General features: G+C 65.1%; 61 protein-coding genes (2 of these 61 only partly in view). 17 read left to right on the forward strand and 44 right to left on the reverse strand.

Annotated elements, in window-relative coordinates:
• From lptF to CCOS865_RS22805, 3 genes are all read left to right on the forward strand, one after another.
• Window positions 1–501: the 3' portion of a lipotoxin F family OmpA-related lipoprotein LptF gene (lptF, locus tag CCOS865_RS22795; protein WP_119145086.1), read on the forward strand. Its footprint begins 288 nt before the window's first position; 501 of the gene's 789 nt are visible here — the last part of the coding sequence; the start codon falls outside the window, past its left edge; its stop codon occupies window positions 499–501.
• Window positions 502–637: 136 nt separating this feature from the next.
• Window positions 638–916, forward strand: a complete 279-nt coding sequence (locus CCOS865_RS22800) for a type II toxin-antitoxin system Phd/YefM family antitoxin (RefSeq protein WP_119145088.1) — start codon at window positions 638–640, stop codon at window positions 914–916.
• A complete protein-coding gene (locus CCOS865_RS22805; RefSeq protein WP_119145090.1) occupies window positions 876–1,193 on the forward strand; it encodes a type II toxin-antitoxin system RelE family toxin in 318 nt (105 codons plus the stop codon). The genes CCOS865_RS22800 and CCOS865_RS22805 overlap by 41 nt, the downstream gene beginning before the upstream one ends.
• A 66-nt stretch (window positions 1,194–1,259) precedes the next feature.
• Here the strand turns inward: CCOS865_RS22805 and CCOS865_RS22810 are convergent, their stop codons facing one another.
• The 15 genes from CCOS865_RS22810 to CCOS865_RS22880 all read right to left on the reverse strand — a co-directional run bounded on the left by CCOS865_RS22810 (window position 1,260) and on the right by CCOS865_RS22880 (window position 17,413).
• Window positions 1,260–1,586, reverse strand: a complete 327-nt coding sequence (locus tag CCOS865_RS22810) for a PA3694 family proteiin (protein ID WP_119145092.1) — start codon at window positions 1,584–1,586, stop codon at window positions 1,260–1,262.
• Window positions 1,583–2,506 carry an alpha/beta hydrolase gene (locus tag CCOS865_RS22815; protein ID WP_119145094.1) on the reverse strand — a complete coding sequence of 308 codons (924 nt, stop codon included), beginning with the start codon at window positions 2,504–2,506 and terminating at the stop codon, window positions 1,583–1,585. Before CCOS865_RS22815 ends, CCOS865_RS22810 begins: the two co-directional genes overlap by 4 nt.
• Window positions 2,478–3,755 (reverse strand): flavohemoglobin expression-modulating QEGLA motif protein, encoded by a 1,278-nt coding sequence (locus CCOS865_RS22820; protein ID WP_119145096.1) that lies wholly within the window; start codon window positions 3,753–3,755, stop codon window positions 2,478–2,480. The genes CCOS865_RS22815 and CCOS865_RS22820 overlap by 29 nt, the downstream gene beginning before the upstream one ends.
• 22 nt (window positions 3,756–3,777) lie before the next feature.
• Complete coding sequence (locus tag CCOS865_RS22825; protein WP_119145099.1) at window positions 3,778–4,329, reverse strand: hypothetical protein; 552 nt, start codon at window positions 4,327–4,329, stop codon at window positions 3,778–3,780.
• A 29-nt stretch (window positions 4,330–4,358) separates the two neighbouring features.
• On the reverse strand, window positions 4,359–5,075 hold the full coding sequence (locus CCOS865_RS22830) for a TetR/AcrR family transcriptional regulator (RefSeq protein WP_119145101.1): 717 nt from the start codon (window positions 5,073–5,075) through the stop codon (window positions 4,359–4,361).
• A gap of 195 nt (window positions 5,076–5,270) precedes the next feature.
• Entirely contained in the window at window positions 5,271–6,773 is a 1,503-nt protein-coding gene (gene lysS, locus CCOS865_RS22835; protein ID WP_119145103.1) for a lysine--tRNA ligase, read from the reverse strand.
• Window positions 6,774–6,850: 77 nt separating this feature from the next.
• Window positions 6,851–7,946 (reverse strand): peptide chain release factor 2 gene (gene prfB / locus CCOS865_RS22840; protein WP_119145105.1). Its coding sequence is split into 2 segments (ribosomal slippage): window positions 6,851–7,873 and window positions 7,875–7,946, totalling 1,095 coding nucleotides; the frame shifts between segments, so codons are not numbered across the junction.
• A 222-nt stretch (window positions 7,947–8,168) separates the two neighbouring features.
• Window positions 8,169–9,173, reverse strand: a complete 1,005-nt coding sequence (locus tag CCOS865_RS22845) for a response regulator (RefSeq protein WP_119145107.1) — start codon at window positions 9,171–9,173, stop codon at window positions 8,169–8,171.
• Between the two features lie 51 nt (window positions 9,174–9,224).
• On the reverse strand, window positions 9,225–10,238 hold the full coding sequence (gene cheB, locus CCOS865_RS22850) for a chemotaxis response regulator protein-glutamate methylesterase (RefSeq protein ID WP_119145109.1): 1,014 nt from the start codon (window positions 10,236–10,238) through the stop codon (window positions 9,225–9,227).
• Complete coding sequence (locus tag CCOS865_RS22855) at window positions 10,235–12,532, reverse strand: hybrid sensor histidine kinase/response regulator (protein ID WP_119145111.1); 2,298 nt, start codon at window positions 12,530–12,532, stop codon at window positions 10,235–10,237. Before CCOS865_RS22855 ends, cheB begins: the two co-directional genes overlap by 4 nt.
• On the reverse strand, window positions 12,529–13,194 hold the full coding sequence (locus CCOS865_RS22860; RefSeq protein WP_119145114.1) for a chemotaxis protein CheW: 666 nt from the start codon (window positions 13,192–13,194) through the stop codon (window positions 12,529–12,531). Before CCOS865_RS22860 ends, CCOS865_RS22855 begins: the two co-directional genes overlap by 4 nt.
• Window positions 13,191–14,444 (reverse strand): CheR family methyltransferase, encoded by a 1,254-nt coding sequence (locus tag CCOS865_RS22865; protein WP_119145115.1) that lies wholly within the window; start codon window positions 14,442–14,444, stop codon window positions 13,191–13,193. The genes CCOS865_RS22860 and CCOS865_RS22865 overlap by 4 nt, the downstream gene beginning before the upstream one ends.
• On the reverse strand, window positions 14,441–14,962 hold the full coding sequence (locus CCOS865_RS22870) for a chemotaxis protein CheW (protein WP_119145117.1): 522 nt from the start codon (window positions 14,960–14,962) through the stop codon (window positions 14,441–14,443). The genes CCOS865_RS22865 and CCOS865_RS22870 overlap by 4 nt, the downstream gene beginning before the upstream one ends.
• A 5-nt stretch (window positions 14,963–14,967) precedes the next feature.
• Entirely contained in the window at window positions 14,968–16,590 is a 1,623-nt protein-coding gene (locus CCOS865_RS22875; RefSeq protein WP_119145119.1) for a methyl-accepting chemotaxis protein, read from the reverse strand.
• A gap of 127 nt (window positions 16,591–16,717) precedes the next feature.
• Complete coding sequence (locus tag CCOS865_RS22880; RefSeq protein WP_119145121.1) at window positions 16,718–17,413, reverse strand: tellurite resistance TerB family protein; 696 nt, start codon at window positions 17,411–17,413, stop codon at window positions 16,718–16,720.
• 221 nt (window positions 17,414–17,634) lie between these two features.
• Here CCOS865_RS22880 and ydcS point away from each other — a divergent pair, with 221 nt between their 5' ends.
• From ydcS to CCOS865_RS22915, 7 genes are all read left to right on the forward strand, one after another.
• Complete coding sequence (gene ydcS / locus CCOS865_RS22885) at window positions 17,635–18,786, forward strand: putative ABC transporter substrate-binding protein YdcS (protein ID WP_119145123.1); 1,152 nt, start codon at window positions 17,635–17,637, stop codon at window positions 18,784–18,786.
• A 48-nt stretch (window positions 18,787–18,834) separates the two neighbouring features.
• Entirely contained in the window at window positions 18,835–19,875 is a 1,041-nt protein-coding gene (locus tag CCOS865_RS22890; RefSeq protein ID WP_119145125.1) for an ABC transporter ATP-binding protein, read from the forward strand.
• Between the two features lies 1 nt (window position 19,876).
• On the forward strand, window positions 19,877–20,818 hold the full coding sequence (locus CCOS865_RS22895) for an ABC transporter permease (protein ID WP_119145127.1): 942 nt from the start codon (window positions 19,877–19,879) through the stop codon (window positions 20,816–20,818).
• A complete protein-coding gene (locus CCOS865_RS22900) occupies window positions 20,808–21,614 on the forward strand; it encodes an ABC transporter permease (RefSeq protein WP_119145129.1) in 807 nt (268 codons plus the stop codon). Before CCOS865_RS22895 ends, CCOS865_RS22900 begins: the two co-directional genes overlap by 11 nt.
• 17 nt (window positions 21,615–21,631) lie before the next feature.
• Window positions 21,632–23,056, forward strand: a complete 1,425-nt coding sequence (locus tag CCOS865_RS22905; protein WP_119145403.1) for a gamma-aminobutyraldehyde dehydrogenase — start codon at window positions 21,632–21,634, stop codon at window positions 23,054–23,056.
• A gap of 146 nt (window positions 23,057–23,202) precedes the next feature.
• Window positions 23,203–23,457: a type II toxin-antitoxin system HicA family toxin gene (locus CCOS865_RS22910; protein WP_119145131.1), complete on the forward strand. Its 255-nt coding sequence runs from the start codon at window positions 23,203–23,205 to the stop codon at window positions 23,455–23,457.
• Window positions 23,454–23,786 (forward strand): type II toxin-antitoxin system HicB family antitoxin, encoded by a 333-nt coding sequence (locus CCOS865_RS22915; RefSeq protein WP_119145133.1) that lies wholly within the window; start codon window positions 23,454–23,456, stop codon window positions 23,784–23,786. Before CCOS865_RS22910 ends, CCOS865_RS22915 begins: the two co-directional genes overlap by 4 nt.
• A gap of 41 nt (window positions 23,787–23,827) precedes the next feature.
• On the opposite strand, the gene CCOS865_RS22920 is transcribed toward CCOS865_RS22915, so the two are convergent.
• The 3 genes from CCOS865_RS22920 to CCOS865_RS22930 form a co-directional block, all read right to left on the reverse strand.
• Window positions 23,828–24,934, reverse strand: a complete 1,107-nt coding sequence (locus tag CCOS865_RS22920; protein ID WP_119145135.1) for an NADH:flavin oxidoreductase/NADH oxidase — start codon at window positions 24,932–24,934, stop codon at window positions 23,828–23,830.
• A 169-nt stretch (window positions 24,935–25,103) separates the two neighbouring features.
• Window positions 25,104–26,813: a single-stranded-DNA-specific exonuclease RecJ gene (gene recJ / locus CCOS865_RS22925; RefSeq protein ID WP_119145137.1), complete on the reverse strand. Its 1,710-nt coding sequence runs from the start codon at window positions 26,811–26,813 to the stop codon at window positions 25,104–25,106.
• A 34-nt stretch (window positions 26,814–26,847) separates the two neighbouring features.
• Entirely contained in the window at window positions 26,848–27,390 is a 543-nt protein-coding gene (locus tag CCOS865_RS22930; protein ID WP_119145139.1) for a YaeQ family protein, read from the reverse strand.
• A 130-nt stretch (window positions 27,391–27,520) separates the two neighbouring features.
• Here CCOS865_RS22930 and CCOS865_RS22935 point away from each other — a divergent pair, with 130 nt between their 5' ends.
• Both CCOS865_RS22935 and CCOS865_RS22940 read left to right on the forward strand, forming a co-directional pair.
• On the forward strand, window positions 27,521–28,720 hold the full coding sequence (locus tag CCOS865_RS22935; protein ID WP_119145141.1) for a CaiB/BaiF CoA transferase family protein: 1,200 nt from the start codon (window positions 27,521–27,523) through the stop codon (window positions 28,718–28,720).
• Between the two features lie 16 nt (window positions 28,721–28,736).
• Window positions 28,737–29,627 (forward strand): TIGR02285 family protein, encoded by an 891-nt coding sequence (locus CCOS865_RS22940; protein ID WP_119145143.1) that lies wholly within the window; start codon window positions 28,737–28,739, stop codon window positions 29,625–29,627.
• A gap of 137 nt (window positions 29,628–29,764) precedes the next feature.
• On the opposite strand, the gene CCOS865_RS22945 is transcribed toward CCOS865_RS22940, so the two are convergent.
• The 12 genes from CCOS865_RS22945 to ffh form a co-directional block, all read right to left on the reverse strand.
• A complete protein-coding gene (locus CCOS865_RS22945; protein ID WP_119145145.1) occupies window positions 29,765–30,046 on the reverse strand; it encodes a DUF3509 domain-containing protein in 282 nt (93 codons plus the stop codon).
• A 78-nt stretch (window positions 30,047–30,124) separates the two neighbouring features.
• A complete protein-coding gene (locus CCOS865_RS22950; protein ID WP_119145147.1) occupies window positions 30,125–30,565 on the reverse strand; it encodes a histidine kinase in 441 nt (146 codons plus the stop codon).
• A 770-nt stretch (window positions 30,566–31,335) separates the two neighbouring features.
• Window positions 31,336–32,745 carry a threonine synthase gene (gene thrC / locus CCOS865_RS22955; RefSeq protein WP_119145149.1) on the reverse strand — a complete coding sequence of 470 codons (1,410 nt, stop codon included), beginning with the start codon at window positions 32,743–32,745 and terminating at the stop codon, window positions 31,336–31,338.
• A gap of 57 nt (window positions 32,746–32,802) precedes the next feature.
• Complete coding sequence (locus CCOS865_RS22960) at window positions 32,803–34,107, reverse strand: homoserine dehydrogenase (RefSeq protein ID WP_119145151.1); 1,305 nt, start codon at window positions 34,105–34,107, stop codon at window positions 32,803–32,805.
• A gap of 83 nt (window positions 34,108–34,190) precedes the next feature.
• A complete protein-coding gene (locus CCOS865_RS22965; protein WP_119145153.1) occupies window positions 34,191–34,952 on the reverse strand; it encodes a thioredoxin fold domain-containing protein in 762 nt (253 codons plus the stop codon).
• A gap of 154 nt (window positions 34,953–35,106) precedes the next feature.
• The gene (gene xerD, locus CCOS865_RS22970) at window positions 35,107–36,003 is read right to left on the reverse strand and encodes a site-specific tyrosine recombinase XerD (protein WP_119145155.1); all 897 of its coding nucleotides are present in this window, start codon (window positions 36,001–36,003) and stop codon (window positions 35,107–35,109) included.
• Window positions 36,004–36,168: 165 nt separating this feature from the next.
• Entirely contained in the window at window positions 36,169–36,579 is a 411-nt protein-coding gene (locus CCOS865_RS22980; RefSeq protein ID WP_119145405.1) for an acyl-CoA thioesterase, read from the reverse strand.
• Window positions 36,580–36,682: 103 nt separating this feature from the next.
• Window positions 36,683–37,033, reverse strand: coding sequence for a 50S ribosomal protein L19 (gene rplS / locus CCOS865_RS22985; RefSeq protein ID WP_011535315.1), 351 nt, complete (start codon window positions 37,031–37,033; stop codon window positions 36,683–36,685).
• Window positions 37,034–37,076: 43 nt separating this feature from the next.
• The gene (trmD, locus tag CCOS865_RS22990) at window positions 37,077–37,829 is read right to left on the reverse strand and encodes a tRNA (guanosine(37)-N1)-methyltransferase TrmD (protein ID WP_119145157.1); all 753 of its coding nucleotides are present in this window, start codon (window positions 37,827–37,829) and stop codon (window positions 37,077–37,079) included.
• A 3-nt stretch (window positions 37,830–37,832) separates the two neighbouring features.
• The gene (gene rimM / locus CCOS865_RS22995) at window positions 37,833–38,369 is read right to left on the reverse strand and encodes a ribosome maturation factor RimM (RefSeq protein WP_119145159.1); all 537 of its coding nucleotides are present in this window, start codon (window positions 38,367–38,369) and stop codon (window positions 37,833–37,835) included.
• 5 nt (window positions 38,370–38,374) lie between these two features.
• Window positions 38,375–38,626 carry a 30S ribosomal protein S16 gene (rpsP, locus tag CCOS865_RS23000; protein ID WP_016501232.1) on the reverse strand — a complete coding sequence of 84 codons (252 nt, stop codon included), beginning with the start codon at window positions 38,624–38,626 and terminating at the stop codon, window positions 38,375–38,377.
• Window positions 38,627–38,861: 235 nt separating this feature from the next.
• Window positions 38,862–40,238, reverse strand: a complete 1,377-nt coding sequence (gene ffh / locus CCOS865_RS23005; RefSeq protein ID WP_119145161.1) for a signal recognition particle protein — start codon at window positions 40,236–40,238, stop codon at window positions 38,862–38,864.
• Window positions 40,239–40,465: 227 nt separating this feature from the next.
• Here ffh and CCOS865_RS23010 point away from each other — a divergent pair, with 227 nt between their 5' ends.
• The 3 genes from CCOS865_RS23010 (at window position 40,466) to CCOS865_RS23020 (ending at window position 44,066) form a co-directional block, all read left to right on the forward strand.
• Window positions 40,466–41,275: a cytochrome C assembly family protein gene (locus CCOS865_RS23010; protein WP_119145163.1), complete on the forward strand. Its 810-nt coding sequence runs from the start codon at window positions 40,466–40,468 to the stop codon at window positions 41,273–41,275.
• A gap of 9 nt (window positions 41,276–41,284) precedes the next feature.
• On the forward strand, window positions 41,285–42,502 hold the full coding sequence (locus tag CCOS865_RS23015) for a transporter associated domain-containing protein (RefSeq protein ID WP_119145165.1): 1,218 nt from the start codon (window positions 41,285–41,287) through the stop codon (window positions 42,500–42,502).
• Between the two features lie 259 nt (window positions 42,503–42,761).
• Window positions 42,762–44,066 (forward strand): MFS transporter, encoded by a 1,305-nt coding sequence (locus tag CCOS865_RS23020; protein ID WP_119145168.1) that lies wholly within the window; start codon window positions 42,762–42,764, stop codon window positions 44,064–44,066.
• Window positions 44,067–44,105: 39 nt separating this feature from the next.
• On the opposite strand, the gene purT is transcribed toward CCOS865_RS23020, so the two are convergent.
• The 5 genes from purT to CCOS865_RS23045 form a co-directional block, all read right to left on the reverse strand.
• The gene (purT, locus tag CCOS865_RS23025) at window positions 44,106–45,287 is read right to left on the reverse strand and encodes a formate-dependent phosphoribosylglycinamide formyltransferase (protein WP_119145170.1); all 1,182 of its coding nucleotides are present in this window, start codon (window positions 45,285–45,287) and stop codon (window positions 44,106–44,108) included.
• A gap of 86 nt (window positions 45,288–45,373) precedes the next feature.
• On the reverse strand, window positions 45,374–45,841 hold the full coding sequence (locus CCOS865_RS23030; protein ID WP_119145172.1) for a VUT family protein: 468 nt from the start codon (window positions 45,839–45,841) through the stop codon (window positions 45,374–45,376).
• A gap of 88 nt (window positions 45,842–45,929) precedes the next feature.
• Window positions 45,930–46,136, reverse strand: a complete 207-nt coding sequence (locus CCOS865_RS23035) for a DUF1289 domain-containing protein (protein ID WP_119145174.1) — start codon at window positions 46,134–46,136, stop codon at window positions 45,930–45,932.
• Window positions 46,129–46,653: a gamma carbonic anhydrase family protein gene (locus tag CCOS865_RS23040; RefSeq protein ID WP_119145176.1), complete on the reverse strand. Its 525-nt coding sequence runs from the start codon at window positions 46,651–46,653 to the stop codon at window positions 46,129–46,131. Before CCOS865_RS23040 ends, CCOS865_RS23035 begins: the two co-directional genes overlap by 8 nt.
• A 10-nt stretch (window positions 46,654–46,663) precedes the next feature.
• Window positions 46,664–47,296, reverse strand: a complete 633-nt coding sequence (locus tag CCOS865_RS23045) for a CoA pyrophosphatase (RefSeq protein ID WP_119145178.1) — start codon at window positions 47,294–47,296, stop codon at window positions 46,664–46,666.
• A 134-nt stretch (window positions 47,297–47,430) separates the two neighbouring features.
• Between CCOS865_RS23045 and CCOS865_RS23050 the strand changes: the two genes are divergently transcribed.
• Together CCOS865_RS23050 and CCOS865_RS23055 are read left to right on the forward strand one after the other, a co-directional pair.
• Complete coding sequence (locus CCOS865_RS23050; protein WP_119145180.1) at window positions 47,431–47,985, forward strand: NUDIX hydrolase; 555 nt, start codon at window positions 47,431–47,433, stop codon at window positions 47,983–47,985.
• Window positions 47,986–48,004: 19 nt separating this feature from the next.
• Window positions 48,005–48,553, forward strand: a complete 549-nt coding sequence (locus CCOS865_RS23055) for a L,D-transpeptidase family protein (RefSeq protein ID WP_119145182.1) — start codon at window positions 48,005–48,007, stop codon at window positions 48,551–48,553.
• A 10-nt stretch (window positions 48,554–48,563) separates the two neighbouring features.
• Here the strand turns inward: CCOS865_RS23055 and CCOS865_RS23060 are convergent, their stop codons facing one another.
• The 9 genes in view from CCOS865_RS23060 to CCOS865_RS23100 are tightly spaced (at most 14 nt apart) and all read right to left on the reverse strand, a layout consistent with a single transcriptional unit that may run on beyond the window.
• A complete protein-coding gene (locus tag CCOS865_RS23060) occupies window positions 48,564–49,223 on the reverse strand; it encodes a general secretion pathway protein GspN (protein ID WP_119145184.1) in 660 nt (219 codons plus the stop codon).
• Window positions 49,220–49,606, reverse strand: a complete 387-nt coding sequence (gene gspM / locus CCOS865_RS23065; protein WP_119145186.1) for a type II secretion system protein GspM — start codon at window positions 49,604–49,606, stop codon at window positions 49,220–49,222. Before gspM ends, CCOS865_RS23060 begins: the two co-directional genes overlap by 4 nt.
• Window positions 49,606–50,703, reverse strand: a complete 1,098-nt coding sequence (gene gspL, locus CCOS865_RS23070) for a type II secretion system protein GspL (RefSeq protein ID WP_119145188.1) — start codon at window positions 50,701–50,703, stop codon at window positions 49,606–49,608. Before gspL ends, gspM begins: the two co-directional genes overlap by 1 nt.
• A 12-nt stretch (window positions 50,704–50,715) precedes the next feature.
• Window positions 50,716–51,309: a prepilin-type N-terminal cleavage/methylation domain-containing protein gene (locus tag CCOS865_RS23075; RefSeq protein WP_119145190.1), complete on the reverse strand. Its 594-nt coding sequence runs from the start codon at window positions 51,307–51,309 to the stop codon at window positions 50,716–50,718.
• Window positions 51,306–51,674 (reverse strand): type II secretion system protein GspI, encoded by a 369-nt coding sequence (locus CCOS865_RS23080; RefSeq protein WP_119145197.1) that lies wholly within the window; start codon window positions 51,672–51,674, stop codon window positions 51,306–51,308. The genes CCOS865_RS23075 and CCOS865_RS23080 overlap by 4 nt, the downstream gene beginning before the upstream one ends.
• A complete protein-coding gene (gene gspH, locus CCOS865_RS23085) occupies window positions 51,671–52,108 on the reverse strand; it encodes a type II secretion system minor pseudopilin GspH (RefSeq protein ID WP_119145199.1) in 438 nt (145 codons plus the stop codon). The genes CCOS865_RS23080 and gspH overlap by 4 nt, the downstream gene beginning before the upstream one ends.
• A 3-nt stretch (window positions 52,109–52,111) precedes the next feature.
• The gene (gene gspG, locus CCOS865_RS23090) at window positions 52,112–52,546 is read right to left on the reverse strand and encodes a type II secretion system major pseudopilin GspG (protein WP_119145201.1); all 435 of its coding nucleotides are present in this window, start codon (window positions 52,544–52,546) and stop codon (window positions 52,112–52,114) included.
• Window positions 52,547–52,560: 14 nt separating this feature from the next.
• Window positions 52,561–53,763: a type II secretion system inner membrane protein GspF gene (gene gspF, locus CCOS865_RS23095; RefSeq protein ID WP_119145202.1), complete on the reverse strand. Its 1,203-nt coding sequence runs from the start codon at window positions 53,761–53,763 to the stop codon at window positions 52,561–52,563.
• A gap of 3 nt (window positions 53,764–53,766) precedes the next feature.
• A protein-coding gene (locus CCOS865_RS23100; RefSeq protein ID WP_119145205.1) for a GspE/PulE family protein crosses the window boundary here: on the reverse strand, window positions 53,767–54,214 show its final stretch. It continues 1,001 nt past the right edge of the window; the window shows 448 of its 1,449 coding nt (coding positions 1,002–1,449); its start codon lies beyond the right edge, outside the window — the gene reads right to left on this strand; the stop codon is at window positions 53,767–53,769.

Below are 54,214 nucleotides of genomic sequence, written 5' to 3' on the forward strand. Positions count from 1 at the left end.
GCCGCTGAAGGCGAGCTGAAAAACGCTTCTGCCCAGCGTGCCCAGGCCCGCCTGGATGCCCGCGACGCGCAGATCAAGAAGCTCCAGGACAGCCTCAACGCCAAGCAGACCGACCGCGGCACCCTGGTCACCTTTGGCGACGTGCTGTTCGACTTCAACAAGGCCGAGCTGAAAAGCAGCGCCTTGCCCAACGTCACCAAGCTGGCGCAGTTCCTGGCCGAGAACCCTGAGCGCAAGGTGATCGTCGAGGGCTACACCGACAGCGTCGGTTCGGCCAACTACAACCAGAGCCTGTCCGAGCGCCGTGCTGGCGCGGTGCGCATGGCCCTGGTGCGTGCCGGTGTAGACCCTGAGCGGATCGTCTCGCAGGGCTATGGCAAGGAGTATCCGGTAGCGGAAAACTCCAGCAACTCCGGGCGAGCGCAGAACCGTCGGGTCGAGGTGACCATCTCCAACGACAACCAGCCAGTGGCGCCCCGTACGGTCAGCCAGGTGCAGTAAGGCTTGCCGCGTGACTGAAAACCCCGCCTGACGGCGGGGTTTTTTGTTTGCGAGGACTTTAAAAAGCACCTCCAAAACACCTTTAAAAGCACTATACTCGACCAACCCCTTACGCCTATCACGGGTTGATACAACTATGACCTACACCGTTCTGGCCAATCTGGCAGCATCGATCACCGATCTGAAGAAAGACCCAATGGGCACCATCCGTGAAGCAGCGGGGGAAACCGTGGTGATACTCAACAGGAATGAGCCAGCCTTCTACGCTGTGCCCCCTGAACGCTACGCAGCGATGATGGAGCTGATCGACGACCTGCAACTGGCGGAGGTCGTGCGCAAGCGTCAAGGCGGGGCTACCGCCAAAGTGGATATCGATGAGCTCATCGCACACGCCGAAGCCAACAGCAAGGTATGACCTTGAGTTCGATCTGAGGGCTCAAAAAGAGTTTGGAAAGCTTGAACCACAGCTCCAGCTTCAGTTCGCGAAGAAGCTCAAGGAGCGACTGGCGCAGCCCAGAGTAGATAGCGACAAGCTGATCGGCATGACCGATTGCTACAAGATAAAACTTCGTTCGGCGGGCTATCGCTTGGTCTACAGGGTCCTCGAAGACCGCGTTGTAGTGATAGTGATCGCTGTCGGAAAACGAGAAAGGAATGCTGTTTATGAAACGGCGAAAACACGATTGAACTGAAAAGGGGCCTTAGCCGATCACAGCCCCCACATCGTTCCGATGGTGTCAGCCGAGGCTATGCCTGACTCACTGCACCTGCCCCGGCGCCTCCTCCCCCACACACCGCACCGCCCGCTTGCGATCATCCACCAGCACCCCGCTCAACCCCTTCTGCTGGGTATCGAACAGCACCAGCACGCCATCCATGCACTGCGCGACCTGGTCCGCAGGCGTGAGCGACACCTTGTAGTCCTCCCCAGGCACGGTCTTGAGCATGGTGAAGTCCTGCAGCAGCAACGCATCCTCCGGTTTGGCGAAATGCAGATAACCGTAGTACCAGAGGGCTGCCACCGTCACGATGATGCTACCGACGCCGGTCAGGATCAGCGGGATGGCGTTGCGTTCTTCACTCATTGCTTGTTCTTCTCGTCAGGGTAATTGGGCACCTCGGCCAGGCGCCGAAGGCCGTTGAAACGGCTCGGGTCATCGATGAAGCGCAGCATCACCTGGCGCCAGGTCGGGTCGGCAAAGGTCTGCACATGGCCACCGCGGGTCAGCTGCAACACGCGCGGCGGCGGCGCGTGCTGGTACAGGCGGATACCGTTGTCCAACGGCACCAGGTTGTCGTCGATACTGTGGAAGAACAGTTTCGGCGGGCTGTCCAGGCGCTCGATCGAGCGAATCGCGCTGTCGCCGTCCGGCACCAGCCAGGACAACGGCACCTGCAACGGCCAGGTCAGCCACGAGCCATTGAGGGCATAACGCCCCACCGCCCGGTAGCTGGCCGGCACGCCGTCAAACACCAGCGCGCTGAAGCGCTGGCGCTGCTCGGGGTGCGCCGCCAGGTAATGAATCGCCATGGCCCCGCCCAGGCTCTGCCCGAGCAGCACCAGCGGCTTGCCGCGCACCTCGGGGGCGTGCTCCAGCCAGCCCATGGCCGCTGCGATGTCCTGGTAGACCTCGGGCAGGCTCGGCTTGCCCTGCGACAACCCATAGCCGCGGTAGTCGATCATCAGCACCTGATAACCCTGCTCCGGCAACCAGTAGCTGCCGCCCAGATGGCCCGGCAAGTTGCCGCCGTTGCCATGCAGGTGCAGCACCGTGCCCTTGACCTCGACGCCGGGCTTGACCGGCAACCACCAGCCGTTCAAGCGCAGGCCGTCCGCGGTGGTGAGGGTCACATCGCGATAGGCCAGCTTGGCCCGCTCAGGGGTGAACGGTTGGCCGGGCTCGGGGTAGAACAACAGGCTGCTGCAGCCGCTCAGCAGCAGCGCCAGCAGCCCGAGCGCCAGGGCGCGGCAGGGATCAGAGAATGTTCGCGTAGTCGGCTTCAATGCGATCCAGGCTCAGGTGGTTGAGGAAGTTGGAGAAGCACATCCAGGCCGACAGGGCATTCAGGTCGCGGAACTGCTCCGGCAGGTACTTGGGCGGTTCGACCAGGCCTTCCTCGACCAGTTGGCGCAGGGTGCGCATGTCCTCAAGGGTGGTCTTGCCGCAGAACAGCAACGGGATCTGCTCGAGCTTGCCCTTCTTCACGGCCAACTGAATGTAGTTGTAAACCATGATGAAGCCCTTGAGGTAGGACAAGTCCTTGGTGAACGGCAGGCCATTGGGCACTGAGCCGCGGAACACCCGACTGGCGTTGCTGTAGCTCTGGCCCATTTCGAAGCCCTGGCCGCGGAAGAATTCATAGACCTGCATGAAGTCCGCCCCCTCCTCGACCATGTGGATGGCCCGGGTGCGGTTGGTCAGCTTGCGCAGGCGGCTCGGGTAGGAGGCAAAGGCGATCACCTCCATGAGAATCGCCAGGCCTTCCTGGGTCACCGTCGACGAGGGCGGGCCCTTGGCCAGGAAGGTGCAGATCGGCTGGTTGAGGCCATTGAGCGTGGTGCCGACGTGCACCAGCCCTTCGTGGACCTCCAGCGCGCGCACATCGCGGCTGTTGAACATGGCGTCGGCACGCACCTTGATGTAGTCCGCACCGGCGGCCGCATCAGCGACGATGCCGTCCGACTCGAATACCCGGATGGTGCTTTCCGCTTCGCCGAAGACCGTATTCAGGCGGCGCTGGAGAATATCCACCGCCTGCTTCGCCGTGAGGTTCTTGGGCTCGTCCTTGAGGTCGCCGCGGCCGTCGATGTTGTTCAGGTAGTCGGAGAACATCAGGCCGAGGTCGGCGAGGGTCGGGTCACCGGCATGGAAGGCATCCGAGGCCGCGCCGTAGAGCTCCTGGGAGATCAGGCCGAAGTCTTCGGTGCCGCGCGCTTCGAGCATGCGCACGACCATCCGGTATTCCCTGCACATGCGCCGCATGATCTGCCCGACCGGGTTGAACTGGCCGAGCTGGCGGGTGATGTCACGCTCGATGTTCTGGAACTCGGCCTTCAGCGCCGCCGAGTCGAACCCCAGCGGGCGTGACTGGTAATACCCACGGTCGACCGCCGGTGGCTCCTTGCCCTTGGCCTTGAGAAAGCCCTGGCGGATGCTGTCGTCCCACTTCACCGCATCGAGCACGCGGATCGGGGTCTGCGCCGCGACGATGCGGTCGGACAACGCGCGAATGGTCTGCTGGTACTCGTCCACACCGGATTCCTTGTGTCGGCTATTACTTGCCAGCGCGCTGGAAGCGCGCCACTTCGACGAACAGGTCGGAGTTGGCGGGGTCGTCCAGGTAGGCCAGGACGCGCTCGGTCGGGCTGTCGATCAGCACGCCGGGGCCGTTGTCCTCGGGTACCTCGGTGGAGCGACCGGTCAGTTCCTTGTTGCTGACGGCCTGCTGTACCTGTTCGACATCGAGGTTGTACAGCACCAGGTCCTTGCCGTCCTGGCTGACCTCGAAACCGCCAATCAGGAAGTTGCCGCCCAGGCGCTTGGGCACGCCGGCCGACAGGTACCAGCGGTTGCCATGGCGGGCCACCGTGAAGGCATATTCCTCAGGCGCCTTGCCCTGGGCGCGGGCCACCGCCTTGTAGGTGTTGCCACCGCCGCGGCTGATGGTCAGCTTGAGCGGCTCGCCCCAGGCGTCCTTGCTGCTCCACTTGCCCAACAGTGCCTTGGGCGCGGGCTGGTTGGCCGGCAGCGGGTCACCGAAGGTCACCAGACAACCGCCCAGCAGGAGGAATGACAACGTCAACAACACCACACGCCAGGCTTTCATCAGGTTCTCCTTGAAAAGTCGGTCAGCGCCTAGGCCGAGGCCAGCACCAAGTGCAGGTATCGGGTAAGGATAGCGAGCATCTGCCCATCGGCTTGTGCATTCGCTTCGATCAGCAGGCCCTGATATTCCATCTGCTCGATAATCGCCGTCAACATCTGGGCGTCCTGTTCAGGGTGCCGCGAGCCGACCACCTGAAGCATCTGCCGTGCGCCGTGCAGGAGGATCTGCTCGTGCGCACGCACCAGCTCGGCCAGCCGCGGGCACAACAGCGCCTCCTGGCGAAACGCCTGCTCGGCCATCAGGAAGTCGCGACGGTTGTGCAACTGGCGGCTGACGTAGTCGGCGGTCATCCGCGCCACTTCATCGACCAGCCGGGCCCGCGCCTGGGCGCTGCCATCGCCTTGGGCGAGCAGCTGACGCAGCACCCCTTCTGTGTTGGCCCAGAGCTTGGCCATGTACGCCGCGCTGCGCTCGACGTACTGGGCGAAGGTGTCGGTGAGGAGGTCTTCGATGTCCTTGAAGTAGTAGGTGGTGGCCGACAGCGGCACACCGGCCTCGGCGGCCACCGCGCGGTGGCGAACACCGCGCACGCCGTCACGCACGACGATGCGCATGGCGGCGTCGAGGATCAGTTGGCGGCGCTGCTCGCTGCCCTGGCGGCTGGTCTTGCGCCCCTGGTACTGCACGCTTTCGGCGACGGCGCTGGCCACGCCGGCCGCACCTTGTTGGGCGTTTGCTGGTGTCACGTTCGGTACCTCAGGTCGGTGCAGATCATTTCAATCTTCGCATGTTCATGGCGGCCTCTTCGCGGGTAAACCCGCTCCCACAGGGAACCTCGCTGAACCCTGTGGGAGCGGGTTTACCCGCGAAGAGGCCGGCACAGACAACATAAGCCTACAGCCAAGAAAAAGCCGCCTGGTAAGGCGGCTTGTTCAGATCACTCAGGCCTGCGGACGCATATGCGGGAACAGGATCACATCGCGAATCGACGGTGAGTTGGTCAGCAGCATCACCAGACGGTCGATGCCGATACCTTCACCAGCGGTCGGCGGCATGCCGTACTCCAGCGAGCGGACGAAGTCGGCGTCGTAGTGCATGGCTTCGTCGTCACCGGCATCCTTCTCGGCCACCTGGGCGAGGAAGCGCTCGGCCTGGTCTTCGGCATCGTTGAGCTCGGAGTAGGCGTTGGCGATCTCGCGGCCACCGATGAACAGCTCGAAGCGGTCGGTGACATTCGGGTTGTGGTCGTTGCGGCGCGCCAGCGGCGACACTTCGAACGGGTACTCGGTAATGAAGTGCGGCTGCTCCAGCTTGTGCTCGACCAGCTCTTCGAAAATCATCACCTGCAGCTTGCCCAGGCCTTCGTGGCCAAGCACCTTGGCGCCGGCCTGCTTGGCGATCGCACGCGCCTTGTCGACGTCCTGCAGGTCGGCGGCGGTCAGCTCAGGGTTGTACTTGAGGATCGAGTCGAACACCGACAGACGCACGAACGGCTCGCCGAAGTGGAACAGCTTGTCGCCGTACGGCACGTCGGTGCTGCCCAGGACCAGCTGCGCCAGCTCGCGGAACAGCTCCTCGGTGAGGTCCATGTTGTCTTCGTAGTCGGCGTAGGCCTGGTAGAACTCGAGCATGGTGAACTCGGGGTTGTGCCGGGTCGAAACGCCTTCGTTACGGAAGTTGCGGTTGATCTCGAAGACCTTCTCGAAGCCACCGACCACCAGGCGCTTGAGGTACAGCTCAGGCGCGATCCGCAGGAACATGGGCATGTCCAATGCGTTGTGATGGGTCTCGAACGGCTTGGCCGCGGCGCCGCCAGGGATGGTCTGGAGCATCGGCGTCTCGACTTCGAGGAAGTCGCGCTGGGCCAGGAAGCTGCGGATGTGCGAGATCACCTGCGAGCGCACACGGAAGGTGTGGCGGGTGTCTTCGTTGACCATCAGGTCGACGTAGCGCTGGCGGTAGCGCTGCTCGGTGTCGGTCAGGCCGTGGTGCTTGTCCGGCAGCGGGCGCAGCGACTTGGTCAGCAGGCGCACGTTGGTCATTTCGACGTACAGGTCGCCCTTGCCGGAACGGGCCAGGGTGCCTTCGGCGGCAATGATGTCACCAAGGTCCCAGGTCTTCACCGCGGCCAGGGTTTCTTCCGGCAGGGTCTTGCGGTTGACGTAGACCTGGATGCGCCCGGTCATGTCCTGGATCACCATGAACGAGCCACGGTTGAGCATGATGCGACCGGCAACCTTGACCGGGATCGCTGCAGCTTCCAGCTCTTCCTTGGTCTTGTCGACATACTGCTTCTGCAGGTCGTTGCAGTAGCTGTCGCGGCGGAAGTCGTTGGGGAAGGCATTGCCCTTCGCGCGCTCGGCGGCAAGCTTTTCCTTGCGCAGGGCGATCAGGGTGTTTTCTTCCTGTTGCAGGTCTTGCGGGTCGAGTTTGAGGTCGCTCATGTCGTCACATTTTCCATCAGGGATTCATTGCCCTCGCCCGTGGGCGAGGGTCTTGCAGCAGGGACACGCCGTGGCGCTTACAAGCCCTGCTTGAGGCTGGCTTCGAGGTATTCGTCGATGTCGCCGTCGAGTACCTTGTCGCAGTCGCTGCGTTCGATGTTGGTGCGCAGGTCCTTGATCCGCGACGCGTCGAGCACGTACGAGCGGATCTGGTGACCCCAGCCGATGTCCGACTTGCTGTCTTCCAGGGCCTGGGAGGCGGCATTGCGCTTCTGCATTTCCTGCTCGTACAACTTGGCCCGCAGCATTTTCATGGCGGTGTCCTTGTTGGCGTGCTGGGAACGCTCGTTCTGGCAGCTGACCACGGTGTTGGTCGGTACGTGGGTGATCCGTACCGCCGAGTCGGTGGTGTTGACGTGCTGACCACCGGCGCCCGAGGAGCGGTAGGTGTCGATGCGCAGGTCGGACGGGTTGATGTCGATCTCGACCTTGTCGTCGATCTCAGGCGAGACGAACACCGCCGAGAACGAGGTGTGGCGGCGCGCGCCGGAGTCGAACGGGCTCTTGCGCACCAGGCGGTGCACGCCGATTTCGGTGCGCAGCCAGCCGAAGGCGTACTCGCCCTTGATGTGCACGGTGGCGCCCTTGATACCGGCGACTTCACCTTCGGAGAGTTCCATGATGGTGGCATCGAAGCCACGCTTGGACGCCCAGCGCAGGTACATGCGCAGGAGGATGTTGGCCCAGTCCTGTGCTTCGGTACCGCCGGAGCCGGCCTGGATGTCCAGGTAGGCGTTGTTCATGTCCATCTCACCGCTGAACATGCGGCGGAATTCCAGCTTGGCGAGGGACGCTTCGAGGTCCTCGAGCACGGCGACGACGTCATTGACGGCGGCTTCGTCGTTTTCTTCGACGGCCATGTCGAGCAGCTCGCGCGAATCCGCCAGGCCACTGGCCATTTCGTCCAGGGTGCCGACGATCTGCGCCAGGGTGGCGCGCTCGCGGCCCAGCTCCTGGGCGTACTCGGGTTTGTTCCAGACGGCCGGGTCTTCCAGCTCGCGGTTGACTTCGATCAGGCGGTCAGCTTTGTGATCGTAGTCAAAGATACCCCCGAATCGATTCGGAACGTTCGGTGAGGTCCTTGATGGTGTTGAGGATCGGTTGGATTTCCATGGGCAGCCTACTCGCGCGAATTCGGTGAAAAGCCGGTGAGTATAAACGAGTCTGACCCATGGCGGCAGACCCGCCGGGCGGTGGCGTGTGTAGATTGACTGCTGGCGTTGAGAAAGCGCTGGCCTCTTCGCGGGTGAACCCGCTCCCACAGGGTGCGAGGCGCTCACGATACCTGTGGGAGCGGGTTTACCCGCGAAGAGGCCAGAACAGGCCTAGCGGGAATCAGGCGATGCCGACCTGGTTGCGCCCGTTGTTCTTGGCCAGGTACAGGCCCTTGTCGGCCGCCGAGATCAATTGCCGGCAATGGCTGCCGATGCTCGGCGTGTGGGTCGCCAGCCCAATGCTCACGGTCAGCCGCGAATCAGCCCCGGGTGCGGTATGCGGGATGTTCAGCGCATGCACGGTCTGGCGCAGCTTCTCGGCGATCAGGCGCGCACCACCCGGCGAGGTGTTCGGCAGCACCAGGGCAAACTCCTCACCGCCGTAGCGCGCCGGCAGGTCGGTCGGCCGCGAGCACGAGCCGCGAATCGCCCCGGCTACCTGGCGCAAGGCCTCGTCGCCGGCCAGGTGACCAAAACTGTCGTTGTAGGCCTTGAAGTAATCGACGTCGATCATCAACAGCGACAGTTGCTGCTGCTCACGCATGGCCCGACGCCATTCCAGCTCCAGGTACTCGTCGAAGTGCCGGCGGTTGGACAACCCGGTCAGGCCGTCGGAGTTCATCAGGCGCTGCAGCTTCAGGTTGGTGTCGAGCAACTGCTGCTGGCTGACCCGCAGGGCCCGATAGGCCTCGTCACGCTGCAGCAAGGTCATGTAGGAGCGCGAGTGGTAGCGAATGCGCGCCACCAGCTCGATGGTGTCCGGCAACTTGACCAGGTAATCGTTGGCGCCGGCGGCAAACGCCGCGCTCTTCACCAGCGGGTCTTCCTTGGTCGACAGGACAATGATCGGGATGTCCTGGGTCAGCGGGTTGTTGCGGTACTCGCGGACCAGCGTCAGCCCGTCCAGGCCAGGCATGATCAGGTCCTGGAGGATCACCGTGGGCTTGATCTGGATCGCCTGGGCGATCGCCTGGTGCGGATCGGCGCAGAAATGGAAGTCGATATTCTCTTCGTGGGCCAGGCCACGTCGTACCGCCTCACCGATCATTGCCTGGTCGTCGACCAGCAGGACCATTGCCGAATTTTCGTTGGTGGTCGTGAAACCTTCGATCGGTAGATCATTCATACCTGTTCACCCGGTCACTGCCGGCCTGGCGGCGTGATTGATTACATAACGTCATTTCGAAAAAATCTCCATCAGGCGCCCGGCAATCCGTTCAAGCGGACGAATCTCCACCGCCGCGTCAATCGCTGCGGCGGCTTTCGGCATGCCGTACACCGCGCTGCTCTGCTGGTCCTGGGCGATGGTCAGGAAACCCTGCTCACGCATCATCTTCAGCCCTTGGGCGCCGTCCCGGCCCATGCCGGTCAGCAGTACACCCACAGCCTCCCCGCGCCAATAGCGCGCCACGCTCTCGAAGAACACATCGATCGAGGGCCGATAGATCTCATCGACAGGGTCGGCAGTGTAGGCCAGTTGGCCGCCTTTCATCAGGCGGATATGGTGGTTGGTACCGGCCAGCAGCACCTGCCCGGCCTGGGGCGGCTCGCCTTCGCGGGCCAGCCGCACGACCAGGCCGCAGGCGCTGCTGAGCCATTCGGCCATGCCGGCGGCGAACACCTGATCGACATGCTGGACCAGCACGATGGCGGCCGGAAACTGCGCGGGAAGCCCCTTGAGCAGCACCTCCAACGCCGCCGGCCCGCCGGCCGAGGAGCCGATCGCCACCAGGCCACTGCGCTGCGATGCCTCGCGCAGCGCCGTCGGCGCAGCACGCGGCGCACTGGCCCGCTGCTGGCCGATCAGCCAGCCGATATTGACGATCTTGCGCAACAGCGGCGCCGCCGCCTCACGCGCGTCGCCCGCGCCCAGCGCAGGGGTGTCGACCACATCCAGGGCGCCGTGGCCCATGGCCTCGAACACCCGATGCACATTCTGCTTGCGGTCGACCGTGACGATGACGATCGCACAAGGGCTTTCGGCCATGATCCGCCGGGTCGCCTCGACCCCGTCCATGACCGGCATGATCAGGTCCATGAGGATCAGGTCCGGGGTCTGCTCGGCGCAACGGCGCACGGCCTCCTCGCCATCGCCGGCGACCCACACCACCTGATGCGCCGGCTCGAAGGCCAGCGCGCGGCGCAGGGCCTCCACGGCCATGGGCATGTCGTTGACGATGGCGATCCTCATCCTTGTGCACCTCCAATCAACTCGACCACCGCATCCAGCAACGCATCGTCGTGGAAACTGGCCTTTGCCAAATAGTAGTCGGCCCCGGCATCGAGTCCACGACGGCGATCTTCCTCGCGATCCTTGTACGACACCACCATGACCGGCAGCGATTGCAGGCGCTGGTCGCGGCGCACCAGGGTGACCAGCTCGATGCCGTCCATGCGCGGCATGTCGATGTCGGTGATCAGCAGGTCGAAGTCCTCGCCGCGCAGGGCGTTCCAGCCATCCATGCCGTCTACCGCCACCGCCACGTCGTAGCCGCGATTGCTCAGCAGCTTGCGCTGCAGCTCGCGTACGGTCAGCGAATCGTCGACCACCAGCACCCGCTTGCGAGGCACGCCCTTGACGGCGCTGCCACGGCGCTCGATACGCTCCAGGCGGCCGGTGGTGAGGAGTTTCTCGACTGAACGCAGCAGGTCTTCGACGTCGACGATGAGCACCACCGAGCCGTCGTCGAGCAGTGCGCCGGCGGAGATGTCCTGGACCTTGCCCAGGCGCGGGTCGAGCGGCATCACCACCAGCACCCGCTCACCGATCAAGCGCTCCACGGCCACACCGTACAGCTGCTCGCGCTCGCGGATCACCACCACGCGGATGCTGCGTTCCTCACCCTGCGCCGCCGGGCGGTTGAGCAGCTGGTTGGCCGACACCAGGCCGATGTGCCGCTGTTCGTGCCAGAAGTGCTGGCGCCCCTCGATCTGCACGATGGCGTCGGCGGGCACATCGAGGGTCCGTTCGATATGGGCCAGCGGAAACGCATACGCCTCGCCGCCGACTTCCACCACCAGGCTGCGCACCACCGACAGCGTCAGCGGTACTTCCAGGTGGAAGCAACAGCCCTGGCCGGCGACCTGGGTCAGCTCGATCGAGCCGCGCAGTTCGCGGACCATGTGCTGCACCGCATCCAGCCCGACGCCGCGACCCGAGACCTCGGTGACCTTGTCACGCAGGCTGAAGCCGGGCAGGAAGAGGAACGTCAGCAGCTCCGCCTCGCTCATCTGGGCCACCGTCTCGGCTGGCGACAGGGCGCGTTCGACGATGCTCCGGCGCACGCGCTCGAGGTCGATGCCGGCACCGTCGTCACTCAGTTCGAGAATCAGCAGACCCGCCTGGTGCGAAGCACACAGGCGGATCACGCCATCACCCGGCTTGCCCGCCAGCAGCCGCCGTTCGGGCAGTTCGATGCCATGATCGACGGCGTTTCGTAGCAAGTGGGTCAGCGGTGCCTCGAGTTTTTCCAGCACGTCGCGGTCGACCTGGGTCTTGTCACCCTCGATCTGCAGTTGCACCTGCTTGCCCAGCGAACGGCCGAGGTCGCGAACCATGCGGCTCTGCCCGGTCAGCACGTCGGCGAACGGGCGCATGCGGCAGGCCAGCGCAGTGTCGTAGAGGTTCTGCGCCCGCTGGCTGGCCTGCCAGCCGAACTCGTCGAGCTCGGCGGCCTGCTGCTGGAGGATCTGCTGGGTCTCGCCCAGCAGGCGTTGGGTCTGCGCCAGGGCCTCGAGCACTTCCGCGCTCTGGCCGCTGCCTTCAAGTTGGCTCTTCAGGCCGTCGAGTGCACGCATGCCCTGGCCGTGCATGCGCTTGAGGCGCTGCAGGCTGGCCAGATAAGGCTTGAGGCGCTGGGTCTCGACCAGCGACTTGCTCGACAGGTCGAGCAGGCTGTTCAAGCGGTCGGCGGTGACCCGCAGCACCCGCTCGCCGCCTTCGCCGCCCCGTTTGCCCGGTTTGCGCGGGGCGCTAGCGTCGTCCTGCGGCTCGGCCAACAGTGCCGGGGGCTCCGCGACGATGATTGCCGGCGCGGGCTCGAGCACGGGCGCCAGCGCGGCACTGGCGCTGGGCAGCGGCGCGGCGAACACCGCACTCGGATCGAGCAGCGCCGCCATCTGCACCAGAAACCCCGGCACTGCCGCCTCGCCCGCGGCATCGCCGGGGGTGGCGATGCGCATCAACAGATCGGTGCCCAGCAGCAGTGCGTCGATGTGCTCGGGACGCAAGCGCAAGCGGCCTTCCTGGGCGGCGACCAGGCAATCTTCCATGACATGGGCGACGCTGACCCCGGCATCGACGCCGACGATCCGCGCCGCACCTTTCAACGAGTGCGCGGCCCGCATGCAGGCCTCGAGCTGGTCGGCCTGGGTCGGGTTGCGTTCCAGCGCCATCAGGCCGGCACTGAGCACCTGGGTCTGGGCCTCGGCCTCGAGGCTGAACAGTTCGAGCAGCGAAGCGTCGCGCATTTGCTCCGGGGTCATGACAGGCTCCGCTTCACGGCAGACAATAAATGTTGCGCGTCCAGCACGCGCACGCTGCGCCCCCGCCACTGCAACACCGCAGCAGTGAAATGGACAGCGTCCTCGCCCTCGCCAGCGCGCTCGCTGTCGAGGCGGTGGATACCATCGATCTCGTCCACCGGTACCACCACCGGACCGCCTTCGGCGGCGAGGATCAGCATGCGCGGCCGCTCCCGCCCGCTGCGCTCCTGGGCCGGCGGGCTGTCGACGCCGAGCAGGTCTGCCAGCGACAGGCACGGCACCAGCGCGCCACGCACGTTGGCCACGCCCTGCAACACCCGCGAGCGCTGGTGCGGCAACGAATGCACCGGCTGCAGCGGGGCGATTTCCGCCAGGCTGGCGGTTGGCAGTGCCAACCACTCCTCACCCAGGCGGAACAACAGCATCGAGCGACCGCTGCAGACCTGCTCCTCCACGGCGATCTCGGCCTGCTCGTCCTGCATCAGCGCATAACGGTCGAGCAGTCGGGTCGCGGCCGACGCATAGACTTCACAGTTGCGACAGTGGATATGCCGCTCGAGCAGCGGGCACTGCTTGTCGCCATGCACGCCGATGCGGTTCCAGCAGTCGTCGATGCGCTCAAGGTCGTCGTTGACCAGTGGCAGCGAATGGGCGGCGATCATCGTTCAGACTCCCGGCCAGCTCGCGCGGCACGTTCCTGCAGGCGCCGTGCGCCCACCGCGTCGCCCTGCGACGCCAGCAGCGCCGCCAGGTGGATCAGCGCCTCGGGGTGCTGCGGTTCGAGGTACAAGGCCTTGCGGTAATGAATCAGGGCATTGGGCGTATCGCCCTCGGTATCGCTGAGCAGCCCCAGCCAGTAGTAGACCTGGGCCTTGGGCGCGAAACGGCGCAGGTACTGCTCGCAACCGAGGCGCGCCTGGGCGCTGTCACCCGCGTTGGCCTGACGGGCAATGCTGGCAAGCAGTTCAGCCTGGTTTTCACCGGCCTGGTTGTCGCTGGCGGGCATCGCCAGCGAGCGCACGGGCCGGGTTACGGGCGGCATGCTGCGCGGCGCGGGCAACGCCGCTGGCAACGGGCGGGCGATCGCTGCTGGCGGGCTGGCCGGCGGTGTCGGGGCGTCGGCCTGACGGACATAGGCGAACGACTGCGCGATACCCAGCGGCCGCATGCCCAAACGCGCCAGCAGACTGCCTTCGGCGGGGCCGATGAACAGCACGCCCTGAGCATGGGTCAGCTGTTTCAGCACTTCGAACACCCGACGCTGGGTCGGCACATCGAAGTAGATCAGCAAGTTGCGACAGAACACGAAATCGTACTGGCCATCGCGACTTTTCAGGGTCGGGTCCAGCACGTTGCCCACCTGCAGGCTGACCTGACGGCTGACCTGTTCATGCAGCCGATGGCCTTCGTCGCACTCGCTGAAATGCCGCTCGCGAAACGCCTGGTCGCTGCCGCGGAACGAGTTGCGCCCGTACACTGCCTGGCGGGCGCGGGCGACCGAATTGGGGCTGATATCCAGGCCGTCGATGCCGAACTGCTGGGGGTTCATGCCGCTGTCGAGCAGCGCCATGGAGATCGAGTACGGCTCTTCGCCGGTCGAACACGGCAGGCTGAGAATCCGCAGGGGCCGGGCGCCAGCCAGCTCGGCCAGACGCTTGTGGGCAAGGCCGACCAGCGCGGTGAACGATTCGGGGTAACGGTAGAACCACGTTTCAGGGACGATCACCGCCTCGATCAGCGCCTGCTGCTCGACCCCCGATTGGAGCAGCCGCAGCCAGTAATCGTCGAGGTCGTTGGCCTCCAGCGCCGCACAGCGCTGGCGCAGGGCGCGCTCGACCATCGGCGCGCCGACCGACTCGACGTCGAGGCCGATGCGCTCCTGGAGAAACCGGAAAAACCGCTGCTCGCTCATGCTGGCTCCTGCCCGGGTGCTTCAGGGAACAGCAGCCGACGTACCTCGTCAGGCAGCAGGTCGTTCACCTGGATACGTTGCAGCAAGCCCTCGGCGTCCTGGCGTACCGGGCCCAGGTAGGGCGCTTCGGCGTTGTCCAGGCCGTAGGGCTGGAATTCATCGGGATGACAGCGCAGGGTGTCGGTGGCCTGCTCGAGAATCAGCCCCAGGCGCAGCTCCACGCCTGCCGCCGCCGGCTGATAACGCACCACTACCAGGCGGGTACTGGTGCGCAGCGCGGCCGGGGTGGCGAAGCTCAGTGCCGACAGGTCGATCACCGGGATCAGCGCCCCGCGATGGGTGAGGATCCCGGCCACCCAGGCGGGTGCCTGGGCAATCGGCTTGAGCACCCGGCGCGGCAGCACTTCGATGACCTCGCGGACATCCAGGGCAAAGCGCTGCTGCCTGAGCCGAAACTGCAGGTAGAGGGCGCCGTTGCCGTGGCCGGCCGGTGTTTCGCGAGGGTGCAGGTCGGTCATCGTCGTCAGACTTTGAAGCGCGACACACCGCCGCGCAGGCCCGCCGCCACCTGGCTCAGCTCATCGATGGCGAAACTGGCCTGGCGCAGCGATTCGACCGTCTGCGTGCTGGCATCGCTGAGCTGCGCCAGCGCCTGGTTGATCTGCTCGGCACCGGTGGCCTGGGCCTGCATGCCGTCGTTGACCATCAGCACGCGCGGCGCCAGGGCCTGCACCTGATGGATGATCTGGCTGAGCTGCTCGCCGACCTGCTGCACCTCGAACATGCCGCGGCGCACCTCCTCGGAGAACTTGTCCATGCCCATCACCCCGGCCGAGACCGACGACTGGATTTCACGGACCATCTGCTCGATGTCGTAGGTGGCGACGGCGGTCTGGTCGGCCAGGCGGCGCACCTCGGTGGCCACCACGGCGAAGCCTCGGCCGTATTCACCGGCCTTCTCGGCCTCGATCGCGGCGTTGAGCGAAAGCAGGTTGGTCTGGTCGGCGACCTTGACGATGGTCACCACCACCTGGTTGATGTTGCTGGCCTTCTCGTTGAGGATGCCCAGCTTGGCGTTGACCAGGTCGGCCGCGCCCATCACCTGGTGCATGGTTTCTTCCATACGGGCCAGGCCCTGCTGGCCGGAGCCGGCGAGGATCGAGGCCTGGTCGGCGGCCGAGGTCACTTCGGTCATGGTCCGCACCAGGTCGCGCGAGGTCGCGGCGATTTCCCGCGAGGTGGCGCCGATTTCAGTGGTGGTAGCGGCGGTTTCGGTGGCGGTGGCCTGCTGCTGCTTGGAGGTGGCGGCGATCTCGGTGACCGAGGTGGTCACCTGCACCGAAGAGCGCTGGGCCTGGGCGACCAGGTTGGCGAGGGCCTCGGCCATTTCGTTGAACCCGGTTTCGATGGCGCCGAACTCGTCCTTGCGCTCCAGGTTCAGGCGCATGCTCAGGTCGCCGGAGCGCAGCTTGTCGAGGGCATGCACGATACGTTGCATGGGAGTGGTGATGGCGCGCATCAGCAGCAGGCCGCAGATGCCCGCGGCGATGATCGCCAGCACCAGCGAAACGATCATGCTGCCCTTGGCCGTGGCCACGGCGCTGACGATTTCACTGGTGGCGTTGTCGGCGGCTTCACGGTTGCGCTCGATGACGGTGTTGAGGTGCTTGCGCCCATCGACCCAGGCCGGGGTGAGCACTTCGCTGATCAGCCGCTGCGCTTCGTCATAGTTCTGCTGCCGGTAGGCCTCGAGGACCTGCTTGATGTCCTCGACATAGCGCTGTTCCATGCCGACGAAGGTATCGAAGCTGGCCTGGTCTTCGCGGGTGCGAATGGTCCCCTGATAACTGGCCATGTGCTGGCGCAGACGATCCTCGAAGCCCTTGAACAGCTCCAGGTCGGCGCTGGTGATTTCGCGGTGATTGCTCAGGCCGACCAGTTGCTGGCTGGTGACGTAGCTGTCGACCCAGGCACTGCGGATCATCGAGCTGTAGTAGACGCCGGGGATGGCGTCCGAGCCGACCGCCTCCTCGCTCGCCGAGATCGCCACCAACCTTGAGTAGGCGGCCACGATCATCAGCAGCATGATGGCGATGATCACGGCGAAACTTGCCAGGATCCGTTGGCGCATGGTCCAGTTCTTCACAATCAGCCCTCAAGAATTCAGTGCGAGCGGGAAAATCGCCGAAGTATAGCCCAGGCGTGTTTCGCGTTCGCGACTCAATTGCAGGCGGATTCAGGCATCCTTGCCTACGGAGTGGCCATTTGCCGGCTTATTGACCTGCGGCAAGCCTGACCTGGCTCTCCAGCTCCTGGCGCAGGGCCGGATCCAGCTTCAGTTGACGCGCCAGTTCGTCGAGGTAGCTGCGCTCCATGAAGTTTTCCTGGTCGACCATCATCACGCTGGCCAGGTACATCTCGGCCGCCATTTCCGGGGTCTGCGCGGCGCGTGCCACTTCGGCCGGGTCCAGCGGCTTGTTGAGTTCGGCGTGCAGCCAGTGCTGCAGTTCACGGTCGCTGTCCAGGCGGGTGAATTCGCCTTCGATCAGTGCGCGTTCACGGTCATCGATATGGCCATCGGACTTGGCCGCCGCCACCAGTGCACGCAGCACCGCCTGGCTGTGCTGCTCGGCTTCGGCCGGCGGCAGGCGGTCGAGGGTCTGCGGCTCACGGCTGCTGCCCTGTGCCTGGTTGGCCTGCCAGTTGCCATAGGCCTTGTAGGCCAGCACGCCGAGTGCGGCCAGGCCGCCATAGGTGAGCACCTTGCCGCCGTATTTGCGCGCGCTCTTGTTGCCCAGCAGCAGGCCCATGGCGCTGCCAGCCAAGGCACCGCCGCCGGCACCGGAGAGCAGGCTGCCGAGGCCGCCGGCGCCCAGGCCAGGCTTGTGACCGGCGCCCTTGCCGGCCTGCTTGCCGAGCAGTTCCTGACCGGACTTGAACAGTTGATCGAGCAAACCTCGGGTGTTCATTGATGCGTCTCCACAGTGCGCAAGGTAACGCCCAGATTAAGGCCTGGCCGAAGGTTCGCCACGGGGGTATTTGCTTCGGGATGTTGCATGCAGCGGCAAAATCGCAACTAGACTCGATTTCGCCGATCCGCTGCGCTGGCGATAAGCGCACTACGCTTGAACGATCGCACCCTGCGTTGCCAATGACTGCCCGCCCCTGATGACCAACAAGAGGGAATACCATGTCAGTGCACAAGACCGCCCTGCTCAGCGCCCTGAGCAGCGCCCTGCTGGCCAGCGCCAGCCTGCAGGCGGCCGAGCCGCTCAAGGCCGTGGGTGCCGGTGAAGGCCAACTCGACATCATTGCCTGGCCGGGCTACATCGAGCGCGGCGAAAGCGACAAGGCCTACGACTGGGTCAGCGGGTTCGAGAAGGACACCGGCTGCAAGGTCAGCGTCAAGACCGCCGCCACCTCCGACGAAATGGTCAGCCTGATGACCAAGGGCGGCTACGACCTGGTCACCGCGTCCGGCGATGCCTCGCTGCGGCTGATTGCCGGCAAGCGCGTGCAGCCGATCAATACCGCACTGATCCCCAACTGGAAGAACCTCGACCCGCGCCTGCAGAACGGTGGCTGGTACGTGGTCGACAAGGCCGTCTACGGCACGCCTTATCAGTGGGGCCCCAACGTGCTGCTGTACAACAGCAACGTGTTCAAGCAGCCGCCGACCAGCTGGAGCGTGGTGTTCGAGCCGCAGGACCTGCCCGACGGCAAGCCCAACAAGGGCCGCGTGCAGGCCTACGATGGGCCGATCTATATTGCCGACGCGGCGCTGTACCTGAAGTCGACCCAGCCGGCGCTGGGCATCCAGGACCCTTACCAGCTCAACGAAACCCAGTACAAGGCGGTGCTCGAGCTGCTGCGCAAGCAACAACCGCTGATCCACCGCTACTGGCACGACGCGACGGTGCAGATGAGCGACGTCAAGAACGAAGGCGTGGCGGCGTCCAGCTCATGGGGCTACATGGTCAACGGCCTGAAAGCCGACAACCAGCCGGTGGCCTCGACCATCCCCAAGGAGGGGGCCACCGGCTGGGCCGACACCACCATGCTGCACAGCGAGGCCAAGCACCCGAACTGCGCGTACAAGTGGATGGACTGGTCATTGCAACCCAAGGTCCAGGGTGACGTGGCGGCCTGGTTCGGCTCGTTGCCGGCAGTCCCGGCGGCCTGTACCGGCAGCGAGCTGCTGGGCGCCGAAGGGTGCAAGACCAACGGCTTCGACAACTTCGACAAGATCGCCTTCTGGAAGACCCCGCAGGCTGAGGGCGGCAAGTTCGTGCCGTACAGCCGCTGGACCCAGGACTACATCGCGATCATGGGCGGCCGCTAGGTCGCCATCGCGGGGCAGTGACAACACGATGAACCGGTGGAGCCCGCAATGCCCCTAGCCGTCCAGTTCACCCAGGTCTCGCGCAGCTTCGGCGAGGTCAAGGCCGTCGACCGGGTCAGCATCGACATCGAGGACGGCGAGTTCTTCTCCATGCTCGGCCCCTCGGGTTCGGGCAAGACCACCTGCCTGCGCCTGATCGCCGGCTTCGAACAGCCGAGCAGCGGCTCGATCCGCATCCACGGGGTCGAGGCCGCAGGCGTGCCGCCCTACCAGCGCGACGTCAACACGGTGTTCCAGGACTACGCGCTGTTCCCGCACATGAACGTCCTCGACAACGTCGCCTATGGCCTCAAGGTCAAGGGCGTGGCCAAAGCGGAGCGCCATGCGCGCGCCGACGAGGCCCTGGCGATGGTCGCCTTGAGCGGCTATGGCCAGCGCAAGCCGGCGCAGCTGTCGGGCGGCCAGCGCCAGCGCGTCGCCCTCGCCCGCGCGCTGGTCAACCGCCCGCGGGTGCTGCTGCTCGACGAACCGCTGGGCGCGCTCGACCTCAAGCTGCGCGAACAGATGCAGGGCGAACTGAAGAAGCTCCAGCGCCAGCTCGGCATCACCTTCATCTTCGTCACCCACGACCAGACCGAGGCGCTGTCGATGTCTGACCGGGTCGCGGTGTTCAACCAGGGGCGCATCGAGCAGGTCGACACCCCGCGCAACCTCTACATGAAACCCGCGACGCCGTTTGTCGCCGAGTTCGTCGGCACCTCCAACGTGCTCCGCGGCGCCTTGGCCGAACAGCTCAACGGCAGCCCGACGGCGTTCTCCATTCGCCCCGAGCACATCCGCCTGGATGACCTCGCCGCCACCAGCGAGGAAGTCCAGGTCAGCGGCCTGCTGCACGACATCCAGTACCAGGGCAGCGCCACCCGCTACGAAGTGCAACTGGACAACGGCCAACTGCTGGCGGTGAGCCAGGCCAACGACCAATGGCTCGAGCATCCGCCGCGCTGGCAACCCGGCCAGCGCGTGCAAGCCCGCTGGCCACGCGAGGCGATGACGGTGCTGCGCGAGAGCGTCCTCGGCGAGGACCACTGAGATGAGCGTGGCCGTGCAACCGCCGTCGCCAGGCTCACCACTGCGGCGCTTTGCCAACCTGCTCTACCGACGCCCCAACCTGTACCTGCTGTTGTTGTTGGTCCCACCGCTGCTGTGGTTTGGCGCGATCTACCTGGGCTCGCTGCTGAACCTGCTCTGGCAAGGCTTCTATACCTTCGACGACTTCACCATGGCGGTGACCCCAGCGCTGACCCTGGCCAACTTCGTGGCCCTGTTCAACCCGGCCAACCTCGACATCATCCTGCGTACCGTGGGCATGGCCGTGGCGGTGTCGCTGGCCAGTGCAGTGGTGGCCTTCCCCATCGCGTACTACATGGCGCGCTATACCACCGGCAAGACCAAGGCGTTTTTCTATATCGCGGTGATGATGCCGATGTGGGCCAGCTACATCGTCAAGACCTACGCCTGGACCCTGTTGCTGGCCAAGGGTGGGGTGGCCCAGTGGTTTGTCCAGCAGTTGCAGCTGGACGGCCTGTTGCAGCTGGTGCTGACTATCCCCGGGGTTGGCGGGAGCACGTTATCGACCTCGCACCTGGGGCGCTTCCTGGTGTTCGTGTACATCTGGCTGCCGTTCATGATCCTGCCGATCCAGGCTTCGCTCGAACGCCTGCCGCCGTCATTGCTGCAGGCGTCGGCCGACCTCGGCGCCAAGCCGCGGCAGACGTTTGTCCAGGTGATCCTGCCGCTGTCGGTGCCGGGCATCGCCGCTGGGTCGATCTTCACCTTCTCGCTGACCCTGGGCGACTTCATCGTGCCGCAACTGATCGGCCCGCCGGGCTACTTCATCGGCAGCATGGTCTACGCCCAGCAAGGCGCGATCGGCAACATGCCGATGGCGGCGGCCTTCACCCTGGTGCCGATCGTGCTGATCGCCGTCTACCTGGCCATGGTCAAACGCCTGGGGGCCTTCGATGCACTCTGAACGCGCGTCACTGAGCCTGCGCCTGGCGGCGTGGGGTGGTTTGCTGTTCCTGCACTTTCCGATCCTGATCATCCTGCTCTACGCCTTCAATACCGAAGACTCGGCGTTCAGCTTTCCGCCGCGCGGGTTTACCCTGAAGTGGTTTGCCGTGGCCTTCTCGCGCCCGGACGTGCTCGAGGCGATCAAGCTGTCGCTGCAAGTGGCCTGCCTGGCCACGCTGATCGCCCTGGTGCTCGGCACGCTGGCGTCGGCGGCGCTGTACAAGCGCAATTTCTTCGGCAAGGAAAGCATCTCGCTGATGCTGATCCTGCCGATCGCCCTGCCCGGGATCATCACCGGCCTCGCCCTGCTCTCAGCGTTCAAGAGCCTGGGCATAGAACCTGGGATCTTCAGCATCGTGGTGGGCCATGCGACGTTCTGCGTGGTGATCGTCTACAACAACGTCATCGCCCGCCTGCGCCGCACCTCGCAGAGCCTGATCGAAGCCTCGATGGACCTCGGTGCCGACGGCTGGCAGACCTTTCGCTACATCATCCTGCCCAACCTCGGCTCGGCCCTGCTGGCGGGCGGCATGCTGGCGTTTGCCCTGTCGTTCGACGAAATCATCGTCACCACCTTTACCGCCGGCCATGAGCGCACCTTGCCGATCTGGTTGCTCAACCAGCTCAGCCGTCCGCGCGATGTGCCCGTGACCAACGTGGTCGCCATGCTGGTGATGCTGGTGACCATGCTGCCGATCCTCGGCGCCTACTACCTGACCCGCGGCGGCGAAGGCGTCGCCGGCAGCGGCAAATGACCCTGGAGGACTCGTCCATGCACACTCAGATGCTTATCAATGGCCGCCTGGTGGCGGGTGAAGGCCCGGCCTGGACCGTGCTCGACCCGGCCCTGGGCAGCGCGCTGGCGCAGATCAACGAGGCCAGCGAAGCCCAGGTCGACACCGCCGTGCGCGCCGCCGACCAGGCATTCGACAGCTGGTCGCAGACCAGCCCCAAGGAGCGCTCACTGGCGCTGCTGGCCCTGGCCGATGCCATCGAGGCGCACGGCGAGGAGCTGGCCGGCCTGGAATCGCAGAATTGCGGCAAGCCGCTGGCCGCCGCGCTCAACGACGAGATCCCGGCGATCGTCGATGTGTTCCGCTATTTCGCCGGCGCGGCGCGTTGCCTGGGCGGCTCTGCGGCGGGCGAATACCTGCCGGGGCACACCTCGATGGTGCGCCGCGATCCGCTGGGCGTGGTGGCCTCGATCGCGCCGTGGAACTACCCGCTGATGATGCTCGCCTGGAAGATCGCCCCAGCGCTGGCGGCCGGCAATACCGTGGTCCTCAAGCCCTCCGAGCTGACCCCGCTGACCGCCCTGCGACTGGGCCAGCTGGCACAGGACATCCTGCCGCCCGGCGTGCTCAATATCCTCTTCGGCCGCGGCCCGAGCGTCGGCACGCCGCTGATCACCCACCCCAAGGTGCGCATGGTGTCGCTGACGGGCTCGATCCCCACCGGCGCGCACATCATCGGCGCCACCGCCGACAGCGTGAAGCGCATGCACATGGAACTCGGCGGCAAGGCGCCGGTGATCGTCTTCGACGACGCCGACCTGGATGCGGCCATCGACGGCATCCGCACCTTTGGCTTCTACAACGCCGGCCAGGACTGCACCGCCGCCTGTCGCCTGTATGTGCAGGACGGCGTCTACGACAGCTTCGTCGAGCGCCTGGGCGAGGCGGTCGCGAGCATCAAGCCGGGGTTACAGACTGCGGCGGACACCGAACTCGGCCCGCTGATCAGCGCCGTGCACCGGGACAAGGTGGCCGGCATCGTCCAACGCGCGATCGCCCAGCCGCACACCCGTCTGGTCACGGGTGGCAAGCCGCTGCCTGGGGATGGCTTCTTCTTCGAGCCGACCGTGTTGGCCGACGTGCTGCAAGATGACGAGATCGTGCGCCATGAAGTGTTCGGCCCGGTGGTCACCGTGACCCGCTTCAGCGACGAGGCCCAGGCCCTGGAATGGGCCAACGACTCCGACTACGGCCTGGCCTCATCGGTCTGGACCCGCGACACCGGCCGCGCCCACCGCCTCGCCGCGCGGTTGCAGTACGGCTGCACCTGGGTCAACACGCACTTCATGCTGGTCAGCGAGATGCCGCATGGCGGGCAGAAGCATTCGGGGTATGGCAAGGATATGTCGATGTATGGGTTGGAGGATTACACCTGTGTGCGGCATGTGATGATCAAGCACTAGACCTCAGGCATTCGCCGACTGAGGATCCCCTCAGTCGGCATCAATTCGAGGCGATTCCGCCCTTTCGGATATTTCCTACAACTTCAGGCGCCTTTACCTAATCTTGGCTGATTGAGGCAAATCAAACGGTATCATAATCTGATACCATGAATAATCATCAGCGAAGTACCTTGGAAGCGCTATTCCAAAAGCCAGTCCCCAGAACACTGGAATGGTCCCGACTGGAATCGCTTCTGGTGTCGCTCGGCGCCAAAGTCATCGAAGGTAGAGGGTCACGCGTTCGCTTCGAGCTCAACGGAGCGGTGACAACGTTCCATCGCCCTCACCCCGACAGACATGCCAGGCCCTATCAATTGCGAGATGCCCGCCAGTTCCTTGAGCAGGCAGGAGTTACAACATGAATGTCATGACCTATCGCGGCTACGCCGCTCGCATCGAGTACAGCGACGAAGATCAGTTGTTGATCGGCCATGTTGCCGGTATACGCGACGTGATCGGCTTCCATGGCGAATCGATCAGCGAGTTACGCCAGGCGTTTGAAGAGGCGGTGGACGATTACCTCGAGACGTGCGAGCGACTTGGACGCCCTCCGCAGAAAGCTTATTCCGGCAAGCTCAGCCTGCGCCTCGAGCCTGCCCTTCACGCCAGCGTGGCAGCCAAGGCCGAGCTGGCGGAAAAGAGCATCAACCAATGGGTGAGCGACATCCTCAGCCGAGCAGCGTATAGCTGAGCAGTGTTCACCCTTCAAGTGAGTGGCAAAGCCACTTGCACTCAATCCCTCAAATCCGACTCATGAATCGGATTGGCCCGGCTGGTCGCGCGTTGATACTGCGCCGGCCAGGTGGCCTTGTTGCCGCCCAGGTCGTCGTCGGCGTGCAGCGGCCAGTACGGGTCGCGCAGCAGTTCACGGGCGAGGAAGATGACATCGGCCTGGCCGGTGCGCAGGATGTGCTCGGCCTGGGCCGGTTCGGTGATCATGCCGACAGTGCCGGTGGCGATTTCCGACTCCTTGCGCACACGTTCGGCGAAGCGGGTCTGGTAGCCAGGGCCGGTGGGGATCTCGGCGTTGACCGAGGTGCCGCCGGAGGAAACGTCGATCAGGTCGACGCCGATAACCCGCAGGCGGCGCGCCAGTTCCACTGTTTCGTCAGGGTTCCAGCCATCCTCGACCCAATCCGTGGCCGACACACGAACGAACAGCGGCAACTCTTTCGGCCAGACGTTGCGCACCGCCTCGGTGACTTGCAGGGTCAGGCGGATGCGATTCTCGAAGCAACTGCCGTATTCATCGCGGCGCTGGTTGCTCAAGGGCGAGAGGAACTGGTGCAACAGGTAACCGTGCGCGGCGTGGATCTCGACCACCTTGAAACCTGCGGTCAGGGCACGCTCGGCGGCTTTGACGAAGGCGTTGACGACCTCCTGGATCTCATCCTGGCTCAGTTCGCGCGGTGAAGTGTGTTCCGGGTCGAAGGCGATCTTCGACGGGCCGACGGGTTGCCAACCGCCGTCTTCAGGCTTGACGCTGCCATGCTTGCCCAGCCAGGGCCGATGGGTACTGGCCTTGCGCCCGGCGTGGGCCAGCTGGATGCCCGGGACCGAGCCCTGGGCCGTGATGAAGCGGGTGATGCGTTGCAGCGGCGGGATATGCGCGTCATCCCACAGGCCGAGGTCTTCGGCGGTGATGCGGCCATCCGCGGTGACTGCCACGGCTTCGCTGATCACCAGGCCAGCGCCACCCACCGCGCGACTGCCCAGGTGGACCAGGTGCCAGTCGTTGGCCAGGCCGTCTTTGGCCGAGTACTGGCACATCGGTGAGACGGCGATGCGGTTGGGCAAGGTCAGCTGACGCAGGGTGTAAGGCTCGAGCAGCAAGCTCATGAGGGCACCTCCCAAGGACTCCAATGGTTGACCGGCCCGGGCACTCATGCGGCGTCCGTGGCCTGGTACCGGCTCCTTTGAGCCTAGACCAGTTTGGCTGGGGGTATGATGTGGAGCGGGATTTGCCGCCTGAGCCTGGCCTGCAAAAGGCCCAGGGGCAAGGCGCCGCTTAGCGCGGCTCCATGTGGGCAATCATCAACTGCACGCTTTCATTGCCACGAAACTCGTTCACATCCAGCTTGTAGGCCAGCTCCACCCACTTCACGGTCGGATTCGGCCAGACCTCGCGATCGATGCCAAACGCGATGCCATCCAGCCTGACCGCGCCGCACTCGCTCTTGAGCACCACCTTGAGGTGCCGCTCACCGACCACGCGCTGCTCGACCAGCTGGAACACCCCATGGAACAGCGGCTCGGGGAAGTGCTGCCCCCACGGCCCGGCATTGCGCAGGGCCTTGGCCAGGTCCAGGTGAAACTCCTCGACCGCCAAGGTCCCGTCGGACAGCAAGCGCCCGGTCAGGTCGTCCTCGCACAGCTGGCGCCGGGTCTCTTCGTCGAACGCCTCGGCAAACGCCGGGAAGTTCTCCGCGGGCAGCGACAAGCCCGCCGCCATTGCATGCCCGCCGAACTTGCTGATCAGCTGCGGGTGACGCGCGGCCACCGCATCCAGCGCATCGCGGATATGAAAGCCCGGCACCGACCGCGCCGAGCCCTTGAGCATGCCCTCCCCCGCATCGGCAAAAGCGATGGTCGGGCGGTGATAACGCTCTTTCAGGCGCGAGGCAAGAATCCCGATCACACCCTGGTGCCAGTCAGCGTCGAACAGGCACAGGCCATACGGCATGGACTCGACCGGCAGGTCCTTGAGTTGGGCCAGCGCCTCGCGCTGCATGCCTTGCTCGATGGACTTGCGGTCCTGGTTGAGGCCGTCCAGCTGTTCGGCCATGTCGCGCGCCAGGGCCGGGTCTTCGCTCAGCAGGCATTCGATGCCCAGGCTCATGTCGTCCAGGCGCCCGGCGGCATTGAGCCGTGGGCCGAGGATAAAGCCGAGGTCGGTGGAGGTAATGCGCTGGTAGTCACGGCGAGCGACCTCGAGGATCGCCTTCAGCCCGGCACGCGCGCGGCCGGCGCGAATCCGCTCGAGCCCCTGGTGGACCAGGATACGGTTGTTGGCATCCAGCGGGACCACGTCGGCCACACTGCCGAGCGCGACCAGATCCAGCAGTTCGCCGATGTTCGGCTGTGCCTGGGTCTCATAACGGCCGAGGCTGCGCAAGCGCGCCCGCAGGGCCATCAGCACATAGAAGATGACCCCGACACCGGCCAGCGACTTGCTCGGGAACTCGCAGCCCGGCTGGTTCGGGTTGACGATCGCGTCAGCCTCGGGCAACTGCTGGCCCGGCAGGTGGTGGTCGGTGACCAGTACCTTGAGCCCCGCGGCCTTGGCCGCCGCCACGCCTTCAACGCTGGAAATGCCGTTGTCGACGGTGACCAGCAGTTGCGGCTGACGCTGCAGCGCCACTTCGACGATTTCCGGGGTCAGGCCATAGCCGTACTCGAAACGGTTCGGCACCAGGTAGTCGACGTGGGCCGCGCCCAGCAGGCGCAGGCCCAGCACGCCGACGGTACTGGCGGTGGCGCCGTCGGCGTCGAAGTCGCCGACGATGAGGATGCGCTGACGCTGGTCCAGCGCCTCGACCAGCAGGTCGACCGCCGCGTCGATGCCCTTGAGCTGCTGATACGGCAGCAGGCGCGCCAGGCTCTTGTCCAGTTCGGCCTCGGACTGCACGCCACGTGCGGCGTACAGGCGAGTCAGCAGGGGTGGCAGGGCGCCGAGAAACGGCAGGGTCGGCGGCAACGGGCGGGGTTCGATACGCATGGGGTCTTCAGCAGTCGATCAATAAGGGGTCGGTTCAGCCACGCTCGCCGAGCAGCCACTGCAGCTGCACTTCGTGCTGGCCGCGGTCGTCGGTGACGAAGACAGTACCTTCGCTGATCATCACGTCCCACTTGATGCTGCGCGGCATGTCCTTGGCGAGGACTTCCAGCACCTCTTGCGGTACGGCGGCGATGTTCAGGTTTTTCAGGTTCTTGACCGCGCCGACCACCTTGGTCTCCCAGACGCGCAGGCTGCCATACGCCAACAGGCTGGTGCGCTCGGTACGGCGCGAGCACCAGGTCAGGCGATCGGCGTCCGGCTGGCCGACTTCGATCCAGTGCAGCACACGGTCGTCCAGGCTCTTTTCCCACAGGGCAGGCTCGTCGACATCCGACAAACCGCGGCCGAACGACAGGTGCTCGTTGTACCAGAGTGCGTAGGCCAGCAGACGAACGGCCATGCGTTCTTCGGTTTCCGAAGGATGGCGGGCGATGGTCTGCTTGACGCTTTCGTACACGCTGCGGTCGAGGTCGGTCAGGTTCAGTTCGAATTTGTAGGTGGTGGACGGCTGGGCCATGGGGAGCGGGCTTCTTGCGAGAGAAAAGTCGCCCAGTCTAACTGATCCTGGCTTCCTTGCGTCGCGGCTGTATCTGCCGCTGGCGACCTATGATAAAACCACGCCTCTGCCCTGTCGCCACGGATGCCCCATGCCCACGCCCAGCAAACCCCTCGCCGGCCTCAAAGTCATCGAGCTCGGTACCCTGATCGCCGGCCCTTTCGCTTCGCGCATCTGCGCCGAGTTCGGCGCCGAGGTGATCAAGGTCGAGTCGCCCGACGGCGGCGACCCGCTGCGCAAATGGCGCAAGCTGTATGAGGGCACCTCGCTGTGGTGGTTCGTGCAGGCCCGCAACAAGCAGTCACTGACGCTCAACCTCAAGCATGACGAGGGCCGCGAGATCCTCAAACGGCTGTTGGCCGAGGCCGACATCCTGATCGAGAACTTCCGCCCCGGGGTGCTGGAAAAACTCGGCCTGGGCTGGGACGTGCTGCATGCACTCAACCCGCGCCTGGTGATGGTGCGCTTGTCCGGCTTTGGCCAGACCGGGCCGATGAAGGACCAGCCAGGCTTCGGCGCGGTCGGTGAATCCATGGGCGGGCTGCGCTACATCACCGGTTTCGAGGATCGGCCGCCGGTGCGCACGGGGATTTCCATCGGCGACTCGATCGCCGCCTTGTGGGGCGTGATCGGCGCATTGATGGCGCTGCGCCACCGCGAAGTCAACGGCGGTGCCGGGCAAGTCGTGGATGTCGCGCTGTATGAAGCGATCTTCGCCATGATGGAAAGCATGGTCCCGGAGTTCGACGTGTTCGGCTTTATCCGCGAGCGTACCGGCAACATCATGCCGGGCATCACCCCGTCGTGTATCCACACCAGCGCCGACGGCAAGCATGTGCAGATCGGCGCCAACGGCGATGCCATCTTCAAGCGGTTCATGCAGGCGATCGGCCGTGACGACCTGGCCAACGACCCGAGCCTGGCCAGCAACGACGGCCGCGACCTGCGCCGCGACGAGCTGTACGGGGTGATCGACCGCTGGGTCAATGGCCTGCCGCTGGAACAGGTGATGCAGGCACTGACTGCCGCCGAGGTGCCCGCCAGCCGCATCTACTCGGCCGAAGACATGTTCAGCGACCCGCAATTCCTGGCCCGCGAGATGTTCCTCCAGGGCCGCCTGCCAGACGGCAAGCCGTTCAAGATGCCGGGCATCGTGCCAAAACTGTCGGAGACCCCAGGCTCGACCGAATGGGTCGGCCCGGCACTGGGCGAGCACACCGAGTCGCTGCTGGCCGGCCTGGGCTACGACGCGGCGGCGATTGCCCGCCTGCGCGCGGCTGGCGCGATCTGAGCCGGCGCCCGCACCCATGCCCAGACGCGCCGGCCGCCTCCTGCTCCCACTGATCCTGCTCTGCGGGCTGCTGCCGCTCATGGCCGAGGCCAAGGAGCGCTTGCTCTGGCTGGTCCGCGACCTGCCGCCGTTCACCATCTTCGAAGGCCCGGAGAAAGGCCAAGGTGTGATCGACCGGATGCTGCCGCTGCTGATCGAGCAGATGCCCGAGTACGATCACAGCATCGTGCGGGTCAATCGCGCACGCGGCATCCAGATGCTTCAGGAGCCGAGTTTCACCTGCGATCCGACCTTGTTGTGGACACCGGAACGGGCCACTTTCGCGCGCTTCTCGAAACCCACGATCGGCGTGCTGAGCAGCGGCCTGGTGGTGCGCAAACGCGACCAGGGCATGCTCGCGCCGTTCCTCGACGCGCAACAGGTCGATCTCAAGGCGCTGCTGACACAGACCCAGCTCAAGCTGGGCATCGTCGCCGAGCGCAGCTACAGCGCACAGGTCGATGCCCTGCTGCGCCAGTTGCCCGACAGCGCGTTCAGCCGCCACTACGGCAACGACGCCACGGCCAGCCTGCTGCAGATGCAGCAACTGGGGCGCCTGCAACTGGTCCTGGGTTATTGGCCAGAGATACGCTATCTGGTGCAGCAACAAGGCGGCCCCCTGGGGGACTACGTGTTCTACCCGATCCAGGGTGTCAACCCGTACCAGTTCCTGCATGTCGCCTGCTCTGATACAGCGTTAGGGCGCGAGGCGATCAAGCACATCGATGCGCTGCTGCCGGCGCTGAGCCGTGACACCCTGCCTGGGTTCTATGCACATTGGCTGGAGCCCGAGTTGCGCGAGGATTACCTGCGCCAGGCCCGTCAACGTGCCGACGAGGCGACGGCGGAACAACCTGCACATCCCTGAAACCCAGGCAAAAAGAAACCCCGATCGCTGGGGAGGACGACCGGGGTCAAGCGAAAGCCTCTGAAGGCTTCCCGTGGCAGCCCGTCGACACCGGAGCAAAGCGCCGATGGCTGCCATTACAGTGTCTGACGGTTGTCTCAGGCGAAGGTTCCGTGAACGGGTCGCTGATGCTGCAGAGCTGCTATGACGCACGGCTGCAAACGCCCCTCGGCAATCTGCAGATCGCGGTGCAGGCCATCGACCAGGTCGATCAGCAGGCTTTGCTCCTGCAGTTGGCGCGGGCTCACGGCCCGTTGCAGGGTTACCGTGCCCTGGCTGTCGCGTACGGTCAGCTGACGGTTGCCGCTGATGTCGGCCGCACCGAGTTGGGCCTGGTAAGGGGTCAAGGCTTGATTGAGCAGTCTGCAGATTCTTTCCATCCGGCGTACTCGCTTAGGTGGGGGACATATCGGTACTGACCCTCAGGCACTGCACAAAGTTCGTCGCTGCGGGCCGTTTCAATGAGCATGCGCGTGCAACATGACAGTTTCAAACGCGGGCCGGGCGGGCCGTTGACTGCGGCCTTGCAGGCGTTTCAGCGCGTGTTCGAGGGCGGGTGTCGAGAGTGGCCAGGGCAGCTCGGCGATGACCCACAGGCCTTGTTTGCGGGCCTTGGCTGCGAGGTGCGCCGCGTTTGTGCGGGGCTTGCCTACCAACAGCAGGGCTCTGGGTGTCGTCTCGTGATCGAGTCGTTCGAGCAATCTATCGACCTCGCGGGCGGCCATCGCGTGGTCGAGGATCAGCAAGTCGCAAGGGCTGTCGCCGCCGAGCTGGGCGATGGCGCCCGGCAGATGTCCGGCCACTCGGACATTGAACGCGCCTTGGGCGTTGCAGGCCTGGTGCAGGGTGATCTGGTGGGCTGGGCTTGGCTGGTAGATGAGGATGTTGAGCCGGTGCATGGGTCGCTCCCGAGCGCCACGCGCTCTGGTGAAGAGACCCATCACTGTAGAAACGCCGTTGTGCGGCTGGAATCAGAAAAATCTGAAAGTGCTTCGGGAGACTTCTTCTGGTGCACCACCCTGGGCGGGGCTTCACCGGTTGTTGGGAGGGTTGGCCGTGGGTTTCGATTTGCGAGCTTATCCGTTTAGGGTGGTGGATATTCGGGCCTCATCGCGGGCAAGCCCGCTCCTACAAGGACCGCCGCCGCCCTCCCGATTGTGGAACACTTGTAGGAGCGGGCTTGCCCGCGATGGGGCCGGAACTGCCAATGCACATTCTGGCGCTGACGCGCTATACCGCCCTTATAAACCAGCGAGAGCGCAGCGATTCGCCAGCCGTTGCCCTGGCCCTTGATCTGGCTTTTGATCTGGCTCGTGATCTTGATCTACTGCGACTTCAGGAGGCCGAACGGAGGTCTTGCGAAGCGAGGTGACGGCCAGGAAGGCCGGCAAGGCCCGTACAGCCCGGTCCTCGCGGGAGCAAGGCCGGAGTGAGGGAATCCCGCTTCGAGCGGGACTGATGTAGGAGCAAGCGGTTTTTGGTTACTTTTTTCCAAGAAAAAAAGTGACCCGCCGTTGGGGCGGAAGGGGCCATAAGCGCCACACCATCGAATGGATAAGCCCACGACTTGCAAGCCCAAGCCCAAGCAAAAACTACCCGGCAATCCACGAAAAACCATAAAAAAACCCGTCACAAGGACGGGTTTTTCAATCAATCACCACAAGCCCGATTACAACGGCTTGCCACGATTGCCATGCTGGCTGACAAACGCCTGCACCGCTTTCAGGTCGTTCGGCAGCACCGTGCAGCGCTCTTCGCGGCCGAACAGATCGCTCAGGTGCGCCGGCAGCTCGAGTGCCTTGCCAACACCCGCCTTCTCCACCGCTTCCGGGAACTTGACCGGATGCGCGGTACCCAGCACCACCATCGGCGTGTCCAGGCTGCGGCGGCATTCGCGGGCGGCCTTGACGCCGATCGCGGTGTGCGGGTCGAGCACTTCACCGGTGCTGGCGAACACCTCGGCAATGGTTTCGCAGGTGTCTTCGTCACTGACCGCCAGCGAATCGAACAGCTTGCGCGCCTCGGTCCAGCGGTCTTCATCGACGCTGAAACCACCACCCTGCTTGAAGTTGGCCATCAGCTCGGCAATCGCCGCGCCATTGCGACCGTGCAGGTCGAACAGCAAACGCTCGAAGTTCGACGAGACCATGATGTCCATCGACGGCGACAGGGTCGCGTGCAGGGTGTCCTTGACGTACTGGTTGCCGCTCATGAAGCGGTGCAGGATGTCGTTGCGGTTGGTCGCGACCACCAGCTGGCTGATCGGCAGGCCCATGTTGCGCGCCAGGTAACCGGCGAAGATATCGCCGAAGTTGCCGGTCGGCACCGAGAACGCCACCGAACGCGCCGGGCCGCCCAACTGCAGGGCTGCATGGAAGTAGTAGACGATCTGGGCCATGATCCGCGCCCAGTTGATCGAGTTGACTGCCACCAGGCGAGTGCCCTTGAGGAACGACTGGTCGGCGAAGCTGGCCTTGACCATCTCCTGGCAGTCGTCGAAGTTGCCTTCGATGGCGATGTTGTGGATGTTCTCGCCGAAGATGGTGGTCATCTGGCGGCGCTGGACTTCCGACACACGCTGGTGCGGGTGAAGAATGAAGATGTCGACGTTGTCGCAACGGCGGCAGCCTTCGATGGCCGCCGAGCCCGTGTCACCACTGGTCGCACCGACGATCACCACGCGCTCGCCGCGCTTGACCAGCACATGGTCGAGCAGGCGGCCGAGCAGTTGCAGAGCAAAGTCCTTGAACGCCAGGGTCGGACCGTGGAACAGCTCCAGGACCCACTCGTTGCTGTTCAGCTGGCGCAGCGGCGCCACCGCGGCGTGGGAGAACGCGCCGTAGGTTTCTTCGAGGATCTTCTTGAAGTCGGCGTCGGCGATGCTGCCGGTGACGAACGGGCGCATGACCCGGAAAGCCAGCTCGTGGTACGGCAGGCCCGCCCACGAGGCGATCTCTTCCTGGGTGAAGCGTGGCAGGTTTTCCGGCACATACAGGCCGCCATCGCTGGCCAGGCCTGCGAGCAGGACGTCTTCGAAGTTCAGGGCCGGGGCCTGGCCGCGAGTACTGATATAACGCATGGGTGCAAACCTTCGATGCTGGGGCCCGGGCCGCGCTGGCGGCCCGATGGCGACTGATTAGTTGAGCTGCTCGACGCGGATGCGCACGACCTTGCCGACCACATCCTGCAGGGCTTCGAGGGCAACGATCGCGTCGTTGATACCCTTCTCGACCACCCGGTGAGTGACCAGGATCATCGGCACCAGGCCATCCTGCTCCTCGGCTTCCTTCTGCATGATCGACTCGATGTTGATGCCACGCTCGGAGAGGATGCTCGCCACCTGGGCCAGTACGCCGGGGTGATCCTTGGCCTGGATGCGCAGGTAGTACGAGCTCTCGCAGGCTTCGATCGGCAGAATCGGGTGAGCCGACAGCGCATCGGGCTGGAAGGCCAGGTGCGGCACACGGTTTTCCGGGTCGGAGGTCATCGCGCGGACCACGTCGACCAGGTCGGCGACCACCGACGAAGCGGTCGGCTCCATGCCGGCACCGGCGCCGTAGTAGAGGGTCGAACCGGCAGCGTCACCGTTGACCATCACCGCGTTCATCACGCCGTTGACGTTGGCGATCAAGCGGTCGCTCGGGATCAGCGTCGGGTGCACGCGCAGCTCGATGCCGGCCGGGGTGCTGCGGGCCACGCCCAGGTGCTTGATGCGGTAGCCCAGCGCTTCGGCGTAGTTGACGTCGGCAGTGGTCAGCTGGGTGATGCCTTCGGTGTAGGCCTTGTCGAACTGCAGCGGAATACCAAAGGCGATCGAGGCCAGGATGGTCAGCTTGTGCGCCGCGTCGATGCCTTCGACGTCGAAGGTCGGATCGGCTTCGGCATAGCCCAGCGCCTGCGCTTCGGCCAGTACGTCGGGGAAGGTACGGCCCTTCTCGCGCATTTCGGTGAGGATGAAGTTGCCGGTGCCGTTGATGATCCCGGCCAGCCAGTTGATGCGGTTGGCCGACAGCCCTTCACGGATCGCCTTGATCACCGGGATACCACCCGCCACGGCCGCTTCGAAGGCGACGATGACGCCCTTCTCGCGGGCCTTGGCGAAGATCTCGTTGCCATGCACGGCAATCAGCGCCTTGTTCGCGGTGACCACGTGCTTGCCGTTTTCGATGGCCTTGAGCACCAGGTCACGGGCGATGGTGTAGCCACCGATCAGTTCGATGACAATGTCGATTTCCGGGTTGCAAGCGACCTCGAACACATCAGCGGTAATGGGGGTACCGGTAATCTGGCAGTTCGGGTTCTGCGAGCGCAGTGCAATCTGCGCGACTTCAATACCGCGCCCGGCACGGCGGGCAATCTCCTCGGCGTTGCGCTGAAGTACATTGAAGGTTCCGCCACCGACGGTCCCCAACCCACAGATGCCTACTTTGACCGGTTTCACTGTGAACTCCCCATTGAACGGCCGGCACCTGCGCCGACCGTGAAACATTGCCGTCACCCCATGACGACGGCGTACTGAATAGATTACTTGGCTGCTTTGCCATCAACGGCAAGGGCCAGCTTGGCCACTTGCGGCGCCGGCTGGTAGCCGGGAATCACCTGACCGTTTTCAAGGACGATCGCCGGTGTGCCATTGACACCGATCGACTGGCCGAGCTGGAACTGCTTGCCGACCGGGTTGGCGCACTTGGCCGCCTTGATTTCCTTGCCCTCGACCATCTTGTCCAGCGCCGCGCGGCGGTCGCTGGAGCACCATACCGCCTGCAGCTGCTCATCACCCGGCGAGCCGAGGCCCTGACGCGGGAAGGCGACGTAGCGCACTTCGATACCGCGACGGTTGAGCTCCGGCACTTCGGCGTGCAGCTTGTGGCAATACGGGCAGGTGGTGTCGGTAAACACGGTGATGTGCGACTTGGTTTCGCCCTTGGCAGGATAAACCACCATCTCGGCGGCTGGAATGCCGTTGATGAGCTTGGCGACGCCCTGACGTTCGGTTTTCTCGGTCAGGTTGACCGGTTTGCCGTCCTGGATCTGGAACAGGTAGCCCTGCATGACGAACTGGCCATCGGCACTGGCGTAGAGCACGCGGCCGCCCTGCAGCTTGACTTCATAGAGGCCATTGAGCGGGCTGCTGGCAACGCTTTCGACCGGGACGTCCAGTGCGAGGGTCTGCAGGGTCTTGCGAATTGCCTGTTCGGCGCCAGCGTTGCCATCGGTGGCTGCGGCAGAGGCGAACGTGCTGGCCAGCGCCAGGGCGGCGGCGGCGAAAATCTGGGTCACGCGCATGGGGTACTCCTGAAGACGGACGGGGCCGGCGGGCGTCACCTGCGTGAATAATCGCGGTGGCTGTGCGGCCCGTGGTGCAAACCGCCCAAGCCTACCACATCAGGCCGGGGCTGAATGAGTCCCCAGGCGCCGGTCGGCGGAACATGAAAATCATTCATCCACGCGGATGGTGCTCGGCGTGCAGTTGCTGCAAGCGGGCCTTGGCCACGTGGGTGTAGATCTGGGTGGTGGAAAGGTCGCTGTGGCCCAGCAGCATCTGCACCACGCGCAGGTCGGCACCATGGTTGAGCAAGTGGGTGGCGAAGGCGTGGCGCAGGGTGTGCGGCGACAGCGACTTGTCGATCCCGGCGACCATGGCCTGGTGCTTGATCCGGTGCCAGAAGGTCTGCCGGGTCATCTGCTCGCCCCGCAGGCTGGGGAACAGCACATCGCTGGGGCGCTCGTTAAGCAGCTCGGCGCGGGCCTGGCGCAGGTAGCGCTCGAGCCACAGCACCGCCTCTTCGCCCATCGGCACCAGGCGCTCCTTGCTGCCCTTGCCCATTACCCGCAGTACGCCCTGGCGCAGGTTGACCTGGTCGAGGGTCAGGCTGACCAGTTCGGTCACGCGCAGGCCACAGGCATACAGCACTTCAAGCATGGCGCGGTCGCGCTGGCCGATCGCTTCGCTGAGGTCGGGCGCCTGCAGCAGGGCCTCGACGTCGGCTTCCGAGAGCGACTTGGGCAATGGCTTGCCCAGTTGCGGCATGTCGATCTGCAAGGTCGGGTCGACGCCGATCAGTTTTTCCCGCAGCAGGTAGCGAAAAAAACCACGCAGGCCGGAGATGAAGCGCGCCGTGGAGCGGGGTTTGTAGGCCTGGTCGAGGCGCCAGGCGAGGTGATCGAGGATCAGCTCGCGGCCAGCGTCTGGCAGCGCGATGCCTTGCTCCTGGAGCCAGCCGTTGAACAGCGCGAGGTCGCTGCGGTAGGAGGCGCGCGTGTTGTCGGCAAGGCCTTTTTCCAGCCACAGGGCGTCGAGGAACTGGTCGATCAGGGGGTGGTCGAGGGCGGGCATGCGAGCGTCAGGTCAGCAGATAAGGTCACAGTGTTTCACAGGGGCTGCGGGGTTGTCTGTAGCGGCCTCTTCGCGGGTAAACCCGCTCCTACAAGGACCGCGCAACCATCCACCCTGTAGGAGCGGGTTTACCCGCGAAGAGGCCCGCACAGGCAACCAAAATGCTCAGGCCTCGGGCAGCACCGGCACCGGGCGCTTGTCCTCGTCGATGGCGACAAAGCTGAACACCCCATGGATCGCGCGCTCGCGCCCATCCAGGTACATGTTCTCGACAAACACGTCGACCTGCACCTGCAGGCTGGTATTGCCGACCTTGACCACCGTGCCGACCAGCTCGACGATCGAGCCCGCCGGGATCGGGTGCTTGAAGTCGATCCGGTCGGTGGACACCGTCACCAACGGCAAGCGGCAGAAACGCGTGGCGGCAATGAACGACACTTCGTCCATCCAGGCCAGGGCGGTGCCGCCGAACAGGGTGTTGTGGTGGTTGGTGGTGTTGGGGAACACCGCCTTGGTCACGCGGGTCACCGACAGCTCGGTGCGGCGCTGGATAGCCTGGTCTCGGGTGCTGGTCATGGTCATGTCACATCGCAATGGCAAGGTTTCAGAAAGCAAAAAAGCAGCCCGAAGGCTGCTTTTTGTTCTCGCAGGGTGGCCGCAGCCACCCGTCAAACTGTACTCAGGACAGTTTTTCTTTGATGCGAGCGGCTTTGCCGGACAGGTCACGCAGGTAGTACAGCTTGGCTTTACGCACGTCACCACGACGTTTCACGGCCAGGCTGTCGATTTGCGGGCTGTAGGTCTGGAAGGTACGCTCAACGCCAACGCCGCTGGAGATCTTGCGCACGGTGAAGGCGCTGTTCAGACCGCGGTTACGCTTGGCGATGACAACGCCTTCGAATGCCTGCAGACGGGAACGATCACCTTCCTTCACTTTAACCTGGACGACAACGGTGTCGCCTGGTGCGAAGGTCGGGATTTCCTTGCTCATCTGCTCTGCTTCGAGCTGCTGGATGATTTTGTTAGTCATGCTGTGCTCCTAAGGTGGACAAACGTGATCCACCATCGATACGTTAACTATCGTTCCGCTCGCGGAGGTATTCCTCGAGCAGCTTTTTCTCTTCTCCAGAAAGTGAGCGACTTTCCAGAAGATCGGCGCGTCGTTCGAAGGTCCTACCAAGGGACTGCTTCATCCGCCATCGCCGGATATGTGCATGGTTGCCACTTAGCAACACGTCGGGTACACGCTGATCCGCATACACCTCAGGTCGGGTGTAGTGCGGGCAATCCAGCAAGCCATCGGTGAAGGAATCTTCCTCCGCCGAGCCTACATGCCCTAAAGCTCCGGGCAGCAGCCGCGTAACCGCATCGATCAGTACCATGGCCGGCAGCTCACCACCGGAAAGCACATAGTCACCAATCGACCACTCTTCATCGACATGAGCATCAATAAAACGCTCGTCAATGCCTTCATAACGGCCGGCGATCAGGATCAAAGATTCCTGTTCGGCCAAGCCTTTGACCGCTTGCTGATCCAGCGTGCGGCCTTGTGGCGAAAGGTAGATCACCTTTGCCGCTGCTCCGGTCGCCTGCCTGGCACTGGCCAGGGCATCTTCCAGAGGCTTGATCTTCATTACCATCCCCGGACCACCGCCAAAAGGCCGATCATCCACCGTGTGGTGGCGATCACTGGTGTAGTCCCGCGGATTCCAGCAAGTGACTTGCAACAAGCCCTGCTTCACCGCGCGGCTGGTAATGCCGTACTCCGTAATGGCCGAGAACATCTCGGGGAACAGCGTGATGACTTCTACGCGAAGGTTACCCATCAGTTAGAAATCCGCGTCCCATTCGACCCGCATCACACCGGCTTCAAGGTCGACTGTCAGCACACATTGCGCCGTATAGGGCAACAAGCGCTCACGGTCATCCAGGCTGCCTGCGCAAGGCTTGACCACCATTACATCGTTCGCGCCGGTCTCCAACAGGTGATCAACCGTGCCGAACAGCTGTTCGTCCTGGTTGATGACTTTCAAGCCGACCAACTGATACCAGTAGTACTCGTCGTCCGTCAGGTTGGGCAAAAGGCTGCGCGAGATGCAAATCTCGTAACCGCTCAGAAGACGCGCTTCGTCACGATCGTCGAGCCCTTTGAGCTTGGCGACCAGCTCCTTTTTATTGGAACGGCCACTGACCAGCTCGACCTGTTTGACCGACCCTTCGCGCCGAAGCGTCCAGTTACGGTAATCCAACAGGTTTTCAATCGGATCGGTAAAGGAATACACCTTCACCTCGCCGCGAACGCCGTGTACCGAAAAAATCTTGCCAACGACGATGAGGTCGTCAGCCTTTTCTGGCGTCGCGTTCATACGGTTCAGGCAGCAGCCTTGGCCGCTTCCTTCAGCAGCTGAGCAACACGCTCAGACGGCTGTGCGCCGATGCTCAGCCAGTGAGCAACACGGTCTTGTTTAACGGACAGACGAACTTCCTGACCACGGGCGATCGGGTTGAAGAAGCCAACCTGTTCGATGTGGGAGCCGTCACGCGGGTTACGCGAGTCGGTTACGGTCAGTTGGTAGAACGGGCGCTTTTTGGAGCCGCCACGGGCAAGACGAATGGTAAGCATTGAACATCGTTCCTGTAGTCGGTGCTGCAAATCATGATGCACAGCGGGCACACGGGTGCCCGAAAGGCCGCATATTCTCAAGGAATATACGGACATTTGCAAATGCCTTTTTACTTCAAGCAAAAAGGCCAGCCTGCTGATCTGCTATTAAGCCGCCTCTTCATGGAGGCGACGGTGTTCCCGCCGGAGCGGGTTCCGGTCAGCGGCGGGGTTGCCGCCACTGGCCTGAATCGGTTTACAGCTTGGGCATGCCGCCACCCGGCATCATGCCGCCAAGGCCGCGCATCATCTTCGACATGCCGCCCTTGGTGGAGAATTTCTTCATCATCTTCTGCATTTGCTTGTGCTGCTTGATCAAGCGGCCGACGTCCTGCACCTGGGTGCCGGAGCCGAGGGCGATCCGGCGCTTGCGCGAACCGCTGATCAGCTCAGGGTCACGGCGCTCGGCCGGGGTCATGGAGTTGATCATCGCCTCCATCTGCTTGAACTGCTTCTCGGCCGCGCCCTGGGCGTTGCCCATCTGCGACAGGTTGACCCCACCGATGCTCGGCAGCTTGTCCATGAGGCCGCCGAGGCCACCCATGTTCTTCATCTGCTGCAGCTGGTCGCGGAAGTCCTCGAGGTCGAAGCCCTTGCCCTTCTTGAGCTTCTTGGCGAGCTTGTCGGCCTTGGTCTTGTCGAGGGTCTGCTCGGCCTGCTCGATCAGGCTGAGCACGTCGCCCATGCCGAGGATCCGCGAGGCGATGCGGTCAGGGTGGAACGGCTCGAGCGCTTCGCTCTTCTCGCCCATGCCGATGAACTTGATCGGTTTGCCGGTGATCGCGCGCACCGACAGCGCGGCACCGCCACGGGCGTCGCCGTCGACCTTGGTCAGCACCACGCCGGTCAGCGGCAGCGCTTCACCAAAGGCCTTGGCGGTGTTGGCGGCGTCCTGGCCGGTCATGGCGTCGACCACGAACAGCGTTTCGACCGGCTTGACCGCGGCGTGCAGGGCCTTGATCTCGTCCATCATGTCGGCGTCGATGTGCAGACGGCCGGCGGTGTCGAGGATGACCACGTCGATGAACTTGAGCTTGGCCTCGCGGACCGCCGCTTCGGCGATGTCGACCGGCTTCTGGCTGATGTCGGACGGGAAGAACGTCACGCCGATGTCGTTGGCCAGGGTTTCCAGCTGTTTGATCGCCGCCGGACGATAGACGTCGGCGGAGACCACCATGACGGTCTTCTTCTTGCGCTCTTTAAGGAAGCGCGCGAGCTTGCCGGCGGTGGTGGTCTTGCCCGCGCCCTGCAGGCCGGCCATCAGCACCACGGCGGGCGGCGCGGCGTTCAGGGCGAGGTCTTCGTTGGCCGCGCCCATCAGGCTTTCGAGTTCGGCCTGGACGATCTTCACGAACGCCTGACCCGGGGTCAGGCTGCGCGACACTTCAGTGCCGACCGCGCGCTCCTTGATGCTGTTGACGAAATCCTTGACCACCGGCAGGGCAACGTCGGCCTCGAGCAGCGCCATGCGCACTTCGCGCAACGTGTCCTTGATATTGTCTTCGGTCAGCTTGGCCTTGCCGGTGACATGGCGCAGCGTCTGTGACAGGCGGTCGGTCAGGTTTTCGAACATGGTGATCCTTTCAGGCTTGGCAAAGCCGAGGTTTGTCAGGCGCCCTGGCGGAATTGGACACGCGCGGGGCACAGCAAGCCGGCGATTATAGCGGAGACTGATGGCCGCGCACACCATGCTCGGATGGATGTACCGGCATCAATGCCGGTAGGCCCGCCGCCGGTCTTCCTTGCCAGCCGGGTTCTATGCCAAACTCCCTCTCTTTCAGGGCTTGCCTACCAGGACTTATGCTCTCTTCACCCAGCCTCATCCCCAACCTCATTGCCGCGGGCCTCTATATAGTTGCCGCGCTTTACCACGCCATCCGTCTGTCCCAAGGCACGCGTGCCGACAAACGGCTACTCGGCCTGCTCGGCGCCATCGCCGTGATCGCCCAGGGCGGCGCGCTGTTCTTCCAGCTGATGACCCCGCTGGGCCTGAGCCTGGACTTCTTCAGTGCCTCCAGCCTGATCGCCGTCGCGGTGATCAGCCTGACCCTGCTGGCGTGCCTGCGCATTCCGGTGGAAAACCTGTTGGTCCTGCTGTTCCCGCTTGGCGCGATCACCGCCCTGCTGGCCCAGTTCGCACCGCCAGGCACGGTGCCACTGATCAACGAAGAGCCGGGGATCCTCGCGCATATCCTGCTGTCGATCCTGGCCTACGGGCTGTTCACCATCGCCGTGTTCCAGGCCCTGCTGCTGCTCCTGCAGGACCACCAGCTCAAGCACAAGCACCCGTCCGGGCTGATCCGCAACTTCCCGCCGCTGCAAACCATGGAAAGCCTGCTGTTCGGCTTTCTCTGGACCGGCTGGGTACTGCTCTCGCTGTCGCTGATCTCCGGCTGGCTGTTCCTCGACAACCTGTTTGCCCAGCACCTGGTGCACAAGACCCTGCTGGCCTGCATCGCCTGGATCGTCTTCAGCGTGCTGCTGTGGGGCCGTACCCGCCTCGGCTGGCGGGGGCACAAGGCGATCCGCTGGACCCTGGCCGGCTTCTGCCTGTTGATGCTGGCCTACTTCGGCAGCAAGCTGGTCCGCGAATTCATCCTGCACATCTGACGGTCACCTATGGATAGCCTGCCGTTCGTCCAGTTGCACGCGCCCCTGTTGGCCACCCTCGCCTTGGCCCTGCTGTGGGCGATGCTGTTCAGCACCGTCGACGCCGCCCGCCAACTGCTCAATGGCCACGCGCGCAGCGGCGAGTCCGCCGAGCCCGCCCTGCCCGCCCCGGCCCTGGTGTTCGGCGCCAGCCTGGGCAAGCTGCTGGTGCTCGGCCTGGCCTGTCTGATCGGCCAGCACCACAGTGGCGAACACGGCTTCTGGCTCGGCGGCCTGCTGGCCAGCCTGGTCCTGCTGGTGCTCGCCGAGTACCTGCCACGGCGCCTGGCCCGGCGCAACCCGCAGGCCATTGTCAGCCTCGGCGCCAGCCTGCTGAAACTGCCGCTGCTGCTCCTGCAACCGCTGGCCTGCCTGCTAGACGGCAGCGCCAGGCTGATCCTGCGGCCGTTCCGCGGCGAGCCCACGGCGGTTGCCCTGCACCCCCAGGAAGAACACGACGCCGATCAGGACGAGCCGTACGAGTTCAGCCGCCACGGCCTGCTCGACGGCCTGCAGGCGCTGGACAAGATCACCGTCAACGACATCCTGGTGCCGCGCAACGAAGTCGACGGGGTCAACCTGGACGAACCCATCGAGCGCATCATCGAGCAGCTGATCGTCAGCCGGCACACCCGCTTGCCGGTGTACCACAACGATATCAACCAGGTCGAAGCGGTCCTCAACACCAAGCTCATCAGCCACCTGCTGCCCCGCGCCGAACTGACCCTGGAAACCCTCCACGCCGCCTGCTACGAGCCGTACTTCGTGCCCGAGAGCACTCCCCTGCAACTGCAGCTGCTGAATTTCCACAAGCAGCAGCGCCGCCTCGGCGTGGTGGTCGACGAGTACGGCGAGGTGCTGGGCATCGTCACCCTCGAGGACATCCTCGAAGAGATCGTCGGCGAATTCGAAGACGAGCAGAGCCACGACAACCCGCAGATCCATCCGCAGGCCGATGGCCGCTTCGTCATCGAAGGCACCGCCTCGCTGCGCGAACTGAACCGCAGCCTGGGTTGGCACCTGCCCTGCGATGGCGGGCCGAAGACCCTCAACGGCCTGGTCACCGAAGCGCTGGAAAGCATCCCGGCCAGCGCGGTGTGCCTGAAGATCGGCCGCTATCGCCTGGAGATCCTCGAAACCGAGGACAATTGTGCCAGCAAGGTACTGGTCTGGACCGTGACCCGATAGCTATACTCCGGTCACGCTTACCCAGCCCTGCCGCCCCGCCCGCTACCCGCATCCGGCGCCCGACGGCCAGTCCGCTTCACTGACACACCCTGCGGTCCTGCTTCCCTACCCCGAACAGTGCCCCGCTCCCCTTCCTATCCCTGGGCCCTCGTCAGTCGAGCGACTTACAACAATACGCTCCGGCGTCCGCGCGCCCGTGCCTGCCTGGGCACTGCGTGGGTTGCCCACTGGAGCATCCGACTGTCAGGGACTTACGCACATGACGACCAGCACCACCTACACCGACTCGACCCCGGCAGCCCCGGTCAACTCGCCCGCGCGCGTGGCCACCGCCAGCTTCATCGGCACCGCCATCGAATTCTATGACTTTTATGTATACGCCACTGCCGCCGCGCTGGTGATCGGCCCGGTGTTCTTCCCGTCCGGGTCGGGCACTGCGCAGATGCTCGCGGCGTTTCTCACCTTTGGTATCGCCTTCATGGCACGGCCCCTGGGCTCGGCGCTGTTCGGCCACTTTGGCGACCGCATCGGGCGCAAGTCGACCCTGGTCGCCTCGCTGCTGCTGATGGGTGTATCGACCACGGCCATCGGCCTGCTGCCGGGCTACGACAGCATTGGCGTGTGGGCGCCGATCATCCTCTGCCTGCTGCGCTTCGGCCAAGGCCTGGGCCTGGGCGGCGAATGGGGTGGCGCGGCGCTGCTGGCCACGGAAAACGCCCCGCCCGGCAAGCGCGCCTGGTTTGGCATGTTCCCGCAGCTGGGCCCTTCGATCGGTTTCCTGGCGGCCAACGGGCTGTTCCTGACCCTGGCACTGACGCTCAGCGACGAGCAGTTCCGCGAGTGGGGCTGGCGCATTCCGTTCCTGCTCAGCGCCGCCCTGGTGCTGGTGGGCCTGTATGTCCGCCTGAAGCTCGAAGAGAGCCCGGTGTTCGCCAAGGCCGTGGCGCAGAACGAGCGGGTCAAGCTGCCCGTGGTCGACCTGTTCGCCAAGCACTGGCGGCCGACCCTGCTGGGCGCGGCGGCGATGGTGGTGTGTTACGCGCTGTTCTACATCTCCACCGTGTTCTCGCTCAGCTACGGCGTCACCACCCTGGGCTACAGCCGGGAGACGTTCCTTGGCCTGCTGTGCTTCGCGGTGGTCTTCATGGCCCTGGCCACACCGCTGTCGGCCTGGCTCAGCGACCGTTATGGGCGCAAACCGGTACTGATCGTCGGCGGCCTGCTGGCGGTGGCGTCGGGCTTCACCATGGAGCCGCTGCTGACCTCGGGCTCGACCACTGGCGTGGCGCTGTTCCTGGCCCTTGAGCTGTTCCTGATGGGGGTGACCTTCGCGCCGATGGGCGCTTTGCTGCCTGAGCTGTTCCCCACCCACGTGCGCTATACCGGCGCCTCGGCGGCCTACAACCTGGGTGGCATCGTCGGCGCCTCGGCGGCACCGTTCTTTGCCCAGAAGCTGGTGAGCATGGGCGGCTTGAGCTGGGTTGGCGGGTATGTGTCGGCGGCAGCGGTGATCAGCCTGATCGCTGTGCTGTGCCTGAAAGAGACGCGCGACGCGCAACTCTGAAAGAACGGGGGCCGCGTGTGCGGCCCCCGTCAGGTCACATCAGAACTCGACCTTGACCGCCTGCGACGCACGGGTCGCCTTGGCCCGCGCCGCTTCGATCGACTCGTCACGCGCCAGGCACACGCCCATGCGCCGCTGGCCGTTGATTTCGGGCTTGCCGAACAGGCGAATGGCGGTGTCCGGCTCGCTCAGCGCGGCGCCGAGGTTGGCGAAGCTGGTCTGCTGCGACTGGCCTTGCGGCAGGATCACCGCCGACGCCGACGGGCCGAACTGGCGCACCAGTGGGATCGGCAGGCCGAGGATCGCCCGGGCATGCAGGGCAAACTGCGACAGGTCCTGGGAAATCAACGTCACCAGGCCAGTGTCGTGCGGGCGCGGCGAGACTTCGCTGAACCACACCTGATCGCCCTTGACGAACAACTCGACGCCAAACAGACCACGACCACCCAGTGCATCGGTGACCGCCTTGGCCACGCGCTGCGACTCGGCCAGCGCCTTCGCGCTCATCGCCTGCGGCTGCCAGGACTCTTGGTAGTCGCCCTTCTCCTGACGGTGGCCGACCGGCTCGAGGAAGGTCGTGCCGCCGACGTGGCGCACGGTCAGCAGGGTGATCTCGTAGTCGAAGTCGATGAAGCCTTCGACGATGACCCGGCCCTTGCCGGCACGGCCGCCTTCCTGGGCGTAGTCCCACGACGTCTGCAGGTCATCGGCGCTGCGCAGCAGGCTCTGACCCTTGCCCGACGAACTCATCACCGGCTTGACCACGCACGGGTAACCGACGTCGGCGACAGCGCTGGCGTAGTCTTCATAGGTGTCGGCGAAGTGGTACGGCGAGGTCGGCAGGTCGAGCTCTTCGGCGGCCAGGCGACGGATGCCTTCGCGGTTCATGGTCAGCAGGGTGGCGCGAGCGGTGGGCACCACGTTGAAGCCTTCGTTCTCCAGCTCGACCAGGGTCGCGGTGGCGATGGCTTCGATTTCAGGGACGATGTAGTGTGGCTTCTCGGCTTCGATCACCGCACGCAGGGCGACGCCGTCGAGCATGTTGACCACGTGGCTGCGATGGGCCACCTGCATGGCGGGCGCATTGGCGTAGCGGTCCACGGCGATCACTTCGACGCCCAGGCGCTGCAGCTCGATCACCACTTCCTTGCCCAGCTCGCCGCAGCCGCACAGCAGTACACGGGTCGCGGTGGGCGACAATGGGGTTCCGATACGGGTCATTTCAGGTCCTCGAAGGCGTCCGGGGCTGCGTCAGGCTGTGCGCCGCCCGCTGAAAAAGGACCGTCATTCTACATCAGAGCGTGGCTTCAAGGGGCCAATGCGGCTTTGCGCGCACGCCAGGTCATCGCCAGCCACACCGCGGTCACGCCGGCAAACTTGGAGGCCAGCGCGGTGCCCGCCACGGCCGGGGTCAGTGCGCCGATCATGCCGAAGAAGATGAAGGTGTCGACCGGAATGCTCAGCGCCGAACTCAGCCACAGGCGATCGCGCAGCGGCCGGCGGGTGATGCTGAACACCAGCCAGTCGATCAGCTCGGAAACGAAGAACGCGGTCGCGCTGGCCAGGGCGATCGCCGGCTCCGAGGTGACGTAAGAGAGCAGCAGCGCCGCCAGCATGGCCAGCAGTGCACCATGGCCATAGCGGGTCTGCACCATGTCACGCAGGATGAACACCAGGCCGCCCCAGGCGGACCAGATCACGTCCAGGTGCGGCGCACTGGAAAAGGCGTAGTTGATCAGCACTACGCTGCTGATATAGGCGAGCAGATAGAACATGGCAGGCGACCTTCGGGCAAGCCGCACAGGGTACTTGATTTTCGGGTCAGCGCCAGCCTCTTCACGGGTTGGCACTGCCCGCAGGCACTCAAAGCCCGAGGATCATCCCCGCCGCCACTGCGCGCTCATGGCACAGCTTGAGCACCTGGCGGCGCTCGCTGTTGTCCATCCGCCCCCAGCGGCTGATCTCGGCGACGGTGCGCTGGCAACCGGTGCACATGTCCTGCTCGTCCAGCGCGCAGATACTGACGCAGGGCGAGGCCACCGGGCGTTCGACTTCGATCATGTCAGTCATCCTGCGGCGCCAGTTCACGGGCGTAGCGTTCGGCGTTTTTCACGTAGTAGGCGGCGCTGCCCTCGAGCAGGTGTTTCTGCGCATCGCTCAGCTCGCGTACGACCTTGCCTGGCGAGCCCATCACCAACGAACCGTCAGGGATCTCCTTGCCTTCGGCGATCAGCGCGTTGGCGCCAATGATGCAATGCTTGCCGATTCGCGCACCGTTGAGGATCACCGCGTTGATGCCGATCAGGCTGTAGTCGCCCACCGTGCAACCGTGCAGCATGGCGTTATGGCCGACCGTCACACCTTTGCCGAGGGTCAGCGGCGAGCCCATGTCGGTGTGCATCACCGTGCCGTCCTGGACGTTGCTGTCTTCACCGATGTCGATCAGTTCGTTATCGCCGCGCAATACCGCGCCAAACCAGACATTGGCACGCGCCTGCAGGCGGACCTTGCCGATCAGCGTGGCGTTGGGCGCGACCCAACTGCTCGGATGAGTCTCTACCCGCATGTCTCCCAGGCGGTACTTCATGGTTGCTTCCTCACGGCTTGACGGGCGGCAGGGTGATCCCCGCTCGGTTCTGGATGAAACGCTCAGGCGGATGATGCAGGCTGATGCCGGCATCGAACAGCAGGTTGACCAGTTCGACGATCATGATCGCCGACAAGCCCCAGATCTTGTACTCGCCATAGCGATAGCTGGGCACGTACCAGCTGCGTCCCTGGTAGTCGATGCGGTGGGTGTGATCGCGCGGGTCCTGGCGGAAGAATTCCAGCGGGACGGTGAATACTGCCGCGATCTCGGCATCGTTGGCGTGGTATTCGACGTAATCCGGGATCAAACCGACGAATGGCGTCACCTTTAGCCCATGCAGTGAAATCAGCGGGCTGAGCGGGCCGATCACCTCGACCAAACCAGGCGGCAGGCCGATCTCCTCCTGGGCTTCGCGCAGGGCGGTAAACACCAGGTCAGGGTCTTCCGGGTCACGCCGGCCACCGGGAAAGGCGACTTCGCCGCCATGGGTGGAAAGCCCCTTGGCGCGCAGGGTCAGGACCAGTTCCGGATCTTCGCTGCGGGTGATGGGCAGCAGTACTGCCGCTTCTGGAAAACGGCGGTCCGCCTCCAGTGAGGCGGGGGTATGGTTGCTCATTCGGCGAAGAAGCTCGTCCAGCATTACGCACTCTCGATTCCAAGGCCTGCCCTGCATGATGCACCAAAAGCCGCGAGGCACCCAAGTGCTGCCCGCTGACGGCTTGCGGCCTGGCCCGCAGGCACGCCAAGATAGGCCGACATAAAGGGAAGCAAAGCATGAAATTCTGCAGCGCGTGCGGCAAACCGGTCATTCAGCGGATCCCCGAGGGCGACAGCCGCCTGCGGTACGTCTGCGACCACTGCCAGACCATCCATTACCAGAACCCCAACATCGTCGCCGGCGTGCTGCCGACCTGGGGCAGCCAGGTGCTGCTGTGCCGCCGGGCGATCGAGCCACGCCGCGGCTACTGGACCCTGCCCGCCGGGTTCATGGAGAACGGCGAGACCATCGACCAGGCCGCCCGTCGCGAAACGGTCGAAGAAGCCTGTGCCCGGGTCGGCGACATGAGCCTGTCCCAGCTGTTCGACCTGCCGCACATCAACCAGGTGCACCTGTTCTTTCGCGCCGAACTCAGCGACCTGGACGTCGCCGTGGGGGTCGAGAGCCTGGAAGTGCGCCTGTTCGAGGAACATGAGATCCCCTGGGGCGAGCTGGCTTTCCGCACCGTCACACGCACACTAGAATGCTATTATCGCGACCGCGTCGGGCAGCACTACCCCATAGGCCATGAGTACCTGCCGCCGCTAGACGTCTCGTGGTCCATCAAATAGCTTGCAGGGATACCGTTTCATGCGTTGGTTGCTAGCCCTTTTCTGCCTCGGTGTCGTATCGGTGTCCCACGCGGCCTTTACCGAGACGATCATTCGCAAGCCCCAGCCGGCCGCCCAGTCGCAGGCGCCGGTACAGCAACACCCGCTGATCGACAAGGTGCTGGTGCTCAAGTCGGAGCGCCGCCTGCAACTGATCAGCCGCGGCGAGCCGCTCAAGACCTACCGCATCTCGCTGGGCAAGCAGCCCATGGGCGCCAAGCAGCGCGAAGGCGACCGGCGTACCCCTGAAGGGTTCTACTGGCTCGACTGGCGCAAGGTCAGCGACCGCTACAACCTGGCCATGCACATCTCCTACCCGAACATCAGCGACGCCGCCAAGGCCCGCCGTGACGGCGTTGCGGCGGGCAGCATGATCATGATCCATGGCACGCCGATCGACGAGGAATACCCCGAGTGGTACTTCCACACCCTGGACTGGACCGAAGGCTGCATCGCCATGCGCAATGACGACATGCGCGAGGTCTGGAGCATGGTCAAGGACGGCACCATGATCGAGATCCGCCCCTGACCGAACCGTGCTACCAACTGACCTGCCGCTGCAGCCGCGATGCCTGCGGGCCGAGCAACTGAGCACCCCGTAGCAGCGGTGTGAGCGCCGCTTCCGGCTCCAGTTCGAGGCTCAATTGCGCCCGCCGGGCCAGCAGGTCAGCGTCCAGTGCCCCCTGATGCTGGCCCGGCGCCTGCAACCGCCCGACCAGCCGCCACCCCTGGCGACAGTCCATCTCCAGCGCGCCCTGGCCCAAGCCCAATGACCACGGTTCGACCAGCGCCAGGTCCGTCACGGTGATACGCCCATCTGCAGCGCTGCAGCCCCAGCCCGCCCCACGCAGGCGCACTGCCCCTTGCCATTGCCCTGCCAGCCGATAGCCCAGCGGTACCCGCGCCTGCCCCGCCAGCGCCTCGACCTCGGCCTGCCAGCGCCACGGCCAACCGTGCAGCCGCGCCTGCCAGTCCTGGCCCTGGAAGCCGACCTGGAGTTCGGCCTGCAGACGCCAGGGCTGCACCCTCCAGCGCAACGGGCCGACCGCGCCCCATTGCGCCGCATGGCCGTGCCAGAGACTACCGCCGACACCACTGAGCGGCAGGCCGAACGCCTCGCTGATCCAGCGTGCCGGCAGCTGTGCCAGCAGGCTCACGGTGAACACCAGCGCCAGCCACAGCGCGCCACGCCGGCTCATGGCCGCACCTGCAGGGCAAAGCGCAGCCCCTCGCCATCCTGATCCAGGCCCCACTGCAGCGGCTGCACACCGTCGGCCTGCAAGGCCAGCAGCCACTGTTCAAGAGCCTTTTCATCGGCCACCTGGCCTCGCAGTTGCCAAGTGTCACCCTGCGGTTCGACCTCGGCCAGGACGATCTGCCGCGCCTGGGCCGATTGCCGCAGCCGCTCGAGCGCCAGCGGCGGGCCGTCGTGCAGGCTCGCCGCCGACTCGGCCAATGCCTGCCACTGGGCCATCTCCCGCCAGTAGCCCAGCCCCTCGCGCAGCGCCAAGGCCAGCAGCAACAAGGCGATCAGCGCCCAGGCGACGGGCAAGCGATAGCGCTGCAAATCTGCACGGTTCATCACGCCTCCCCCAGGTCGAACACGACCTGCCTAGAGGCTGGCTGCCCAGCATCGCTGACCTCGACCTGCGCCCCCGCGGCCACGGCCAGCGCTTGCCAGTCCGGCCCGGTGCCCTCGCCGTCCAGGCGCAGGTGCCAGCGCTGGCCGTCGAAGCGCACCGCCTGCAACCGCCATTCCGGGTGCTGGCTCAGCCACTGCTGCACCTGCGCCTGCAACCCCTCGAGCTTGCGCAGGCGCACCTGCCGTTCACGCTCATCCTGCTGCAAGCGCTTGAGCGCCACACCGGCCTGGCGCACGCTGGGCTGCTCGCCGATCACGGCGACCACCTGCTGGCGGTAGGCCTCGGCCTGACGCCATTGCTGGCTCAGCCAGAGCCCGCCCCACACTACAGCCAGCAGCGCGCAGGCAGCCGCCAGGCGGATCTGGCTGCGCGGCACGCTGCGGGGCTGGCGCCTGCGCGGGGCCTCGAACAACCCTGGCAAGCCCTCCAGCACCGCCAGGCGCGCCGGCCACCGGCCCTCGACGGGCTCCAGCAGCAGCTGCGCCCAAGGCACCGAAGGTCTCTCGGCCAGGGCCTGCGGCCAGCACAACCAGTGCTCGGAGCCCTCCTGAGCAAGGCCTTTCAACAGCACCACACCCTCCCCCCGCGGCCATGCCCAGCCACTGCCCGCTGGCGCCACCGGCAGCAACTGGAACTCGCTCCAGCAGCGCTCGACCGCCAGCCCCCAGTCCGCGCACTGCTGGCGCCAACCGTCGAGCAGCTGCCGTGCCACCACCGCCAGGCGCAGCTGCCCGGGCGCACGCTGCAGGCAGGCGCAGACAATCTCTTCACTGCTCTGCAACAGCCTGTCTTCCAGCAGCAGCGGCCACTCCTCGCGCTTCAGGCCAGGCGGCGCCGGCAGCTGAAAATGGCTGCACAGCGGCGCAGGCACGATCAGCGCGATGCGTGCCGCGAGGTTCGCTGGCGGTTCGCCCTGGCCTTCGCGGCTCGGCTGGCCGCCCTCGACCAACAGCCAGTCCCACGGCTGGCCGGCACTGCCAGGGCGCAGCAGCAGCCAAGGGCGAGGCGTACGCCTGCGGCGCCAGTCAGGCTTCATGCGCGCCCCCGTTCATGAAAGCCCATGGGGCAAGGCGAATGTGCAGACATAAGGTGCTCCGTCACGCTGCAGTTCCACGCGCACACCTCGACCGGGGTGCGCGGGTTGATCGGAAGGCCAGGCCAGCCAACGGCCACCCTGGTGATAAAGGACATTCCAGGCGCTGACCCGCTGCAGGCGCTCGCGCACCACCCACTGCGGCTCGCCAACGGCGTACAGGTCGGCCGAACTTTCCACCAGCAGTTGTTGCTCGCGGGCCTCATAGCGCAGGCGCTGGCGCTGCAAACGCGAGCCACCTTCGGCTTGCGGCCAGGCCGCTGCCGCTACCCAGAGCAACTGGTCGCGCTGCGGTTGCCAGTCGAGCCAACGCACCGCCAACGGCAGCCGCTGTTCGTACACGCGGCGCAGCACCGGGCTGTCGAAACGCCGCTCCAGGGCCAGGCAGAATTCCAGCACGCCGGCGTCGGCGCTGGGCGTCTCGAGCCGCTCACGCACTTTCAACCAGCCATTGACCAAGGCCGCGAGCATGATCCCGAGCACCGCGGTCAGGGCCAGCGCGACCATCAGCTCGATCAGGGTCAGGCCCGCCTGCCGAGGTCGCTTCATGGCCGCTCCAGAAACACGCTGTACTGCCCCAGCGGCAGGCGCTGGTCGCGGTCGGCAAACAGTTGCAGGTCACCCCGGCGCAAGTCGCGGACACCGGTGCCGCGCAACTGCAGCTGCCAGTGACAGACTTGCCCACCCTGGTTCAATACGCCGCTGTTGCTGTTCGCCGCTGGCCAGTACTGCTCCACGGCAAAGCGTGCCTGCAACTCACGCGCGCACAGCAGGCCGAGGCGATGCTGCTGAACGCTCTCCTGGACCGCCAGGCGCTGGCGCAACACCTGGCTGGCGATCACCGCCAGCACGGCGGCGATGGCCAGGGCCACGGTCACTTCGAGCAGGGTAAAACCGCGCTGACGACGCTTCATGGGGTTGCCGCCGTGCGCAGCAGACCGTCGCGCGCCCAGCTCCAGCGTTGGCTGCCCTGCGCCGACTGCCACACGACCGTGCCGGGGCGCGCCCAACCGTCGGGGGTGAACAGCAACTGCGGGGTGGTGCTGGCCGACCAGTCCGGGCGCAAGCCCTTCGGCCAATCGCCCAGCCGAACCGGCACCACCTGCCAACCCTCGCCCTCGCGGCGGACGAACTCCGGGCGCTGGCCATTCCAGCGCAAGCCGCGCAACTGCCCGGCATGCCGGGCCAGTGCAGCCTGTTCGCGGGTCTGCGCGGCCAGCCGGTCGAGCGCCTGGTCGACACGGTTGCTGCCGCTGTCGAGCCAGGCCACGCTCAGGCCGGTCATCAGCCCGGCAATGGCCAGCACCACCAGCAGCTCGAGCAGGCTGAAGCCACGCTGGGCAGTCACGCGTCACAGCTCCCAATTGCCCAGGTCGGCGTCCAGCGCTTCGCCGCCGGGCGCACCGTCGGCGCCCAGCGAATAGACATCGACCCGGCCATGCTCACCGGGCATGCGGTACTGGTACGGCGTGCCCCACGGGTCTTCCGGCAGGCGGCGGATGTAGCCGTCACTGCGCCAGGCTCGCGGCAGCGGCTCCTGCGCCGGTTTCTTGACCAGTGCGGCCAGGCCCTGCTCGCTGCTGGGGAAGCGCAGGTTGTCCAGGCGGTACATGTCCAAGGCCTGCTCCAGGGTCGCCAGGTCGGCCATGACCTTCTGCCGCATGGCCTTGTCCTGGTTGCCCAGCACACTGGGCGCGACCACCGCGATCAGCAGGCCGATGATGAAGATCACCACCATGATTTCCATCAGGGTGAAACCCCGTTGACGGGTGCGTCGATGCTGCATGTCCATTCTCCTCGTCACAATTGCAGGCCTTGGTTCAGTTGCATGATTGGCAGCAGTACGGCCAGGACGATGAACAGCACCACGCCGCCCATCACCAGAATCATCAAGGGTTCGAACAGCGCCATGGCCGTGTCGACCTGACGGGCAAAGCCGCGCTCCTGGTCGTCGGCCACCCGCTCGAGCATGTCGGCCAGGGTGCCACTGGCCTCGCCGCTGCCGACCATGTTCACCAGCAACGGCGGAAACTGCTGGCTGGCGTCCAGCGCGCGGTGCAGGCTGGTGCCGCCCTGGACCTGCTGGCGCACCTGCTCCATGGCCTGGCGGATGCGCCGGTTGGCGACCGTCTCGGTGGCCACCTGCAACGCCTCGAGCAGGGCCACGCCGCTGCCGCTGAGGATCGCCAGGCTGCGCGCCAGGCGCGCGCTTTCCAGCACCTGAAGGAGGCCGCCGACCCGCGGCAGGCGCAGCAACAGCTCATCGCGGCGCAGGCGCCAATAGGGTTTGCGCAACAGCCAGCCGCCCAGCAGGGTCAGCAGAATGGCCAGGCCAAGCAGCCACGGGCCGGCGCTGACCAGGCCCTGGCTGATGCCGATCAACAGCGAGGTCACCCACGGCAGGCTCTGCCCGGAGTGGGCGAACTGCTCGGTGAGCTTGGGCACGACGAAGGTCATCAGGCCGACCACCACCGCCAACGACACGCCCATCAGCACACAGGGGTAGATCAACGCGGTGCGCGCCTTGTGCTGCTGACGCTGGACCTGTTCGAGGTGGTCGGCCAGGCGTGTCAGCACCTGGGCCAGGCGCCCGGAGCGCTCACCGGCCTCGACCAGCGCGCAGTACAGGCCGGTGAACGGCGCGCCCTGGCGGGCCAGGCTGCGGGCCAGGCCCAAGCCTTCGGCGAGGGCGCCACGCACCGCCACCAGCACCGCGTGCAGGGCCGGTTGGCGCAGTTGCCGTTCAAGCGTGTGCAGGGCATCGACCAGCGGAATCCCGGCACCGGTGAGGGTCGCCAGCTGACGGGTCAGTTCGCACAGCTGGGCGCGGCTCAGGCGCTGCCGGCGCGGCTGGGCGGCGGCGCTGTCGTGGCGCTTGAGTTGCCGGGCGAACAGGCCCTGCTCGCGCAGCAGCTGCCGCGCATGCCGTTCGCTGTCGGCCTGCAGGCTGGCGCCGTGGGTCTTGCCGGCGAGGTCGACGGCTTGGTAGCGGTAGGTCGGCATCGGTCAGCCCTGAACCACGCGCAGCACTTCGGCGAGGCTGGTTTCGCCGCGCCGCAGGCAGTCGCTGGCCATGCTCACCAGGCTCTGTCGACGCTCGACCAGGTAGTCGTGCATGGCCGCTTCACTGGCGCCGTCGTACAGCAGCGCGACCAGCCCGGGGTCGAGTTCGACGAATTCATACAGCCCAAGCCGGCCGTTGTAGCCGCTGCCCTGGCAGTGCTCGCAGCCGACGGCATGGTAGGTCTCGGTCAAGGCACCGAGCTCCGGCCACAGCTCGCGCTCGGCGGCCTGCAACGGCTGCGCCTGGGCGCACGCACAGAGCCTGCGCACCAGGCGCTGGGCCAGCACCCCGCGCAGGCACGAAGCGATCAGGAACGGTTCGATGCCCATGTCGCGCAGGCGGGTCACCGCGCCCACCGCACTGTTGGTGTGCAGGGTCGACAGCACCAGG

The sequence above is a fragment of the Pseudomonas reidholzensis genome (genome assembly GCF_900536025.1).
Lineage (GTDB): Bacteria > Pseudomonadota > Gammaproteobacteria > Pseudomonadales > Pseudomonadaceae > Aquipseudomonas > Aquipseudomonas reidholzensis.

Excerpts from the sequence above, each read along its gene's own strand:
- CCOS865_RS22800 (WP_119145088.1), top strand. The coding sequence starts at position 638 with ATGACCTACACCGTTCTGGCCAATCTGGCAGCATCGATCACCGATCTG.
- CCOS865_RS22805 (WP_119145090.1), top strand. The coding sequence starts at position 876 with ATGAGCTCATCGCACACGCCGAAGCCAACAGCAAGGTATGACCTTGAG.
- CCOS865_RS22810 (WP_119145092.1), bottom strand. The coding sequence starts at position 1,586 with ATGAGTGAAGAACGCAACGCCATCCCGCTGATCCTGACCGGCGTCGGT.
- CCOS865_RS22825 (WP_119145099.1), bottom strand. The coding sequence starts at position 4,329 with ATGAAAGCCTGGCGTGTGGTGTTGTTGACGTTGTCATTCCTCCTGCTG.
- lysS (WP_119145103.1), bottom strand. The coding sequence starts at position 6,773 with ATGAGCGACCTCAAACTCGACCCGCAAGACCTGCAACAGGAAGAAAAC.
- CCOS865_RS22845 (WP_119145107.1), bottom strand. The coding sequence starts at position 9,173 with ATGAATGATCTACCGATCGAAGGTTTCACGACCACCAACGAAAATTCG.
- cheB (WP_119145109.1), bottom strand. The coding sequence starts at position 10,238 with ATGAGGATCGCCATCGTCAACGACATGCCCATGGCCGTGGAGGCCCTG.
- CCOS865_RS22855 (WP_119145111.1), bottom strand. The coding sequence starts at position 12,532 with ATGACCCCGGAGCAAATGCGCGACGCTTCGCTGCTCGAACTGTTCAGC.
- CCOS865_RS22860 (WP_119145114.1), bottom strand. The coding sequence starts at position 13,194 with ATGATCGCCGCCCATTCGCTGCCACTGGTCAACGACGACCTTGAGCGC.
- CCOS865_RS22865 (WP_119145115.1), bottom strand. The coding sequence starts at position 14,444 with ATGAGCGAGCAGCGGTTTTTCCGGTTTCTCCAGGAGCGCATCGGCCTC.
- CCOS865_RS22870 (WP_119145117.1), bottom strand. The coding sequence starts at position 14,962 with ATGACCGACCTGCACCCTCGCGAAACACCGGCCGGCCACGGCAACGGC.
- CCOS865_RS22880 (WP_119145121.1), bottom strand. The coding sequence starts at position 17,413 with ATGAACACCCGAGGTTTGCTCGATCAACTGTTCAAGTCCGGTCAGGAA.
- ydcS (WP_119145123.1), top strand. The coding sequence starts at position 17,635 with ATGTCAGTGCACAAGACCGCCCTGCTCAGCGCCCTGAGCAGCGCCCTG.
- CCOS865_RS22890 (WP_119145125.1), top strand. The coding sequence starts at position 18,835 with ATGCCCCTAGCCGTCCAGTTCACCCAGGTCTCGCGCAGCTTCGGCGAG.
- CCOS865_RS22895 (WP_119145127.1), top strand. The coding sequence starts at position 19,877 with ATGAGCGTGGCCGTGCAACCGCCGTCGCCAGGCTCACCACTGCGGCGC.
- CCOS865_RS22900 (WP_119145129.1), top strand. The coding sequence starts at position 20,808 with ATGCACTCTGAACGCGCGTCACTGAGCCTGCGCCTGGCGGCGTGGGGT.
- CCOS865_RS22905 (WP_119145403.1), top strand. The coding sequence starts at position 21,632 with ATGCACACTCAGATGCTTATCAATGGCCGCCTGGTGGCGGGTGAAGGC.
- CCOS865_RS22910 (WP_119145131.1), top strand. The coding sequence starts at position 23,203 with ATGAATAATCATCAGCGAAGTACCTTGGAAGCGCTATTCCAAAAGCCA.
- CCOS865_RS22915 (WP_119145133.1), top strand. The coding sequence starts at position 23,454 with ATGAATGTCATGACCTATCGCGGCTACGCCGCTCGCATCGAGTACAGC.
- CCOS865_RS22920 (WP_119145135.1), bottom strand. The coding sequence starts at position 24,934 with ATGAGCTTGCTGCTCGAGCCTTACACCCTGCGTCAGCTGACCTTGCCC.
- recJ (WP_119145137.1), bottom strand. The coding sequence starts at position 26,813 with ATGCGTATCGAACCCCGCCCGTTGCCGCCGACCCTGCCGTTTCTCGGC.
- CCOS865_RS22930 (WP_119145139.1), bottom strand. The coding sequence starts at position 27,390 with ATGGCCCAGCCGTCCACCACCTACAAATTCGAACTGAACCTGACCGAC.
- CCOS865_RS22935 (WP_119145141.1), top strand. The coding sequence starts at position 27,521 with ATGCCCACGCCCAGCAAACCCCTCGCCGGCCTCAAAGTCATCGAGCTC.
- CCOS865_RS22940 (WP_119145143.1), top strand. The coding sequence starts at position 28,737 with ATGCCCAGACGCGCCGGCCGCCTCCTGCTCCCACTGATCCTGCTCTGC.
- CCOS865_RS22945 (WP_119145145.1), bottom strand. The coding sequence starts at position 30,046 with ATGGAAAGAATCTGCAGACTGCTCAATCAAGCCTTGACCCCTTACCAG.
- CCOS865_RS22950 (WP_119145147.1), bottom strand. The coding sequence starts at position 30,565 with ATGCACCGGCTCAACATCCTCATCTACCAGCCAAGCCCAGCCCACCAG.
- thrC (WP_119145149.1), bottom strand. The coding sequence starts at position 32,745 with ATGCGTTATATCAGTACTCGCGGCCAGGCCCCGGCCCTGAACTTCGAA.
- CCOS865_RS22965 (WP_119145153.1), bottom strand. The coding sequence starts at position 34,952 with ATGCGCGTGACCCAGATTTTCGCCGCCGCCGCCCTGGCGCTGGCCAGC.
- xerD (WP_119145155.1), bottom strand. The coding sequence starts at position 36,003 with ATGCCCGCCCTCGACCACCCCCTGATCGACCAGTTCCTCGACGCCCTG.
- CCOS865_RS22980 (WP_119145405.1), bottom strand. The coding sequence starts at position 36,579 with ATGACCAGCACCCGAGACCAGGCTATCCAGCGCCGCACCGAGCTGTCG.
- rplS (WP_011535315.1), bottom strand. The coding sequence starts at position 37,033 with ATGACTAACAAAATCATCCAGCAGCTCGAAGCAGAGCAGATGAGCAAG.
- trmD (WP_119145157.1), bottom strand. The coding sequence starts at position 37,829 with ATGGGTAACCTTCGCGTAGAAGTCATCACGCTGTTCCCCGAGATGTTC.
- rimM (WP_119145159.1), bottom strand. The coding sequence starts at position 38,369 with ATGAACGCGACGCCAGAAAAGGCTGACGACCTCATCGTCGTTGGCAAG.
- rpsP (WP_016501232.1), bottom strand. The coding sequence starts at position 38,626 with ATGCTTACCATTCGTCTTGCCCGTGGCGGCTCCAAAAAGCGCCCGTTC.
- ffh (WP_119145161.1), bottom strand. The coding sequence starts at position 40,238 with ATGTTCGAAAACCTGACCGACCGCCTGTCACAGACGCTGCGCCATGTC.
- CCOS865_RS23010 (WP_119145163.1), top strand. The coding sequence starts at position 40,466 with ATGCTCTCTTCACCCAGCCTCATCCCCAACCTCATTGCCGCGGGCCTC.
- CCOS865_RS23015 (WP_119145165.1), top strand. The coding sequence starts at position 41,285 with ATGGATAGCCTGCCGTTCGTCCAGTTGCACGCGCCCCTGTTGGCCACC.
- CCOS865_RS23020 (WP_119145168.1), top strand. The coding sequence starts at position 42,762 with ATGACGACCAGCACCACCTACACCGACTCGACCCCGGCAGCCCCGGTC.
- purT (WP_119145170.1), bottom strand. The coding sequence starts at position 45,287 with ATGACCCGTATCGGAACCCCATTGTCGCCCACCGCGACCCGTGTACTG.
- CCOS865_RS23030 (WP_119145172.1), bottom strand. The coding sequence starts at position 45,841 with ATGTTCTATCTGCTCGCCTATATCAGCAGCGTAGTGCTGATCAACTAC.
- CCOS865_RS23035 (WP_119145174.1), bottom strand. The coding sequence starts at position 46,136 with ATGACTGACATGATCGAAGTCGAACGCCCGGTGGCCTCGCCCTGCGTC.
- CCOS865_RS23040 (WP_119145176.1), bottom strand. The coding sequence starts at position 46,653 with ATGAAGTACCGCCTGGGAGACATGCGGGTAGAGACTCATCCGAGCAGT.
- CCOS865_RS23045 (WP_119145178.1), bottom strand. The coding sequence starts at position 47,296 with ATGCTGGACGAGCTTCTTCGCCGAATGAGCAACCATACCCCCGCCTCA.
- CCOS865_RS23050 (WP_119145180.1), top strand. The coding sequence starts at position 47,431 with ATGAAATTCTGCAGCGCGTGCGGCAAACCGGTCATTCAGCGGATCCCC.
- CCOS865_RS23055 (WP_119145182.1), top strand. The coding sequence starts at position 48,005 with ATGCGTTGGTTGCTAGCCCTTTTCTGCCTCGGTGTCGTATCGGTGTCC.
- CCOS865_RS23060 (WP_119145184.1), bottom strand. The coding sequence starts at position 49,223 with ATGAGCCGGCGTGGCGCGCTGTGGCTGGCGCTGGTGTTCACCGTGAGC.
- gspM (WP_119145186.1), bottom strand. The coding sequence starts at position 49,606 with ATGAACCGTGCAGATTTGCAGCGCTATCGCTTGCCCGTCGCCTGGGCG.
- gspL (WP_119145188.1), bottom strand. The coding sequence starts at position 50,703 with ATGAAGCCTGACTGGCGCCGCAGGCGTACGCCTCGCCCTTGGCTGCTG.
- CCOS865_RS23075 (WP_119145190.1), bottom strand. The coding sequence starts at position 51,309 with ATGAAGCGACCTCGGCAGGCGGGCCTGACCCTGATCGAGCTGATGGTC.
- CCOS865_RS23080 (WP_119145197.1), bottom strand. The coding sequence starts at position 51,674 with ATGAAGCGTCGTCAGCGCGGTTTTACCCTGCTCGAAGTGACCGTGGCC.
- gspG (WP_119145201.1), bottom strand. The coding sequence starts at position 52,546 with ATGCAGCATCGACGCACCCGTCAACGGGGTTTCACCCTGATGGAAATC.
- gspF (WP_119145202.1), bottom strand. The coding sequence starts at position 53,763 with ATGCCGACCTACCGCTACCAAGCCGTCGACCTCGCCGGCAAGACCCAC.